Genomic DNA, 45,517 nt, shown 5'->3' on the forward strand with positions numbered 1-45,517 from the left:
GCCGGGCCTGCAGCTGCGCCCGGTCCCGTTCGACCTTCGTCGAACGCGGCGATGCTCGCGGTGGCGCGGCGGCGGGGGGGGGACCGGCGCAGGCGGCGGAACAGGCGGCGGAGCGGTCAGACCGGCCAGCTTGGCGATCAGCCGCGGTGCCGCGTCGTTGCGGACGGCCCTGCGCTCGGGATCGGGATCGGCGTTGGCCTCGAAACATCCCGCCGGCGCGTTCTCCACAACGGCCAACGCGCTGCGGTACCTCTCCCGGGCCGCGTCGGGTCGGTTCTCCCAGGCGTCCATGTCGCCTTGGCGTTCGCGGACGAGTTCCTGGTTGACCAGGATCGGACACGATTGCTCACGCGGCGTATGGCCGAGCGCGTCCGAGAAGTGTGCGTCGGCGTCGTCGAGACGGCCGTCGAGCACCGCGAGCGCGCCGGCCGCGAACGGCGCCCTCGCCGGTTCGACGACGTTGAGCACACCCATCACCGCGACATCGGCGCGCAGCGCATCGGCGTCGCGCTGCGCGAAGTTCGAGACCGCCGATTCGCCGGCCACCACGGCCGAGATCAGCTTCAAGGCGACCGCCATCACCGCGACCGCCAGGGGAGCCGAGAACAGCAGCAGCCGGCGCCGCAATCGCAACCGCGACGGACGGGGACTGTGCGCGCGCATCAGACGTCCTCATCCCGGCTGGCCGCGCGGCTGGTCCGAAACTCGCGCAGCGTGAGGTAGATCTCGAACAGCAACAGCACGGCCGCGACCATGGTGAACACCCAATACAGATCCGTGCGGTCGGGTGCGGTGCCGGTGGACTGCGCGGGCGATACACCGCTCACGTCGGGCGCCGCCTCGGTGACCGGGCGGGTGGCGTCGCGCGCTACGAACGGCACGCCGAGCTGATCGGCGACCCGTCGAAGGCCCGGCTCGTTTCGTGTTGCCCCGTAACCGAACACCGCCCCGCCGTCCACCGACCCGGGCACCGGGTCGAACTCGCCCTGCGGCACCCGCGACGACGGCGCGCCCGACCCGAAGTAGAACACCAGGTTCTGCGCATCCGGGTCGCGTTGGCCGGCCGCAATCAGCTGGTAGCGAAGGACATTCGCGGCGGCCGCCGCATTCACCTCGGCTGCGGTGCCGTCTGGGTAAGGACGCACACCTGCGACGACCGGCTTGAGGCTCCAGTTGTCCTCGGACAGCGGCCATTCCAGCGACGAGCGGGACGCGAACGTGATCAGCGCGAACCGGGCCCGCGGGTAACGGTCGATGAGCGCGGTGATGTCGTCGCGGATGCCGGCGATCCGCGGTTGCCCGGCAAGGTGATCGGTGATGGCCGAGTCGGCGGAGCGGTCGACGATCAGGAACACGTTGGCCGTCGCGTCGTCACCCGATGTGGTTTCGACCGAGGCCTGCTCCCCGCCGCCGATCGCCGGCCGGGCCGCGGCGATCAGCATCAGCACCACCGCCAGCGTCAGGGCCGACCATCGCCACACCGTCGTCCATCGCTGCCGCGCGGTGTGCGCCAACTGCCACATGGTGATGAGCCGGAGCACGATCACGGCCGCGGCGATCGCGATCAGAAGCACCGGAGGTACGACGGGTGAGAACGTCATCGCCGCAACACCGCCAGGGACAGGCACAACAGCGCCGACACCGCGACCGCGACCGCCAACGGGACGGTCGGGGTGTCTCCGCGGAACCCGGTGAGGACTGCGGACCGGTCGGCATCCGGTGGGTGCGCGCGGATCCCGTCCAACTGAGCCGCCAGGTCCGCCCCGATGGGCGCGTACCGCCCGTAGGTGGCTTCCACGACGGACCGCAGGGGACCCGGCGACGACACCAGCGCATTGACCTGGACGCCGCGCTCACGCGCGATCTCCGTGACCTGCTGCTCGCTGAACAAGGAGGGGCGCGGCTCGTCCGCCGTGCGTAACTGGCCGGGGCCCAGGTAGATCAGCGAGCGCCGGCGCTCGTCGGGCGGTTCGTCGGCCGGGAATCCGGCCAGGCACAGCGCCAGGACGTCGGCGGCGCTCGGCGCGTAGTCCACGTACGTGACGGGTGCGGCGAACGACGCGAGCGCGTTGCGCTTCCCCGACAGCTGAGCGGGCGAGAGCGCGCTGTCGGCCGGAAAGTCTGCCAGAGCGGCTGCCTCACGGAGCTTTTCGACCGCGAACGGGTGATCACGGGTCAGCGGAATCACTCGGCGGTTGACGGAGGTCAATCCGATGCGCTGAGTGCCGTACGCCCTGGCCTGCTCGGCGAAGTGGGACAGGAACTCGCCGGTGGTGGGCTCGGTGGCCGGTTGGCCGACGCACAGCATGATGTCCTCGGGTACGTCGGACGTCTGCATTGACCACCACAAGCCGCTGGGGCGGGCGCTGGCCAGTGCCGCGGCCCCGAACAACAGCACCAGCAAGGCGATCGTGACGATCAAGGACACGGTCCGGGCGCGCGCCACCCGCGCATACTCCGGCAGTCGGGTCAACCGCGCCGTGTTCGCCAGCGGTCGCAACTGTCGCTGCGAGGACTTCGTCGGCACCAACACGGCCAGCGCGACAGCGCCTGCAAGGCAAACGAAACCGAGGACCGCGACCGGCCACCAGGTCAGGGCCACGAGCGGATCAGCTCCTCGACCGCGACGCCGGTCTCACCGACGCGCACCGGTGACGCAGCGTTGAACTGCGCGTCGTCGAGCGCTGTGAGTATCGGCGCGGCAGGCGCCAACTCGCCGGACGCGACGTCGTCGAGGTGCATGTACTGCGCCCGGACACCCGTCGCCTGGTTGAGGAAACTGCGCAGGGTGCGGCTCATCGCGGCACCGGCCTCGGCGGCGGTGAGCTCACCGTCGCGGTGCCGGCCGGCGATACGCCGCACCGCCCGCGCGAAACGGCGGCGCAGCAGCTTGCCGTGCAGCGCACGCACCGCCGGTATGCGGCGCAGTCGCCGCGACGGCAGCGTCCACACGAAAACGCCGACATACCAGACGATCACGAGGGCGGTCAGCAGCACGCCGAGCCACAACCATGCCGGCGAGTACGGTATCGGCCCGCCGACGAACCGCAACAGGTCATCCGGCACGGGCGAACACCCCGGTCAACTCGACGAGCCGGGAGCGGATCTGGCTGCTGGCGGCGATCCTGGTGTGCGGAACCGCGTGGGCGGTCATGAACTCGTCGAGTCGGTGCGCCCGCATCTGCTCGCCGCGGCGATAGGCGGCCACCACCCGTGGGCCCAGCGTGGCGGTGTCGAGAACGAAACGCCCTGTCGAGACGTCGAAGCCGGCGCGGTCGTCGGCGGCGGTGCCCACGGCGGGCATGTCGGACACCGTCGCCCACATCACGTCGTGGCGGGCGGTCAGGCGCGTGACGGCGTCGCTGAGCCGTTCGTCGACCTCCGGTTCGTCGGACACCACGACGATCAGCATCGGATGCCGGTAATGCGTTGCGACGTAATCCAGTTGACAGACGATGTCGCTGCGGCCGGCTGCGTTCGCGGTGTGACCGTAGAACCGGTGCAGCAGGCTCTCGATGTGTGTCTCGCCGCGGCGTTGGCGGATGTTGACGCAGCCGCGCGCGTCGCCGAACACCATGCCGATCTGATCTGAGCGTCCGAGCGTGATGAGCCCGAATGCGCCGATGATGTTCACGGCCACATCGCGTTTGAGTTCGCCGCTCGGTGTCAGCGCGGTCATGTTGCGGCCCGCGTCGGCGACGATCAGCACCTTGTGGTGCTTTTCGGACACGAACCGCTTGATCAGCACGTGGCCGGAGCGGGCCGAGGCCTTCCAGTCGATATCGCGGACGTCGTCGCCGGGCACGTAGGGCCGCAGATCGTCGAATTCCAGGCTGCGGGTGTGCACGAGCGCGTAGCGGCCGCCTTCGAGCATGCCGCGGGTGTCGGTGCCGAAGTGCGTCCTCGCCGTGGTGAGGTGTTTGCCCATGACGGCCCTACGGGACTCGAACCGCTTGCAGGACAGCGTCGATGATCAGCTCGGGGGTGACGTTGGCGCTGGCGGCTTCGAAGCCGAGGATGAGCCGGTGCCGCAGCACGCGGTGGGCGAGCTTGGCGATGTCGCCCGGAATGACGTGGGCGCGGCCGGAGAGCAGGGCCAGCGCCCGGGCGGCGTTGCAGAACGCGATGGTGGCGCGCGGGCTGGCACCGTATTCGATGAGCCGGGCGAGTTGTCGCGGCAGGTGCTGGTCGGGTTCGCGGGTGACGCCGACCAACTGGCTCGCATAGTGCATCAGCGCGCGGTCCATGTGGATGTGACGCACGACGTCCTGTAGCCGCCGAATCTCGTCGAGACCGGCGACTGGCCTGCTGCGGTGGTTCTTGTCGTACAGCCCGGCGTCCATCCGGAACATCACCTCCACCTCCTGCTCGGCGGAGGGGTAGTGCACGACGTCTTTGAGCATGAACCGGTCTGTCTGCGCCTCGGACAGCGGATAGGTACCTTCCTGGTCGACGGGGTTCTGCGTCGCGATGACCAGAAACGGCTCGGGAATCGGGTACTCGGTGCCGGCGATCGTGGTCTGGCGTTCCTCCATCGCTTCGAGCATCGCGCTCTGGGTCTTGGCGCTGGACCGGTTGATCTCGTCGAGCAGCACGATGTTGGTGTGCACCGGGCCGAGCTGGGTGACGAACGAATTGGTCGCCGACTCGTACACCTGGGTGCCGATGATGTCGCTCGGCAGCAGATCCGGCGTGCACTGGATACGCCGGAACCCGCCGTCGATGGACTCGGCGATGACGCGCGCGGCGGTCGTCTTCGCCAACCCCGGCACGCTCTCGATGAGGATGTGGCCGCCCGCGAGCAGGCCGATCAGCAACGACTCGCGGAGGTTCTCCTGGCCGACCACCTTGGTCGAGAACGCGTCGGAGACCGCGGCGACGATGCGCTGCGCCTCCGCGAGATCGTGCTGGTCGATGCGTGTCCGTGCTGCGGTCATGAATGCCTTTCGGGTCCGGCTGCCGGATGCGGATACCCGGGCCAGAGTATCGACACACGGTTGTCATACGTAGCTGTCGTCAACTAAGATTGACACATGACCGATGAGGACCTGTTGGAAGCGATGCTCGACGGTGCCACCAGCACGGAACCCGCCGACGGGCTGCGTGCGATCCGGGCGCTGCAGCGACTGCAGGAACGACTGGAGGCGATTCACGTCGCCAACGCCCGCGAGCGGGGGTGGAGTTGGCAGGACATCGCCGCCGCGCTGGGTGTCAGCCGACAGGCCGTGCACAAGAAATACAACCGGAAGGTATGACGATGTTCGAGCGATTCGCCCGTAGTGCCCGCGTCGCCGTGGTGCTGGCGCAGGAGGAGGCCCGTGAGCTGAGCGCAGAAGAGATCCGGCCCGAACACCTGTTGGTGGGCGTCTTGCAGAGCGCGGGTCGTGGACTGTCAGGACTGCTCGGCTCGTACGGGTTGACCGCCGAGTCGGTCCGCGGCCGGTTGGAACCGTCCGATGACGCGGACGACCCGACATTCGAGGACGACGCAGAAGCGTTGCGCGCCATTGGGATCGACCTGCACGCCGTTCGGGACAAGATCGCTCGCACCTTCGGTGAGGACGCCTGGAACAATGCGCTGCGCAAGTCGGGTCGGCGCAGGCGCCGATACGGCCACCTTCCGTTCACCAAGGCGTCGAAGAAGGCGCTCGAACTCGCGTTGCGAGAAGCGTTGGCGCACAAGGATTCGACGATTGGCTGCGAACACGTGGTCCTGGGCATCCTGCGCAGTGGTGACCGCTCGGCCGTCGGGCTGATCACCGAGCACGTCGATGTGGATCGGCTGCGCGCCGAAATCGTCGGACTGCTCGACGAGGCCGCTTAAGCCAGGAATCGATCGACGTAGGGGGCGAACCGCCGTCGCAGGTCTTCGGGGTCCAGCCCGAACATCTCCGCTGACGTCGCGACCCGGCCCAGCCGGCCGCGTTGGTGTCCGGTCAGATAGTCGACCATCGCGGCGCGTGCCTCATCGGTGAGTGGCTCACCGGCCAGCTCGTAAACACTTGCGGCGGTGCCGATTTCGTCGGCCATGAAGTCGTCGAAGCGAACGTCGATCGAGCGCTGTGGCCCGATGGCATCGCGGTCGCGGATCAATGCGTTGAGCATGAGCTCGAGCCGGTCCACCCAGCACGCCGCGATCTGCTCGACCGGCACCGGCGCGCAGTGCATCCGCGCCGAGTACGTGAGCATCGCGAGCATCGACAACACCACCGGCACCGGATCGCGATGGGTGGCGATCACCACCACGCCGGGGAACACGCGGTCGAGCACAGGCAACTGCTCGAGATGCTGTGGGGACTTGAGCAACCAGCGCCTGCCGCCGCGCAGGAACTGCAGCGCCTTCAACTGGGTGGCCAGGTGCTCGTAGTGCGGTGTCTGGTCGTGGCTCAGGTAGTAGTCGCGCCACCGTGGCACGTGTCCGAGCGTCTCGAACAGCATCGACGAGAAGTCGTTGGCCAGCAGCTGGATCTCTTCGTGCACGTGGTCGGTCGTCATCTCGTGCATCAGCGCGAAGTGCGGCATCACCGCGTTCATGAACTCCACCGCGGCGTCCATCCGGGTGCGCCGCGGGTCCGGTTCGATGCCGGCCTCCGACGGCAGCGGAAACGGCTCATTGCTCTCCCAGTAGGGGATGGTCCGAAAGGTCCGCCCGGCGGCGAGCAGGTTGTGCAGATGCGTCGTGCCGGTGCGCGGCAAACCGGCGATGACGACCGGCGGCGCCAGCTCGATCTCGTGGATCTCGGGATGCCGGGTCAGTAGGTCGGTGAGAAGCAGACGGTTCTTCAGCCACTGCAACAGCTGGGTGTGGAAGTTGACGACGCCCGCATCGTGAAGACCCCGGATCTCCTGCAGCGCAGCGAGAAACACGTCGAGGCGCTCGCGGTAGTCGTCCGCTCCGAAGTCGTCGAGCCCGGTCTCGGCGCTGGCCTTGGCGTGCAGCGCGTCGGCGTCGAGCGGGCAGTCGGGCGCCATCGCGGCCATCATCTCGCGCAGCGGCTCCATCTCGGCGGGGAAGCGGGGCTCGGCGAGGTCGTCGAGCACGACGGGCGCGGGTGCTGTGGTGTCGGTCACAGCGAGTTATGTTACTGTCAGTTTCGTAATGATGACGGAAATCGGGCGACCTCGTGACAAACGCATCGACGGCGCCGTCTTGCGCGCGACGGTCGAGCTGCTCAGCGAGACCGGTTACGCGGACCTGACCGTCGAGGCGATCGCTCGTCGGGCGGGAACCAGCAAGCCCGCGATCTACCGGCGTTGGCCGGGCAAGGCGCACGTCGTGCACGAGGCGGTGTTTCCGGTCAGCACCGCCACCGAACTTCCCGACACCGGATCGCTGCCCAGTGACATCCGCGAAATGGTCCGCCGGACGGCCGGCGTGCTGACCACTCCCGCCGCCCGCGCCGCACTCCCCGGGCTGGTCGGTGAGATGGCCGCGAATCCGACACTGCATGTGGCGCTGCTCGAACGCTTCGCCGACGTGCTGTCACGCGGGCTGACCGACCGACTCGACGCGGCCGTCGCGCGGGGGGAAGTCCGGCCCGACGTATCGGCCGCCGAGGTCGTCGAGGCGGTGGCGGGCATGACGTTCATGGCGTTGATCACCCGCGGCGACGGTCTGGACGACGGATGGGTGGACTGCACCGCCGAATTCATCACGAGAGGACTCAGCGCATGACCGACCACGAATCCACGAAGGCGTGGCACGAATTGCTCGACACACTCGGCGGGCTGGACCGCAGCTTCATCGAGGGGGATCGCGCCGTCGCCGACGACCGCCACGTCGCCGACGGCTACCGCATGTTGGCCACCACGCTCGGGGTCGCGTTCGACACCTACCTGTTCGCCGAGCCGAGTCGGCCGCAGTGGGTCGAGCTCAACACCCCGTTCCGTCGCGACCGCCGCTGGGGCGGCGACAATACCGACGCCTGGTACTTCATGTGCCCGGTCGACCCGAAGCGCCGCTACCGCATCAGCGGTAACAAGGGCGACAGCGTGTACTTCTCGGTGACCGCCTACAACGAGCCGTCACCCGGCGCGTGGTCCGACCGCGTGGTGGCCATCGTCCGCGACGACGACCTCGACATCGACCGCGACGGCAACTTCTCGTTCGACTACGGGCCCACCGACGACGGCGTGGTGCTGGTGACCCGCGACTACCAGGCCGACCCGCTGACCGGCAGGCCGGTGGCGTGGCGGATCGAGGCGCTCGACGAGCCCGACCCGATCCGCCACGGCGACGCGGAGACCGCGGCCGCGCTACGGGCCAGTGCGGCGTGGCTGCGCACGATGTTCGCGATCGTGCCGCTGGCGGTCGGCGTCCGGGGCGAGGACCATCACACGGTCGGCCACGAAATCTCTCAAGTGGCAAACCAATTCGCCGAGCCGTACCAGGTGCCCGACGCGAACTTCGGCTGGTCCGCGCGTGATGCGTGCTACGCCTACGGCAGCTTCGTGCTCTCCGAGGACGAGGCGCTGGTCGTCACGCACCGGCCGCCGGCGTGCCGGTTCTGGAACCTGGTGGTGTGGAACCAGTTCATGGCCGGCGTCACCGACGCCAGGACATCGGTCAACGGCTACAGCGCGGTGCCCAACTCCGACGGATCGGTCACGGTCGTCATCTCCCGCGGGATGACCGCACACCCGAATTCGGTTACCACGGTGGACTATCCGCGCGGCAACCTGGCGTTCCGGTGGTTCCTCGCCGATGCGGTGCCAGCCCGGCCCGAGGTCCGGTTGGTCAAGGCCGCCGACGCCCCGACGACCGTTGCGTAGGCCGGTACAGGGACTGCCTCCTCCGGCTAGGGCCGAGATTGCAGTCAGGGTTGTTGGGCCATGAGCCGCCTACTCCACAGCCCTGATTGCAATCTCGCCCATAGGACCGTTCAAAGAACATCCCCAGCCAGCCAGAGCGCCAGCGCCACAGCGACGGCCCACACCAGCATCGTCAGCCCCGTGTCGCGCAGCACCGGGATCAACTCCTTGCCGCCGAGGCGTTTCCGGACCGGCGCGGCCGCGCGCACCGCGAGCGGCAACGCCACCAAGCCGACGGCCGTCCACGGCGTCGCAAGCATCAGCACCAACGTCAACGCGAACGCGACGGCCATCAGCGCCTGATACAACAACCGGGTGCGGGCGTCGCCGAGTCGCACGGCCAGCGTGATCTTCCCGGACTCCTTGTCGGTCGGGATGTCGCGCAGGTTGTTGGCCACCAGCACCGCCGACGACATGGCGCCCATCGCGACAGCGACCGCGGCGCCCACCCAGTCGATCCGCAGCGCCTGCGTGTACTGCGTGCCCAGCACGGCCACCAACCCGAAGAACACGAACACCGCGATCTCACCCAGCCCCAGGTAGCCGTAGGGCCGCTTGCCGCCGGTGTAGAGCCACGCCCCCGCGATGCACACCGCGCCGACCGCGATCAGCCACGGCGCGCTCACTGCCGCCAGCACCAGGCCGGCCACCGCCGCCAGGGCCAGGCTCACCACCGCGGCCGTGAGCACTGCCTTCGGCGTGGCGACCTTCGACCCGACCAACCGCAGCGGGCCGGCCCGAACGTCGTCGGTGCCGCGGATCCCGTCCGAGTAGTCGTTGGCGTAGTTCACCCCAATGATCAGAGCGACGGCCACAGCCAGCGCCAGCAGCGCCTTCCACCAGCAGGCGGCGTGCAGCCAGGCCGCGGCGCCGGTGCCCGCGATCACCGGCGCGATCGCGTTGGGCAGGGTGCGCGGTCGCGCGCCTTCGACCCATTGGGCGAATGTGGCCACGAGCGCCAGTCTCCCACGGGCCCGGACCGTGGCAGACTGAGCGCATGGAGGACCGACTCAGCAAGGCGGAGATTCGCAAGGACGCCGTGCAGGAGATCTTCGACTCCGGCGTCTCGACCGTCGGTGAGGTGGTCTCGATCATCACCACCGCGGTCAAGGACGTCGCCAACGCCGTCGGCGGCTTCGCCACCGACGCGTTCGAGATCCGCGACACCGTGCGCCTCGCGTCGCAACGGCTCGACGAAGTCGACGATCAACCGCCCACCTAGACCGTGCTCGGAGTCATCGGCGGGAGCGGTTTCTACAGCTTCTTCGGACCCGACGCGCGCAGCGTCAACCTCGACACCCCGTACGGCGTGCCGAGCGCCCCGATCACCGTGGGCACCGTCGGCGAACACGAAGTGGCGTTCCTGCCGCGGCACGGCGTCAACCACGAGTTCTCCCCGCACACGGTGCCGTACCGCGCCAACATGTGGGCGCTGCGCACACTCGGCGTGCGACGCATCTTCGGTCCGTGCGCGGTCGGCAGCCTCACACCCGAGCTCGGGCCGGGCGCCATGGTGGTGCCCGACCAACTCGTCGACCGCACCAGCGGCCGCGCCGACACCTACTTCGATTCGGGCGGCATCCACGTCGCATTCGCGGACCCGTACTGCCCGACGTTGCGCGCGACGGCCGCCGACCTGCCCGGCGTCGTCGACGGCGGCACCATGGTGGTGGTGCAGGGGCCGCGGTTCTCCACCCGCGCCGAGAGCCGGTGGTTCGCGAACCAGGGCTTCACCCTGGTCAACATGACCGGCTATCCCGAGGCGGCGCTGGCGCGTGAGCTCGAGATGTGTTATGCCGCAATAGCGTTGGTGACCGATCTGGACGCCGGCATCGAAGCCGGCGCCGGCGTGCGGACGGTTGATGTGTTCGCCGAATTCGAGCGCAACATGGTGCCGTTCAAGAAGCTCGTGCACGAGGCGATAGAAAGCACAGCCCAGGTCAATTCCTGTACGCACTGCCTGGCGCATGAGGGCGTCCGACTGCCGTTCGAACTCCCGTGAGAGTCCTGCTGACCGGCGCGGCCGGTTTCATCGGCGCCCGGGTCGACGCGGCGCTGCGCGAGTCCGGCCATGACGTGATCGCCGTCGACGCCATGCTGCCCGCCGCCCACGGGTCCGGCGCCGAGGCGCCCGCCGACTGCCGGGTGCTCGACATTCGCGACGCGTCCGCGCTGGCGCCGCTGATGAAGGGCGTCGACGTGGTGTGCCATCAGGCGGCGGTGGTCGGAGCGGGCGTGAACGCCGCCGACGCGCCGTCGTACGCCAGTCACAACGACTACGCCACCTCGGTGCTGCTGGCCGAGATGTTCGCGGCGGGCTGTCAGCGGCTGGTGCTGGCGTCGTCGATGGTCGTCTACGGCCAGGGCCGCTATGACTGTCCGGAACACGGGCCGGTCGACCCGCACCCACGTAGCCGCGCCGACCTCGACGCCGGCGTGTTCGAGCACCGGTGCCCGCTGTGCGGGGCGTTGGTCCAGTGGCGGCTGGTGGGTGAGGACGCGCCGCTGCGGCCCCGCAGCCTCTACGCGGCCAGTAAGACGGCCCAGGAGCACTACGCGCTGGCGTGGGCCGAGGCGGTCGGCGGTGCCGTCACCGCCCTGCGGTACCACAACGTCTACGGCCCCTACATGCCGCGCGACACCCCGTATTCGGGGGTGGCGGCGATCTTCCGGTCGGAACTCGAATCAGGTGACGTACCGCGGGTTTTCGAGGACGGCGGGCAGATGCGCGACTTCGTCCACGTCGACGACGTGGCAGCGGCCAACGTGGTGGCCGTGGAATCCCGGCTGGAGGGGTTCGGCGCGTTCAACGTCTGTTCGGGTCGGCCGATCTCGATCCTGGAGGTGGCCACCGAGCTGTGCGAAACACGCGGTGACGCGCCGCCGGTGGTCACCGGGCAGTACCGCAGCGGCGACGTCCGCCATATCGTCGCGGACCCCGCCAAAGCGGCTCGGCTGCTCGGCTTCCACGCGGCGGTGGACCCACGTGACGGGCTGCGCGAGTTCGCGTTCGCGCCGTTGCGGGCCTGATGCGCCGGCCGGTCGGCATACTCGTTATCGTCACGCTCGTGGCGGCGGGTCTGATCGGTCTCCTGTGGTCCCAGCAGCGGCGGTTGATCTACTTCCCGTCGCCGGGTCCGCTGCCGTCCGCCGCCACTATGTTGCCCAACGGGCGGGACGTCGTGATCGAGACCGACGACGAAATCCGATTGGCGGGTTGGTTTTTCCCGGTCAAGGGTGACGCTCCCGCCGTGCTGGTGTTCAACGGCAACGCGGGTGACCGGTCGATGCGCGTGCCGCTGGCCTCGGCGCTGAATCGGATGGGCTGTTCGGTGCTGTTGTTCGACTACCGCGGCTACGGCGGCAATGCGGGCCGCCCGTCGGAGGAGGGCCTGGCCGCCGATGCGCGGGCCGCGCAGACCTGGCTGGCCGCGCAGCCGGGCGTCGAGAAGATCGCCTATTTCGGCGAATCCCTCGGCGCCGCAGTCGCTGTCGGGCTCGCCGTGGAACGGCCGCCGCACTCGCTGGTGCTGCGCTCACCGTTCACCTCGCTGCCCGATGTCGGCGCGGTGCACTATCCGTGGCTGCCGGTGCGTTGGCTGCTGACCGACCGCTACCCATCGATCGACCGCATCGCGTCGGTACGGGTACCGCTGTTGGTGATCGCGGGGGCTCGCGACGACATCGTGCCCGAGTCGATGAGCCGCCGGCTGTACGACGCCGCCAACGAGCCGAAGCGTTACGTGCTGGTGCCGGGCGCCGGACACAACGACCCGGAGCTGCTCGTCGGCGGCCAGATGCTCGACGAGATCCGGAGGTTTCTCTCGGATACAGGTCTGACTTAGTGATACTGGTGGCGTGAAGCCCGCCATCTGTGAACAGTTCGGTATCGACTTTCCGCTCTTCGCCTTCAGCCACTGTCGTGACGTGGTCGCCGCGGTGACCAACGCCGGCGGTTTCGGCGTGCTGGGCGCGACCGCCTACACCCCCGAGCTGCTGGACCAGGAACTGTCGTGGATCGACGACCATGTCGGCGGCAAGCCGTATGGCCTCGACATCATCGTGCCCGCGAAGTTCGAGGGCAAGGGGGAGAAGCTGTCGACTGGCGACCTCGCCGCCCGCATCCCCGACGAGTACCGCGGTTTCATCGCCGAACTGCTTGCGGCCCACGACATCGAGCCGGAGGCGTCGCCGCGCACCGGTCCGCCCATCCTGTCCGGCAACACCGGCAAGGATCTGCTCGACGTGGCGATGAGCCATCCGATCAAGCTGATCGCCAACGCGCTCGGTGTTCCGCCGGACTACATGATCGAAGCGGGCAAGGAGAACGGCATCCCGGTCGCGGCGCTGGTGGGGGCCAAGGAGCACGCGGTGAAACAGGTGCAGGCCGGCGTCGACCTGATCGTGGCGCAGGGCACCGAAGCCGGCGGGCACTGCGGCGAGGTGACGACGTTGGTGTTGATCCCCGAGGTCATCGAGGCTGTGGCGGCTGTGGCGGCTGCCGGGTCCAAGGTTCCGGTGCTCGCCGCGGGCGGGATCGTCACGGGCAGGCAGATGGCGGCGGCGGTGGCGATGGGCGCCGACGGGGCATGGACCGGATCGGTGTGGCTCACCACCGAAGAGGCCGAGACCGCGCCGTACACCAAGCAGAAGTTCCTGGCCGCGACGTCGCGCGATACCGTTCGTTCGGCGGGCAGGACGGGAAAGCCTGCGCGCCAGCTCGTTTCGGACTGGACGCAAGCGTGGCTGCCGAGCGACGGCGGTCAGCGGCCGTTGCCGTTGCCGTTGCAGTCGATGCTGTCCGAGCCGGTCATCCGCCGGATCGACGTGCTCGCCTCGCAGGGCCATCCGGGTGCCCAGGCGTTGGCGACGTATTTCGTCGGCCAGGGCGTGGGGCTGATGAACAAGGTCAAACCCGCTCGCGAAGTCGTGCGGGAGTTCATCGAGGACTACGTCGCCGCGACCGAACGCCTGAGCAACTCGCTGCCCGATTAAATCACTCGTCGGCGAAGGTGATCCGTACCGAGATCGGATCGCTCTCCATCGCGCGCATCGTCAACGCGGTGGCCGACTGGCTGAGCTTGCCCGCTCCGCCGAAGCTGCGGGCCCGTGCGCGGACATCGTCCTCGGGCTCGAACGTTGCGGTGCCGGTGCGCCATTCGTCGTTGATGCGCACGCGCACCCTCGGGTTCGCGGCGATGTTGTGGGCCCAGCCGGCGCGGCGGCCGTGCTGAGAGATCACCCAGACGCCGGCGTCGTCGGCGCGGCCGGCCAACGGCACGCGGCGGGGTTCGCCGGTCCTGCGGCCGATCGTCTCCAGATCGACCACCAGCGACGACCGGATGCCCACGCGGTCGAGCGCCGCGACCACCGGATTCATCAGGACCCGGCCGAGTTGCCGTTCCAGCTTGAACTTCCGAACCGCCCTGTCGGCACTTCTCGTCGCCATCGCAACCTCCTACTCGGTCTTGAGTTACCGACGTTAATTGAGTGATCACTCAAAAACAAGACTGGATCCCGCGAGAGATGGCGTGCTAGTCCGCCGCCAGCGGCAACCGCACCTCGAACCGAGCGCCGGTGCCCAGGTTGCGCGCCGACAGCGTGCCGCGATGTGCCTGCACCAGGCCCGCGGCGATCGCCAGCCCCAATCCCGAGCCGCTGGGCAGTGACGAGTCCGCCCGTGGCACGCGATCGTTCGAGCCGCGGTACGCGACGTCGAACACCCGCGGCAGATCCGCCTCGTCGATACCGACACCGGTGTCGTCGACGCGCGCCCACGCGCCGTTCTCGTCGGACCCCAGCGCCAGCAACACCCGGCCCCCCGCCGGCGTGTGCGCGATCGCGTTGGCCACCAGGTTGGACAACACCCGCACCAGGGCGCGGTCGCTGCCCAGCACCCGCACGGGCGTCGCGGGGAGGTCGACCGTCAACGCCACACCTGCGCGCTCGGCGGCGATGCGGTGGGCGGTCAGCACATCGTCGACGACCTCGTCGAGCGCAACCTTGTCGAACACGGGCTGGACGGCACCCGCGTTGATCTTCGACATCTCGAACAGGTCGTCGACCATCTCCGACAGTCGGACCGACTCGTGCTCAATGGTTTTCGCGTGCACCCGCACTTCGGCGTCGGGTACCACACCGTCGGCGATCGCCTCGGACACCGCCCGTATCCCGGCCAGCGGGGTGCGCAGATCGTGGCTGACGAACGCGACCAGCCTGCGACGCGACTGTTCGGCGGCCCGTTCGGACTCGCGGATCTCCTGCTCCCACACCGTGCGGCGGGCCTGATAGCGCGCCAGCATCACCGCGGCGGGGATCGTCACCACCGAGACGATCACCAAGACGATCGCGGTCTGCTCGAAGGTCTCGGTGATCATGAAACCGCTGGCGCCGAGCACGCCGGTGAACGTCGCCAACACGGGGATGAGCACCAGCGCCACCATGCTCACCGCCAGCGACCAGGACCGCGCCAGGCGGATGACCAGCGCGCCGGCAAGCACCACGGGGACCGAGCACGCCAACGCCAACCCGATGATCTCCCAAAGGTCGGTCGGCACTAGGCGCTCTGCCCTTCCGGTGAGCGCGCTTCACTGCTCCACAGATAGCCGCGGCCCCAGACCGTCTGCACCCGATGGTGTTCACCGAGCTTGGAACGCAACCGCTTGACGTGCACCGTCACCGTCGACAGATCGCCGAAATCCCAGTGCCACACCCGCTTCAACAGCTCTTCGCGGCTGAACACCACGTCGGTGTGGGTGAGGAAGAACAGCAGCAGGTCGAACTCCCGGTTGGTCAGCGACACCGGCGCACCATCGACGGTCACCGTGCGCGCCGCCGTCGACACCGTCAGACCGCCGACGCTGACGTTCAGCGGAAGCCTTGTCGTGGGCGCGGGTGCGCGCCGCAGCACCGAACGCACTCGCAACGCCAGTTCGCGCGGGCTGAACGGTTTGGTGAGGTAGTCATCGGCGCCGGCCTCCAGGCCCGCGATCCTGTCGTCCTCTTCGCCGAGCGCGGTCAACAGAATCACCGGGACCGTGTAGCCGCCGCGCTGGCGCAGGTTGCGGCACAGAGTCAGCCCGTCCGGGCCCGGCATCATCACGTCGAGCACGGCGACGTCGATGCGCTGGGAACCGAGTAGCCGCAGCGCCTCCGTCCCGTCGTGGGCGATCGCCACGTCGAGCCCGTCGCGTTCGAGATAGCGACGCACGACGTCGCGCACGACGGTGTCGTCGTCGGCGATCAATACGCGCGTCACACTTCCCGAGAGTAGCCCGATGCGGCCACGACCTGCGCCGATGTCACGGATTCGTCATCAATCGGCTGGTTGGGGTAGTGGGGTGGTGGTTAGCCTCGACACCATGCCCGACTGTCCGGTGACCGTGGTGCTGCCGTGCCTCGACGAGGCGGAATCACTGCCCGGCGTGCTCGCGGCGATGCCGGCCGGATACCGGCCGCTGGTGGTCGACAACAACAGCACCGATGCAACCGCGCAGGTGGCGCTGCGGCACGGCGCCGAAGTGGTCGCCGAGACGCGCCCCGGTTACGGCGCTGCGGTGCATGCCGGGGTGGTGGCGGCGACGACGCCGATCGTGGCGGTCCTCGACGCCGACGGCTCACTGGACCCGGGTGACCTGCCGGCACTGGTCGACGAGCTCGACCGCGGCGCGGACATGGCGATCGGTCGGCGCCGACCGGTGCCCGGCGTGGAGTGGCCGTGGCACGCCCGGCTCGGCACCGCGGCGGTGTGCTGGCGGCTGCGCCGGCGCCACGGCCTGGCGGTGCACGACATCGCGCCGATGCGCGTCACCCGCCGCGATGCGCTGCTCGAACTAGGGGTCACCGACCGCCGCTCCGGGTATCCGCTCGAGCTGCTCGTTCGGGCCGCGGCCGCGGGTTGGCGCGTCGTCGAGCGCGACGTCGACTACGGCGCGCGCACCGGCGGCAAGTCGAAGGTCAGCGGGTCGTTTCGCGGCAGCGTGGTGGCGGCGCTGGACTTCTGGCGGGTGATCTCGTGACCGCGCTCCCGGTGACCGTGCTGGTCGTGGCCAAGGCGCCGGTACCCGGTTTGGCGAAGACCCGCCTCGCGGCCTCGATCGGTGCCACCGCCGCCGCGGACATCGCCGCCGCCGCGCTGCTCGACACGCTCGACGCCGTGGCCTCTGCGCCCGTCGAGCGCAGGGTCGTCGCAATGACCGGCGACCTGGACCGCGCTAGCCGCGGAGACGAAATACGCTGCCGCCTCGCCGATTTCACCGTACTGGCCCAACGCGGCGCCGACTTCGCCGAGCGATTGGCGAACGCGCACGCCGACGCGTCCACCGGTATCCCGGTCCTGCAGATCGGAATGGACACCCCGCAGGTGAGCGCTGATCTGCTCGCCGACTGCGGCGAGGGCCTGATCGACACCGACGCGGTGCTCGGACTCGCCGAGGACGGCGGATGGTGGGTGCTGGGCGTCTCGCGGCCGTCCATGGCGGACTGCCTGCGAACAGTGCCGATGTCGCGGCCCGACACCGGTGCGATGACCCTCGCGGCGTTGCGCAGCGACGGGGTCGACGTCGCCATGGTCGACGTGCTCGCGGACTTCGACACCCTCGACGACATCGACGTCGTGCGGCGAAAGTGCCTGCCGCAGAGCCGGTTCGCTCATGCGGCCAAGGCGGTGCGGGCGTGATGCTGGGACACCTCTACGACCGCGCCCTCGACGGCGAGCGCTGTTGGATCCGCCACGATGACGGTGAGGTGCGAAACCTGCCCGTGCACAACTGGATCGGCGGTGTGCACGCCGACGGCCGGTTCGACCGGGCCGTCGTCGAGCTGTGCGAAGGCCCGACGATCGACCTCGGCTGTGGCCCCGGCCGGTTGGTGATCGAGCTGATCCGACGCGGTGTCCCCGCACTGGGTGTCGACCAGTCCGCGACCGCCGTCGGCCTGGCCCGCCGCAACGGTGCTCCGGTGTTGCGCCGGGACGTGTTCGGGCAGCTGCCTGCGACCGGTCGGTGGCAGACCGTGTTGCTGGCCGACGGCAACGTGGGTCTCGGTGGCGATCCGCTGCGGGTGCTGCGCAGGGCGGCAGAATTGCTGCGCCGTGGCGGTCGCTGTATCGCCGAGTTCGAGGCGCTGACAAACGGTATCCGCACCGGCTGGGTTCGGCTGGAGTCCTCGCGCACGGTCGGTCCCTGGTTCCAGTGGGCCTCGGTCGGCATCGACTGCGCCGCCGAGATCGCCGAGAACGCCGGGCTGGCGTTGACCAGGGTCCATCCGATCGGCAACCGGGTGGTCGCGAGCCTGACGCTGTCCTAGCGTCTGCCCGCCGGCCGGATGGCGTAGACGGCCGTCACCAATTCGTAAGGATGAAGTGGTTGAGCAGCAGGGCGCCCACCACGTTGACCGCCAGCCACCAACGGTGTGTCCGGGGCGGCAGCAGCGCGCCCGCAGCGGTCAGCCAGATTGTGAACGGCAACCAGATGCGTTCCGTCTCGGCCTTGCTCAGCATCGACAGGTCGGCGAACAGGATCGCCAGCAGCGCTCCCGCGAGGATCATGTGCAGGCCGGATCGACGTCGAATCGCGGCGATGTCGAACGCCTTGCCGATCCCGGCCACGCTGCCCAGGCCGATCGCACACACCACGGAGGCCAGATTCGCCCATCCCCAGTACTGGAACGGGCGGTCGTTGGCGATGCCCTGCCAATACCGTTCCTGCACCAGGTGATAACCGTCGAACCACCAGAAGCCCAGGATCGCGAAAATTCCCACCACCACGAGGACAACGACAATCGCCGGCACCGCCGCGCGCAGCGCTGCCCGCAAGTCCGGCGCGCACAGCAGCACCGCGAGTGCCGGCAACACCATCAGACCCAGCCCGTAATTGAGAAAAATGCCCCAGCCCAGCAGCAGACCAGCGCCCGCGGACGCCAGCACCGGCCACCGGGTCGTGCGCGCGACGGCCAGCGCCAGCAGCGCGATACCCCACGCCGCCACGCCCGCGAAGTAGCCGTCGGCCGACACCGCGATCCAGATCGCCGTCGGCGCCACGGCGACGAACGGCGCCGCCCACCGGGCGGTCTTCTCCTCGGCCAGCGCGCGCACCGCCACCACGATTGCCGCGGCCGCGCTGGAGCCGACCAGTAGGCACAGCAGACCCGCCCATGTGCCGCCGCCCAACCCGATTCGGTCCAGCCAGACGAACGTCAGCAGCGCGCCCGGCGGATGTCCCGATACGTGGGTTATCCACGAATCCGGTTGATAGTCAAGGATTCTGTCGGCGAAGGTGCGCAGCGCATGCGGGATGTCGGTGACGGTGGGCACCTGTCGCAGGTACTCGTGCCGGGCGGTGAGCCGGCCGGCGAAGCCGCGCTGCCAGCCGTCGACCATCGCCAGTGAGAACGCCCACGCGCACGCCGTGAGCCAGGTGATCCACGGAACCACGCGCCACGGCAGCCGCTGCGCGAGCGACGGCCCCCACAGCACCGCCGCCGCGCCGATCAGAATCGCCGGAAGCGTGCCCCACCCGACGTGTGCGTCCCACCACCCGAAGATCGGGGCGGTGTCGGCGTAGTCGTGGAGGCGCTTCGGCGTCGCGTTGATCAGCGGTGTGACGATGCCCAGATGCAGGTGCGGTACGACGAACGCCGCGACGACCAGCGCCACGCCGACGGCGACGGCCACCGCCTCCCTGCGCCCTGTCCGCATTCCGCCACCCTAATGACTGGTGATTTCGGTGTAGTTGGTTGCGCTCACCGCGAGTGTCTACACCCGAATCGCCTGGGCGTCAGTACAGGCGGCCGCGGGTGTTCTCCTCGCTGTAGTACTCGTCGAGTTCGGCCTGACTCCAGTCGTACCGAATCGCCTTGAGCAGCTGCGCAACGCTCGGCAGCGCCGACGGATTCCAGGTCGTCGGATCCCATGCGTCCGAACGCAGAAACGCTTTGGCGCAGTGGAAGAACACCTCGTCGATCGCGATCTCCAGCGCCAGGATCGGTCGTTTTCCTTTCACGGCCAACGCATCGAAGTAGTCCGCGTCGGAGAGGATTCTGCCCGTGCCGTTGATCCGAAGCGTGTCGCCGCGGCCCGGAATCAGGAACAGCGTGCCGACATGCGGGTTCTGCAGGACGTTGAGGTAGCCGTCGACACGTTTGTTGCCCGGCCGCTCGGGAATCGCGATCGTGGTGTCGTCGATGACGTAGACGAATCCGGGCGGATCACCCTTCGGCGACACATCGACGCGGCCGCGGGCATCCGTCGTCGCGACGAAACCCAACGGCGAGTGCGCAAGCCAGTCACGCTGGACCGGTGACAGCCGGTCCTTGACCTTGTTGGCGACATAGCGGTCCGGCTGCCCGACGATCGCTCGCAGCTGCTCGACGGTGCTGACTTCACGGCGCATCGCTTCATCATGCTCGATGATGCTCGCCCATCATCGGATCGGGTTAGCTCCCCGGATCGCCGGGTAGCCGATCCGCGGAGGTGAGAGTGATGGCCCATCATGTCGACGTCGACCCCGCACTCTGGGAAGAGTTCCACCGGGTGGTGAACATGACCTCGCGGGAACTGATGGACTGGTTGCGCACACGGTCGGCCGGCGAGGACTCCGAGGAGATGCCGGACCAGGCCGGCACGCAGACCGGCCGCGCGGTGCTGGAGGTGCTGCAGAAGCGGCGCGGTGACCTGACCGACGAGGACGAACGCGTGATGCGCAAGGTGGTCGACCGCATCCACGCCGAACGCCGTGATGATCTCGAGCCCACGGCGGGACAGGAGAACTGGCGGCACCGGCTGATGACTATCGGCCACGATCCGCTCAAGCCCGCGCCGTGACCGTCTAGTCCGGGACGGAGTACCGGGCCGCAAGCGCCCGGCGGTCGATCTTGCCGATGCCGCGCCGCGGTAACTCGTCGACGATGTGAACTTCGCGGGGCGCCGCCGTGACGTCGAGCGTCAACCCGATGTGCCCGCGGAGTTCGGCAAGCGTGGGCGCGTCGCAGCCGGGCGCGAGCACCACGGCCACGGCGACCCGCTGGCCCAACCGCTCGTCGGGCACCCCGAACACCGCGCATTCGGCGACCGCCGGATGCCCGCCCACCGCGGTCTCGACTACCTGCGGGATGACGGTCAGCCCGCCGCTGCTGATCGCGTCGTCCGCACGGCCGAGCACGGTCAGCCGTCCCGAGGCATCTAGGGCGCCAACGTCATCGGTGCGAAACCAGCCCGCTTCAGCGAACGGGTCGGGAGCCACCGGGTTGCGGTAGCCCTTCGCGACCGTCGCCCCGCCCAGAACGATCCGGCCAGGGTCTGATGTCGCCGACCGCGCGGCTCCGTCGACGATCCGGACCCGTACCCCGTTCAGCGGCACGCCGTCGTACACGCACCCGCCGGCGGTTTCACTCATGCCGTACGTCCGCACCACCGAAATACCTGCTGCTACGGCCTTTTCAGCGAGTGGGGCGGGCATCGGTCCGCCACCGACCAGAACGGCGTCCAGGCTCGCCAAGGCGGCCGCCGCCGCCGTATCCTGCAGCGCTTTGTCGAGTTGCACGGCCACCAGTGAGGCATAGCGCCGCCCGGGTCCGAACGCCGCTATTGCCGAAACCAGTTCATCCGCAGCAAAACTCGACGAGATCGCTACCGGCGTGGTGCCAGCGACCACGCTACGCACCAGCACCTGAATACCGGCGACGTGATGCGCCGACAGCGCGAGCAGCCACTGACCCGGCCCGCCGAGCCGATGGTGTGTGGCCTCTGCGCTGGCGGTCAACGCCGCGGCGGTCAGCATCGCCCCCTTGGGGGTTCCGGTCGTGCCGGATGTCGAGACCACGACGGCGACGTCGTCGTCTATCTCGGCGCCGGCACGCAATGACGTTGACAGCAGCGATGATTCGCGTTCGTCGTCGGCGGGCACCGGCAGGATGCTGGCGCGTCCGGCGAGCATCTCCTGCACCGTGGGCAGGAGCGAAAGGGCCGCGGTACCTGAGCCGACCGCGACGGGGGTCAGGACGGTTATGGGTCGTCCTCCGGATCGCGCGGGTCGTCGAGCGGCCAGCCCCGCACCGCCAGTCGCTGGCGCACCCGCTCGACATCCTCCGGTGTGGGCAGCGCGTCGATGATCGACGTGATCAGCACGCCGATGTCCGCGTCGTCGAACTCGCCCGTCCGCTTCAACTCCATCGCAACGGTCCTCACCTCGTCGTCGGTGAGCCGTCGCCGCAGCAGCGAGAACAGCGGCACCCGGTCCGGCCCGGGCACCCCCTCGGGGTAACCCGCTGTGATCCACGCGACAATTCTGGCCAGAAACTTCGTCACTGTGCCCTCCCGCGTGTCGCATCGGGTTTACCCGCTGCCGATTGGATGATGCTAGTGCGAGTCCGAACAAGAACAAGTCGAGTCCGACGCCGTCGGCAAACACCCGACCGCCGTCGGGTTAACAATCGATGAACAGATTGCCCAGGACCGCGAATTCCCTGCTCGACACGCCCCTCGAAAGTGGCCATGAATTAGGCGAAAGAGCCGCCGTGGCCGCAGAATTAGCGCCGTGAGCACCGAGCTGATCGTCCTCGTGCTGTTGATCGCGACCGCATTGGCATTCGACTTCACCAACGGCTTCCACGACACCGGCAATGCGATGGCGACGTCGATTGCCACCGGTGCTCTCAAGCCCAAGACCGCTGTCCTGTTGGCCGGTGTCCTCAACCTCGTCGGCGCGTTCCTCTCGGTGGAGGTCGCGGTCACGGTGACCACGTCGGTGCTCAACGTGCAGGACGGCACGAGCGGCGCTCTGCTGCCGTCGATCGATGCCTCGACGGGTTTGACGATCATCTTCGCCGGGCTCATCGGCGGGATCCTGTGGAACCTGCTGACATGGTTGTTCGGCATCCCGTCGAGTTCGTCGCACGCGCTGTTCGGCGGGCTGATCGGCGCGGGCCTCGCCGCGCTCGGCACCGCCGGCGTCAACTGGAGCGGCATCACGCAGAAGGTGCTCATCCCCGCGGTCGCCGCGCCGGTCATCGCCTGCCTGGTGGCCGCGTGTGGCACCTGGCTGGTGTACCGGATCACCCGCAAGGTGGCGGTGAGTCGCCGTCGCGAAGGCTTCCGCTGGGGTCAGATCGCGACCGCGTCGCTGGTCGCCCTGTCGCACGGCACCAACGACGCGCAGAAGACGATGGGCGTCATCGCGCTCGCGCTCATCACCACCGGCCACCTCAGCGGCGACGTCAAGGAGAACGGCCTGCCGTTCTGGGTCATCTTCAGCTGTGCGGTCGCGATCGGCCTGGGCACCTACCTCGGCGGTTGGCGCGTCATCCGCACTTTGGGCAAGGGGCTTGTGGAGATCGACTCCCCGCAAGGCTTCGCCGCCGAAGCATCCTCGGCCGCAATCATTCTGAGCTCCAGCGCCGCCGGCATGGCGCTGTCGACCACCCACGTCGCCACCGGATCGATCCTCGGCAGCGGCGTCGGCAAGCCGGGCGCTGACGTCCGGTGGGCGGTGGCCGGTCGGATGGCCACCGCCTGGCTGATCACGCTGCCCGCCGCGGGCTTCGTTGGCGCGCTTTCGTTCTGGCTTTCGCACGGGGTGAAGACGCTGACCGGGTCCGGCCTCGCCGGTGACAGCCTGATCTTCCTTGCGCTCGTGGGGCTCTCGTTCTACATGTGGTGGCGGGCCCAGCAGCAGAAGGTGGACCACAACAACGTCAACGCCGACTGGGACGACGCCACCAACTCCGTCGTGCCCGCCGAACTGCGCGAGACGCAGATCAAGACCGCGGCGACGGTGTAGCGGAGGAACTCGATGACTTATCTGGAAAGCATCCTCAAGGTGCTGGTGGTGGGGCTCGTGCTGGGGGCGGGCCTGCCCGCGCTGTTCGCGACGGGACTGGTGGCCTTCTCCAGCGGATCGGGTGACGAGGCCGCCGACGGCACCGTGACCGCACCCAACCCGGGCCGGAAATACCTTGGCGTGGCGCTGTTCGTGTTCGTCGGGTGGGTGATCATCACCGCGGTGCTGTGGATCACCCGGTCCACCATCATCCACCACACCGGTATCGACCTGTTCCCCTTCATGCCCGAGAAATGAACGGCGACACCATGGCAGAGAACCTCAACGTGTTGGACAACGTGCTTTCGTGGCTGCGTCGCGGCTACCCGGACGGTGTGCCGCCGAAGGATTACTTCCCGCTGCTCGCCCTGCTGAAGCGGTCGCTCACCGAAGACGAGGTCGTCAGCGCCGCGCAGACCGTGCTCAGGGGTGCCACCGCCGACACCGTGACCGAAGGCGAGATCCGCGACGCGATCCACCGGGTCACCGCCCAGGAGCCGAATCCTGAAGAGATGCACCAGGTTGCGTCGCGGTTGGCGTCGGTCGGCTGGCCGTTGGCCATGCCGTCGCGCTGAGACCCTACTGCCGGGAGTCGCGACGCAGCGGGTGGGTCTCGGGCACCTGTACGAAGATCAGCAGGACACCGTCGGGATCGTTGACATGCATCTCGTGCAGTCCCCACGGTTCCTGGCGAGCCTCCCGCGTGATCGGCACGCCCCGACCCGAGAGCTCCTTCTCGGTGGCGTAGACGTCGCGGACCTGCAACCACATCGTGCCGCCCGCGCGCGGTCCGCCGTGGCCGGCGAGTTCGATCAGCGACTGTCCGGCGTAGAACACGGTGCCCGCACCGTAGTCGCGGGCGATCGCCAAGCCCAGCTCGTCGCGGTAGAACGCCAGCGACCGCTGATAGTCCGCCGGCCGAATCAGCATCCGGCTGGCCAGAATCTCCATGGCATCGTGTCTATCACGCCGAGTCAGCCGATCCGCCGCCCGACACCTTCCCAGTACGGTTCGCGCAGCGCCCGCTTGAGCACCTTTCCGCTCGGGGTGCGGGGCAGGTCCTCGGCGAACGACACCGACTTGGGCAGCTTGAACCCGGCGAGTCGGTCGCGCGCATAGGCGATCAGCTCGGACTCGGTGGGGCCGCCGCCCGAGGCGGGGACGACGATCGCCTTGACCGCCTCACCCCACGTCGGGTCGGGAACGCCGATCACGGCGGCGTCAACGACCGCAGGATGGGTCATCAGCACGTTCTCGACCTCGGCGGGATACACGTTCTCGCCACCCGAGACGATCATGTCCTTGACGCGGTCATGCAGGAACACATAACCCTCGCCGTCGAGGTAGCCGGCGTCACCGGTCTTGAGCCAGCCGTCGCCGGTGAGCGTGGCGGCCGTCGCGTCCGGGTTGTTCCAGTAGCCGCGCATGTTCTGTCGCGAGCGGGTCCACAGCTCACCGACGGTGCCGACGGGCACGGCGCGGCCTTCGGGGTCGACAATGCGCACCTGAACCCACGGGAACGGCTTGCCGCACGACCGCAGCAGTTCGGGATCGTGGCGGTCGAGTTGGGTGATGGAGCCGGTGGTTTCGGTCTGCCCGTACACCTGCAGCAGGTCACAGTCGAACCGCTCGAGCGCCTTGACCAGAACGTCGTCGGTGATCGGTGATGCCCCGTAGACGATCGCGCGCAGGCTGGTGAAATCCGTCCGCTCGACACCCGGGGTCTCGAGCAGCCGCTGGATCACGACCGGCACCAGCAGCATGTTCGTAACACCGTGTCGGCCAACGGCTTCGAGGATCGCCGACGGGTCGACATCACGCAGCACGACGGTGCGCGCCCCCTCACACAAACCGACCAGGGCCCAGCCCGAACCCGCCATGTGGAACATCGGCATCACGGCGAGGCTCACACTGTCGGCGTCGAAGCGCCACTTCTCGGCGATACCGGTGGCCTTACAGAAGTAGTTGTCGTTGGTCAGCATCACGCCCTTCGGCGCGCCGGTCGTTCCCGACGTGTACATCAGGAACGCGACGTCGTCGGGTTGCGTTGTGACACAGGGGTCTTCTGCGGGATGCTCGGCGAGCCAGGCGTCGAACCGCGGCCACCGAGGGTGTGCACCAACGGCGACGACGGCGGCCGCCAGCCGGTCCTCGATCGCCTCGACATGGCCGAAGAACTCGGTGCCTACAACCATCACGCGGGCACCGGCGTCGTCGATGATGTGGGCCATCTCGGCTGGCGCCAGCCGCCAGTTGACCGGCACGACGATCGCGCCGAGTTTCGACAGGGCGCAGACGACTTCGAAGAACTCGATACCGTTCTTCTCGATGAACGCGACGCGGTCGCCGAACCCGACACCCGCCGCGCGGAACGCCTGCGCGGCCCGGTTGGACCGTTCGTCGAGGTCGGCGAACGTCAGGGTTCGGTCACCGGCGACCAACGCGACCGCGTCGGGGCGTTCGGCGCCGTAGACACGCGCGATGTCGGCGACGGTCGCGACGTCGGGGTGTGGCATGTCAGGAGTTCGGTTGGACGCGTTGCCGTTTCATCACCATGTCGACGAAACCCGGCGCGAGGCTGTTCACGGCCTGGGCGGCGACGGCCATCCGCGGCGCGATGCGCACGGGTCGGGTGCGCGCGGCGGTGATCATCCAGTCGGCGGCCTCGGAAGCGGTCAATCCGGCGACTCCGTCGTAGGCCCGGGTGGGGGCGATCATCGGCGTGCGCACCAGCGGGTAGAACAACGTCGTCGAATGGACTCCGTCGCCGCTCCACTCCGTCTCGATGACGCGGCTCACCGCCGTCAGCGCCGCCTTGGACGCGTTGTACACCGCGAACAACGGCGACGACTCGGACAGCACACCCCACGTCGACACGTTGATGATGTGGCCGTTGCGCCGCTCACGCATCCCGGGCGCCAGCCCGCGGATCAGCCGCAGCGGGGAGTAGTAGTTCAGCGCCATGGTGCGCTCGACGTCGTGCCAGCGCTCCAGCGAGTCGGCGAGCGGCCGGCGAATCGAGCGCCCCGCGTTGTTGATCAGGATGTCCACCCCGCCGAGTTCCTCGGTGACCCTGGCGACGAGCTCATCGACCGCGTCGAGGTTCGAGAGATCACAGGCATGCGCCCAGGCGTCGCCGCCGTTGTCGTTGATCCGGTCGACCAGCGCGTCGAGCAACTCCTGGCGGCGCGCCGCCACCACCACGGTGGCGCCGCGGCGGGCGAACTTCTCAGCGGCGGCCTCGCCGATGCCCGACGACGCGCCGGTGAGCAGGATGCGCTTGCCTCGCAGGTCGACGACTTCGCGGCCGGGCTGGAACTGCAGTAGTTCGGGGACGATCGGCGGGCGCATGGTGGTCAGCAGCAGCTGGTCGGCCAGCCGGCGCAGCGGGTTCTTACTCACGACCCGCGAGTCTAAAGGGTGGTTTCGGTGTCCGAACGGTCGCGTCGCGACTGTTTGAGCACCGAAATCGCAGCTAGAAGTAGCGCGGGAACGCGCTCCAGTCGGGGTCGCGCTTCTCCAGGAACGCGTCGCGGCCCTCGACCGCCTCGTCGGTCATGTAGGCCAACCGCGTCGCCTCCCCGGCGAACAACTGCTGGCCCACCAGTCCATCGTCGGTGAGGTTGAACGCGTACTTCAGCATCCGGATCGCTTGCGGCGACTTGCCATTGATCGCCGCCGCCCATTCCAGCCCGACGTTCTCCAGCTCGGCATGGTCGACGACCTCGTTGACCGCGCCCATCGCGTGCATCTGCTCAGCGGTATACGGCCTGCCGAGGAAGAAGATCTCGCGGGCGAACTTCTGGCCGACCTGCTTGGCCAGATACGCGCTGCCGTACCCGCCGTCGAAGCTGCCGACGTCGGCGTCGGTCTGCTTGAACCGGGCGTGTTCGCGGCTGGCCAGCGTCAGGTCGCAGGTCACGTGCAGGCTGTGCCCGCCGCCGGCGGCCCAGCCGTTGACCAGGCAGATCACCGGTTTGGGCATGAACCGGATCAACCGCTGCACTTCGAGGATGTGCAGCCGTCCGGCGCGCGCCGGGTCGACCGTCTCGGCGGTGTCGCCCGACGCGTACTGGTAGCCGCTGCGGCCGCGGATGCGTTGGTCGCCGCCGGAGCAGAACGCCCAGCCGCCGTCCTTCGGCGACGGCCCGTTACCGGTCAACAGGATGACGCCGACGGCCGACGACATCCGCGCGTGGTCGAGCACGCGGTACAGCTCGTCGACGGTGTGCGGGCGAAACGCGTTGCGCACCTCCGGCCGGTCGAACGCGACACGCACCGTGGGCTGCTTCACGCCGTCGACGACGTGGCGGTGGTACGTGATGTCGGTCAACCCGAAGCCGTCGACGGGTTGCCACAGGGACGGGTCGAATGGGTTGGGGCTCACTGGGTTACCTTATCCATGCGGAACACGGGACACCGACCGGCGAGCGCCTCGAACTCGTCGGGGTCAGGCCCGGTGACCAGTCCGGCGTTCTTGATGAAGTCGACGCCGGTGGGCACCTTGACCGGGAATTCCCGCAGCAGCGGTCGCGCCTCCTCGACGGGCATCTCCACCATCCGGACCCGTTCGCTGCGGCGGCCGATGTGCAACGTGGCCTCGCCGGTCGCCCTGACGTTGGCGGCCCAGTCGGAGCCGGGCACTCCACCGACCACGTAACGGTGTCCGTCGACGACCATCGGCGTGACCGGGGTCATCCGCCGCTTGCCGGTTTTCCGGCCTGGAACGGACAGTACGACGGGCCCCTTCTCGCCGAGAATGCCCAGCTTCTGCAGGCCGATCATCACCTTGTTGACGTACTTCAGCCACCACGGCAACCGAATGTCGGACATAGCCGTGACGCTACGTGATCGGGTCGATGCGAAACACGGGCAGGCGGCCGGCCATGCACTCGAGCTCGTCCGGGCTGCCCGACTTCAGGATGCCTGCGCGTTTCATCAGGTCGACGCCGACGGGCACCTGGGCCGGGAACTCCCGCAGCACCGGTCGCGCGTCGGCTGGATCCAGCTCGATGAGACGCACCCGCTCGGTGCGCCGGCCCGTGCCCAGCGTGACCTGCTCTGCCGCGCGCACGTTGCGCGTCCAGTCCGCACCCGGATAGGCGTTGACGACGTAGCGTATTCCGTCGATAGCCATCGGGGTGATCGGCGTCGCGCGGGGCTTACCGGTCCTGCGCCCCGGCACCGTGAGCACGACGGGGGATTCGTGTCGCGAGATCGGCAACCCGAGGCGCAGCGCCACCATCAACAGCTTGTTGGCGTACTTCAGCCACCGCGGCGGTGCACCCCGAGCGTCCATGCCGTAACGGTATTGGTCAGATCGCGACGCCGTGCTCGGACAGCGCGACCCGCAGGCCATCGGGCCGGTCCGCGGTCGGCAGCGGGTCGACGAGGCTGAACTGGCAGCCGGCCGCGAGGGCGCCGCCGTCGGCCTCGTCACTGTCACCGACCATGAGCGCGTCCGCCGCGGCCACGCCGAGCCGGGTCAGCGCCGTCTCGAAGATCGCCGCGTCCGGCTTGACGGCCCCGACCTCGTAGGACAGCACGAACTCGTCGACGAACTCGGCTGCACCGATCGATGCGAACGCCGGCCGGACGTCGAAGGCGATGTTCGACACGACCGCGGTCTTGACACCGCGCCGGTGCAGACCCGCGAGCACCTCGGCGGTGTCCGGATACGGCGTCCAGTTCAACGGGTCGATCAGGATGCCGTACAGCGATTCGGCGTGATGGTCGGCCAGGCCGGACTCCCGCAACACATGCAGGTAGGCCTCGCGATGCAGGTGCGGCGCGAGGTCGCGGTTGAGCCAGGCGTGATACGCGTCCGGGCCCATCTCGACGTGCTGGCCGGTCGGCGCGGTGAGCCTGCGCATCAGCTCGGCCTGCACGTGCCCGTCGACCTCGCGGTCATCGACCGCCATGCCGTGAAACCAGCTCTCGTCCTCCTCGAGCCGGAACAGCGTGCCGGAGTAGTCGAACAGCACCGCGCGTATCTGGGTCACCACGCCATGCTAACCGTGTATCCGATCGGCCTTGTCCCGCAGCACTTCTCGTTCACGTTCGTTGTCGGTCATGGCGGCGGCGCGGTCGAACTCGGTGGCGGCCTCGGCCCCGCGGCCCAGGCGAACCAGCAGTTCCCCGCGCACGCTCGGCAACAGGTATGACCCGTCCAGGCCGGTCAAGCCGTCGACGATCCTCAGCGCGGCCTCGGGACCGTCGGCCATCGCCACCGCCACCGCCCGGTTGAGTCGCACCACCGGCGACGGCGACACCTGGACCAGCCCGTCGTACAGCACGACGATGCGGCGCCAATCGGTGTCGGCGGCGGTCGGAGCGGTGGCGTGACACTCGGCGATCGCGGCCTGCAGCGCGTACGGGCCCCAGCCGGAGCCTTTGCGCTGCACCGCATTCGCGGCGCGTTCGAGCGCTGCGACGCCGCGTTGGATCTGCGCGCGGTCCCACTTCGCGCGGTTCTGGTCCTCGAGCAGGATCGGCCTGCCGTCGCTGTCGGTGCGGGCGGCGAACCGCGACGACTGGAACTCCATCAGCGAAACCAGGCCGTGCACCTCGGGTTCGTCGGGCACCAGCGCCGCGAGCACCCGCCCGAGACGCAGTGCCTCGCTGCAGAGTTCGTCGCGAATCCAGCGCTGCCCGAACGACGCCGAGTAGCCCTCGTTGTAGATCAGGTAGATGACGCTGAGCACCGCCGACAGCCGCTGCGGATACTCCGAGCGATCCGGCACCTCGAACGGCACATCGGCGGCCGCCAGCGTCTTCTTCGCGCGGGTGATGCGCGCGGCGATGGTCGGAGTCGACGCGAGGAACGCGCGGGCGATCTCCTCGGTGGTGAGACCGCCGACCACCCGTAGCGTCAACGCGATCTGGCCTTCGCGCGACAGCACGGGGTGCGTCGAGATGAAGATCAGCCGCAGCACGTCGTCGTCGATGCGGTCGGGATCCCAGGATTCAGGGAAATCCCGGACATGGGTTTCCAGCTCGCGCGCCATCGCCGCGTACTTGCCGTCGAGATTCTCCTGGCGGCGCCAGTGGTCGATCGCCTTGCGTTTGGCGACGGTCGTCAGCCAGGCGCCGGTGTTGCGGGGCACACCGGTCCTAGGCCACTGTTCGAGGGCGTCGACGAGCGCGTCGGCGGCGAGGTCCTCGGCGAGCCCGACGTCACCGACCGTGCGGGTCAACGTCGCGACGATCTTGGCCGCCTCCATCCGCCACACCGCATCGACGGTCGCGCGCAGGTCGCTCGTCACGCGCCCATTGTGCCGGGTCTCCTCATTCTGCCGAGCAGACGCAAAAGGACCACGACACGCCGTCGAAATGGAGCACTTTACGTCTGCTCGGGCAGGAGAGTGAGAGCTATGACCCACAGGTTGGTCACCGCGTACCGGGAAGGCCGCAAGGCGTTTCCGCACACGCTCGCCAACCCGTATGCGGGCCTGGGTGACCGGGCCGTCGCGCGGATGTGGCGGCTGGGCTGGCAACGCGCCGCCGAGGAGCAGCAGGGCATCCCCAGCGAACAAGAACGGCTTGCTCGGTTCGCCGCCGAGATCGATGCGCTCCTGGACTGACCGCCTCCAGGCGCTCCTGCAGCACCGCCGCCGCGTCACCCTCTAGGCGCGACCGACCGTGTTTGTACACCGACACGCCGTGTCCGCCTGTACAAAAGCGGTCGCTCGCCGAACGGACAGTCGGCCGACTGATGCTGGAATGTCGGCTCAGCCGACTGATGCTCGATTGTCGGCTCAGCCGACGGCGCGCTCGCTACCCTCCCAGAATTGCGCGCGTACCGCCTTCTTGTCGGGCTTGCCGAGAGCGGTCACCGGCACCGAGTCGACGACGATGACCTGCTTGGGCGACTGCACCGAGCCTTTTCGCTCCTTGACGGCGGTCTGAATCTCGGTCGTCATGCGGGCCACCGCATCTTCGGAACGATCGGCGTCCGGGCGCAGCACAACCACGGCCGTCACCGCCTCGCCCCACTTCTCGTCGGGCGTGCCGATCACGCAGACCTGCGCGACTGAAGGGTGTTCGGCCACAACGTCTTCCACCTCACGGGGGAACACGTTGAAGCCGCCGGTGACGATCATGTCCTTGGTGCGGTCGACGATGTAGTAGAACCCGTCGGAGTCCTCACGGGCCAGGTCGCCGGTGTGCATCCATCCGTCGCGAAACGTCTCGGCCGTCGCTTCCGGCTTGTTCCAGTAGCCGCCAGACACCAGCGGGCCGGACACGCAGATCTCGCCGACCTCGCCCTGCGGCACCGGGTTTCCGTCGGAGTCGAGCAGCGCCACCCGCGCGAACACCGTCGGCCGGCCGCACGACGTCAACCGCTGCTCGTCGTGATCGCCCTTGGCCAGATAGGTGATCACCATCGGCGCCTCGGACTGGCCGTAGTACTGGGCGAAGATCGGGCCGAACCGCCGGATCGCCTCGCGAAGCCGGACCGGGTTCATCGCCGATGCGCCGTAGTAGACCGTCTCGAGCGAGGACAGGTCGCGGGTGTGCGAGTCGGGGTGGTCCATCAGCGCGTAGATCATCGACGGCACCAGCATGGTCGCGGTGATCTTCTGCTCCTCGATCACCCGCAGCACCTCGGCCGGGTCGAACTTCGTCAGTACGACCAACTCGCCGCCCTTGATGATCGTCGGGACGAAGAACGCCGCGCCGGCGTGCGAAAGCGGCGTGCACATCAAGAATTTCGGACGCTCGGGCCACTCCCACTCGGCGAGCTGGATCGTCGTCATCGTGGTGATCGACTGGACGGTGCCGATCACCCCTTTCGGCTTGCCGGTGGTGCCGCCGGTGTAGGCCATCCCGCCGATGTGATCGGGCGGCAGGTCCGCGGCCACCAACGGCTGCGGCGAGTACTTGGCGGCCTCGGCGGTCAGGTCGACGGCCACGCCCGCGAGCGCCTCGGGGACCGGCCCGATCGTCAGGATCTGCTTGAGGTTGGGCACCTTCTCCAACAGGCCCAGCGCCCGGTCGACGAACTGCGGGGTCGGGTCGATGATCAGCGCCGAGACGCCCGCGTCGGTCAACACGTACGCGTGATCGTCCAGAGAACCGAGAGGGTGTAGTGCCGTACGGCGGTATCCCTGGGTCTGCCCGGCGCCGATGATCATCAGCACCTCGGGCCGGTTCAGCGACAGCAGACCGGTCGCGCTGCCGGTACCGGCACCCAGCGCCTCGAACGCCTGAATGTACTGGCTGATGCGCTCGGCGAGCTGCCCCCCGGTCAGCGTGGTGTCGCCGAGAAACAGCACGGGCTTGTCCTTGTTGCGCTTGAGCGCGCCGACGGTCAGGTGGCCGGAGTGGATGGGATGGCGCAGCAGGTCATCACTCATGGCCCTCAGACTAGAACGTGTTCCAATCTCAGTCATCGGGTCCCCGGGAAAATGCCCGGCCGCGGCGCTCCACGCTGAAATCGACGGGCAACACCGCTGCACGAAACGCGAATCGAAGGAGCCTGCACTCGTGACAGCGTCAGCGGTCCGGCTCGGAGGGTGTATTCAGGAAAGCCCCGCCTCGGCTTAAGTTAATGTGCATACTCGTCGCATCCGAGTTACAACTGCCGCGCTTTGGGGCTAGGTTGCTGAGGCGGCAGCCGATGTCCTCCGGCGGAGATATTCCGAATACGCTGCGACGACCTGGTGCCATAGTGAATGCTGCCGACGAGGGGTGTAGGGCATTAAGTGAATGGCTGTTCATCATGACGACACGGGGTGACGGGGTCGAGGTCATCGGCGCATGGGCCGGTGGCTACGTCAAGCGTCACCCCCTGGCATCGCTCGCGACGGTCGGCGACCAGTTCGTGATCGGCGCGCGCACGCTGCAGTACCTGTTCATCGACCTGTTCACCGGACGTTTCCAGTGGTGGGAGTTCGTCCGCCAGGCGGCGTTCATGGCGGGAACGGCGGTGCTGCCGACGGTCCTGGTGGCCTTGCCCGTCGGGGTGACCCTCTCGATCCAGTTCGCACTGCTGGCCGGCCAGGTCGGCGCCACGTCACTGGCCGGCGCGGCCAGCGGTCTGGCGGTGATCCGCCAGGCCGCATCTCTGACCGCGGCGATCCTGATGGCAGCCGCCGTCGGCTCGGCGATCACCGCAGACCTCGGTTCCCGCAAGATGCGCGAGGAGACCGACGCGATGGAAGTCATGGGGGTGTCGGTGATTCGCCGCCTGGTCGTTCCGCGGTTCGCCGCGGCGATTATGATCGGCGTGGCGCTCACCGGTGTGGTGTGCTTCGTCGGCTTCCTCGCCAGCTACCTGTTCAACGTGTATTTCCAGAACGGCGCTCCGGGCAGCTTCGTCGCGACGTTCGCGTCGTTCACGACGACCGGCGACATGATCGTGGCTTTGGTTAAGGCAGTCGTCTTCGGCGCCATCGTCGCGGTGGTGTCGTGCCAGAAGGGGCTGTCTACTCAGGGCGGTCCGACCGGGGTAGCCAACTCGGTCAATGCCGCCGTGGTCGAGTCCATTCTGATCCTCATGGTCGTCAACGTCGCGATCAGCCAGCTCTACATCATGCTGTTTCCCCGGGTTGGTCTGTGACATGGCGTCGACGTTCGTACCGCCGCTGCTCGCGCCCTTCGTCCGCCTCTACGGGAAGGTCGTGCCGCCGATCGGGCAGCTCGGCCACATGCTGGTGTTCTTCGTCCGCGCGGTCGTCGCGGTCCCCGTCGCGCTACGGCACTACCGCAAAGAGTTCATCCGACTGCTGTCCGACATCGCCTGGGGCAACGGCTCTTTGGTGGTTGGCGGCGGGACCGCGGGGGTGGCGATCGTCCTCGGCGTCACCGTCGGTGCGCTCGTCGGCATCGAAGGGTACAACTTCCTCGACCTGCTGGGCTTGGGCCCGGCGACGGGAATCATCTCGTCACTGGTGAACACCCGCGAACTCGCCCCGATTGCGTTGTCGTTGGCGTTCGCCACGCAGGCCGGCTGCCGATTCACCGCGCAGCTGGGCTCCATGCGAATCTCCGAAGAAATCGATGCCTTGGATTCACTGGCAATCCGTCCCATCCCCTATCTGGTGACCACCCGGTTGATGGCCTCGGTGATCGCGGTCATTCCGCTCTACGTCGTCTGCCTGGCGGTCAGCTATCTGACGACACAGGTTGTCGTGCAAGTCATCAGCGGTGGTGCGACCGGCTCGTATCTGCACTACTTCACGCTGATGCTGTCGGGTCAAGACATCCTGTACTCGCTGCTCAAGGCGATCGTCTTCGTCTGGATCGCCACGACGATCCAGTGCTACTACGGCTTCTATGCCAGCGGCGGTCCCGAGGGCGTCGGGGTTGCGGCCGGACACGCCATGCGGGCCAGCATCACCGTGGTGATCATCGTCAACATGCTGCTCACCATGGCGCTGTGGAACGTAGACGCCGGCGCAAGGTTTGGGGGGTAGGTGGCGAATTCCTTTGACCTGGGCGGGCGCGGCCCAACCGATCGCCAGTTGATCGGTGCGGGGATCGTCGTTGTTCTTGTGACAGCGCTGATTACGACGACCCTTTTGGTGAAGGCGACAGGACGCCTGGATCCCTTCGTGCGCGTGGTCGCGAATCTCGTCAACGTCGGCGACGGACTGCCGCAACGCTCCGACGTGAAGTACCACGGCGTCTTGGTCGGTACCGTCCACAGTGTCACCCCGGCCGCGCACGGAAATCCGAACTTCGTCCACATCAACCTCAAACCCGAATACGCACCGTCGATTCCGAACAACGTGACGGCCCGGGTGGTGCCCAGCAACGTGTTTGCGGTGTCCTCGGTGCAACTCGTCGACCACGGCGGGAGGCCTGGATCGCCGATTCAGGCGGGTGCGCACATTCCGGAGGACACCGAGCTACCGACGGTGTTGTTCCAGACCACGATCAGCAAGCTGCGCGACATCCTGGCCGCGACCGGGCGGGGTCGCGAGGACAAGACCATCGGCATCCTCGCCGCGGTCAACGAGGCCACCGAGGATCGCCGTACCCAACTGCTCGCCGCCGGCGCGCAATTGGACCGGCTCATCAATGAAGTCGATGCGATCGTGGCCAACGAGCCGGACTCGACGACGGTGTCGGCGCTCACCGATGCGGCCGTGGGACTGCAGCAGACCACACCTGAGTTGTTCGACGCGCTGCAGAAGGCGGTGCGACCGATGCAGGTCCTGGTCGAGCAGCGGGCCCAGCTCGACGCGCTGGTCAGCGGTGGCGTCCACACCATGAACACCACGCATACCGCGCTGAACAACCACACCGACCGGATGGTCAAGATCACCTCGGAGCTGACTCCGGTGGTCGGCAACCTGGCCGATACCTCGCGCCACTGGGTGCCGGCCTTCGTCAAGCTGAATCAGCTGTCCGACAAGTTCTTCGACGAGGTGTGGATGCACGATCGCGACATCGGCAACATGCGGGTGAACCTGTCGTTCACGCCGACCTACACCTACACCCGCGCCGACTGCCCGCAGTACGGCGAACTCAAGGGCCCGAGCTGTTACACCGCGCCGTTGGTTCCGGTCCGGCCGCCGTTGCCGGACACGTTGTTGCCACAGAACTTCCAGCCGCCGAAGGATCTGGCGCCCCCGCCCGGCACGGTCCTGGGGGAGAACGGCAACCTGGTCGCCGTCGGACCGCCGCTGGTGAACCCGTATCCCAACCTGGCCGATCCGAATCCGCCGCTGCCACCGGGAGTTTCGCCGTCGCCGCCGGTACCCGGATCGGCCAACCCGGCGCTAGAACCCACGCCACCGCCGGTAGTGAACCAGTCCCCACCGGCACCGGTCGCGCCCAAACCGTGGGATCCGCCGCCGCCCGCCGGTCCCCAGCCCGCCGAGGCTGCACCGGCTCCTGCTGGATTGCCGGCTCAGCCGGCTCCTGCTGAATCGCCGGCTCAGCCGGCGGCCTTCGGCGGGAACGTGGGACCCGTTGGTAGCCAACAGGAACGCAACCAACTCTCCGTCATCACCGGCCAACCGGCCACCACGGCGACGCAGCTGCTGCTCGGACCGGTGGCCCGCGGCACGACCGTCTCGCTTGACCAGGAGGCCCGATGAGGTACCGCGGCGCACTGATCGGCCTGTCGCTGTTCATGGTGGTCGCCGTGACGCTGACCTGGCTGGTGTACGTCACGCTGCGTCGAGACGTCGTCGGCCGGACCGTGCCCTACGCGGCGATGATCACCGACGTCTTCGGCCTGCGCGAGGGTGATGACGTCCGGATGGCCGGGGTCCGGGTCGGCCGGGTCGAAAAGATCGAGCTGGCCGGCGATCTCGCCAAAGTGTCGTTCGTGGTGCAGGACGACCAGCAGGTACTCGGCACCACCGTCGCCTCGGTCACTTACCAGAACATCGTCGGCCAGCGATATCTCGGTCTGTCGCTGGGCAATCTCGGCGACCCGGGACCGCTGAAGCCCGGCAGTGTCATCCCCGTCGAGCGCACCGATCCGTCGTTCGATGTCGGCCGGCTGCTCAACGGCTACGAGCCGCTGTTCAGCGTGCTCGATCCCAAGCACGCCGACAACCTGACCAAGGGAGTCATCCAATCGCTGCAGGGCGACAAGGGGTCTATCACCGCCCTGGTGGACCAGACCGGCCGGCTCACTGAGTCGTTCGCCGGTCAGGACGAGCAACTCGGTGAGGTGATCACTGACCTGAACGTCGTGGTGGCCAACCTCGCCCGGCATAACGACGACCTCGACCACATCATCGGCGAAGCCCGCACGGTGGTGTCGACCTTCGACGCGCGACGCCCCGAATTGGTGGAGTCGATGAGTTCGATCGCGAAGGTGGTGCGGCAATTGTCGACGATCTCCGACGAGGTGTACCCGTCACTGAAGGAAATGGTCTCCCGCGAACCGGGATTCGCGGCGCACATGGTCGGCCTGGAGAACCAGCTGGCGTTCACCGGCGCCAACCTCCCGTTGCTGCTGAAGGGCTTCGCGCGCATCACCAGCGAAGGCTCCTTCGCCAACGCCTACGCATGCGACCTGAACATCCAAGGATTTTTCCCCGGCCTCAACGACGTGGTGCCGATCATCGTGGACGCCGCCACCCCGGGCAACAAGGCGCGTTATACCCCGAAGTGCAGGAACATGGCCAATGGCTGATCAAACGAAGGCGGATCAAACGACGGCGGACCCAACGAAAAAGCGCCGCCGCCCACTGGAGAACCGCAACAAGACCTGGATGGGTGTCGTTGCCGTTCTGGTGGTTTCGTTGCTCGTCGGAACACTGCTGTTGTTCAAGGTGGCCAACTTCGGCTACCGGCAGTACACCGCACACTTCCTGCAGGCCGCCGCCTTGCAAGTCGGTAACCCGGTCACCGTTGCCGGAATCCCGGTGGGCGAGGTATTGAGCATGAACCTCGCCGGCGACTACGTCGAGGCCAAGCTCAAGGTGCGCAATGACGTGGTGCTGGGTGAGGATTCGCGGGCGTCGATCAAGATCACCACGATCCTGGGCTCGCGGTATTTGGCCCTGATTCCCGATGGTGCGGGCTCGTTGCCGAACGACACCTTCGACCTGACCCACACCGAGGTTCCCTACGATCTGCAGGAGGCTCTGGCCGACGTCACCAGAACCTACGAGCAGGTCGACTCCGATAAGTTCGCCGAGACGCTGTCCGTCCTGGGCGAGCAGATGAAGACGTTGCCGCCGGTGGTGCCGCAGGCCTTGGAGAACACCCACACGCTGTCGACGATCATCGCCGAACGTCGCGACCAACTGGGCGAACTGCTGAAAACCACTGAGGTGGTCAGCAATACGCTGCGTCGTCAGCAGTCGACCATCGGTAGCCTGGTGAATCAGGGCAACTCGTTGCTCGGCGAGTTCGTCGCCTCGCGTGCCACATTCCACGCGATGATGGATGCGCTCACCAACCTCGTCGAGACTTTGAGCGGCGTCGTCATCGAGGACCGGCCGGAACTCGAGGAACTGCTGCGCAATCTGCGTGAGCTGTCCACTTTGCTCGCCCGCGACGGCGATGGCTTCCTGCGCAGCATCCTGCAGTCCGGGCCAATCGCGCTGCGTGGCTTGGCCAATGCCACCGGCAGCGGCAATGCCGCTGGGTTCAACGCCACCAACGGCCTGCTGGTCGACTCGTGGATGTGCGCCATCAGTGGCCGCGCCCAGCAATTTTCCATGATCGAGTACTTCCAGGACTGCAAATGAGGATCACCAAGACCAAGCTGCTGGTCGCCGGTGCGATCGCACTGGTCGTGGGTCTGGCGTTGGCCACCGTCGCGGTGGTCTACACCAAGGACCAGCTCGACGCCATGACCGTGACCGCCCAATTCGACAGCGCCGCCGGTCTATACGAGGGAAACACCGTCGCGGTGCTCGGGATGCCGGTCGGCGAGGTCACCAAGATCACCCCCAAGGGCGGCTACGTCGAGGTCCGTTTCACCGTGGACAAGGATGTCAAGGTTCCCGCGGACGCCCAGGCGGTGACGATCTCCAACTCGATTCTGACCGACCGGCAGATCGAACTGACGCCGCCCTACTCGGGCAGCGGTCCCATCCTGCAGAATCACGCAACCATCGGGCTGAATCGCACCCAGACTCCGGTCGAATTCGCCCGAGTGCTCGACGTTCTCGACAAGCTATCGGTTTCGCTGAAGGGCGACGGGAAGGGTAACGGCCCGATCGCCGATGTGGTCAACGCCAGCGCCGCGATCGCCGACGGCAACGGCCAGCAGATGAAGGACGCGCTCGGCGAGCTGTCGAATGCCCTGCGGCTCAGCGCCGATCGGGGCACGGTGACCAGGGATCAGCTGACCACCATCGTCCGGAACTTGAGTTCGTTGTCGGAGGCGGCGGCCAGGAATGACGAGACGCTGCGGGAATTCGGCTCGTCGGTGCGGGCGCTCAGTCAGATCCTGGCCGACGAGAACCTCGGCAGCGGTACCACCGGCAAGAAGATCAACGAGGTTCTGACCAACACCCGTGAGGTGCTCGAAATTCATCGCGACGCCATCAAGGACCTCGTCGCCAACGGCGACATCGTGCTGAACACCGCTGTCGATCACGAACGCGATCTCAAGGAATTCCTCGACGTGGCGCCGATGACACTGGACAACCTGTACAACATCGTCGACCAGAAGAACGGCGCCTTGCGGGTCAAGGTGCTCACCGACCGGGTGTTGTTCGACAACCAGTTCATCAAAGAGGTGTGCAACGTGATGGGGCTGCGGCAACTGGGCTGTAGCACCGGGACGTTGCAGGATTTCGGGCCGGACTTCGGGCTGACGCACATGCTGGACGGACTCGCGGCGATGGGACAGAAATGACGACCGCGATCCGCAGGCCGTGGCCGATAGCGCTCGCGACGGCGGCGTGCCTGGCCCTTTCCGGCTGTGGCACCGGCGGTTTGGCCAGCCTTCCGCTACCGGCGCCCGGCGTCGGGTCCGGCGGCTATCGGCTGACGGCGGTGTTCTCCAACGCGCTGAACCTGCCCGCCAACGCCAAGGTGAAGCTGGCCGGTGCCGATGTCGGCCAGATGGAGTCGATGGAGGCGCGTAACTACACGGCGGTGACCACCTTGCGCATCATGGACGGAGTGCAGTTGCCTCGGGGCAGCACCGCCGAATTACGGTCCGCGACACCGCTTGGCGATATTTTCGTCGCGATCAAGCCGCCGTCTCCCGCCGATCCGAACGCGCCGCTGCTGTCCGATGGCGACACGATCCCGTTGGACCACACGACAGCGGCCGCGACGGTGGAATCGGTGCTCAGTTCGGCGGCGGTGTTGGTGAACGGCGGTGCGGTGCGCAACTTCACCAACATCATCAACGGACTGGGCAAGGCGACCGGCGATCAGGGCGAGGCGTTCGGCAATCTCATCCGCAAGACCAACGACACCTTGGGCACGCTCAACGCCCGGTCCGGGCAGATCTCGAACGCGATCACCGAAACCTCCCGGCTCGTCGAGGCGATTGAAGCCAAGAACCAGACCATCAGCGAAGTGATGGCCGAAGCCCGACCGGCCACCGACACGCTGGCGGCGCACACCACCCAGATCGCCGACCTCGTCGAGCAGATCGGTGACGTGTCCGACCAGGCGCGCAAGTTCCCGTCGATCGCCGGCACCGACGCCAGCGGCCGAAGCGTCATCGCCGATGCCAACACCGTCGCCGGCGCGTGGAACGACGTTGTGCTCACCCCCGACGCGACGCTCTATGCGCTCAACCGGCTGATGCCCCCATTCGTCAAGGGGACGACCGGCAACGCGCTCGCGGTGAACGCGAGCATCGACCGGTTGATCCTGGGACACATACCCGATATCGGCTTCGCCGGGGACCCGGGGTTCCACGGACCCAAGTGGCACAACTGGTTTCACCTTGTGGGCTCGTTCAAGTACACGCTGTACCGGCTGCAGGAGAAGATCGTCGGTAAGGGCCCCGGCGTGCCGCAGGTCCCGGTGATCCCCAGCCCGACCGAGCCGGGGCAATTGGAGGTTGCGGGGCCACCGCCCGGCCCACCGACTCCGCCGGCACCGCTGCCCGTCGCGCCACCGGCGACCGATATTCCACTGCCGGCACTCGGGCCGGTGGCGGGGCCGCCGCTGCCACCGCCCGTGGCGGGGCCACCGCAGCCACCCGCGCCCGCCCCGCCGCCCGCACCCGCGCCGCTGCCGGCGGAGGCACCACAATGATCTCGAGCACTGCCGACCGGCTGGTCGAACTCGTCCGGTTCGGCCACCGCCGCCGCGCCTGGCTTTCGGCGGCCGGGTTGGTCATGGTTCTGGTGGTGGCGACCGGCTACCTGCTGCTCGGTGCATTGCGGGTGAACCCGTTCGCCTCGCAGTATCAACTCACCGTCCAACTGCCCGAGTCGGCCGGCCTGCTGCCCAATCAGGACGTCACGATGCGTGGCGTGCCGATCGGCCGGGTGGACCGGCTCGACATCACCCCGGCCGGGGTGAACGCGGTGGTCAACGTCAAATCGACGATGAAGATCCCGGAGTCCAGCGATGTCCGGGTGTCGGGCCTCTCGCCGGCCGGTGAGCAGTACATCGACTTCGTGCCGGAGTCGGACCAAGGGCCGTTCCTGGCCGACGGCGCCGTCATCGGCCAGGGCAGGGCCACGGTGCCCGTCAGCCTCGCCGAGCTGCTGGCCGACGCAGACGGGGCGTTGGCGCAGACCGATACCGAGAAACTCGAGCTGATCCGGCGAGAGCTGAGCCTGTCGGAGGCCGGCCCGCAGAAGCTGGAGGACATCGTCGAAGGCGGCACGTTCCTGCTGTCCACGATGGACTCGGTGTTGCCGGAGACCAGCAGCCTGCTGCGGACCAGCCGGGTGGTGCTCACGTTGGCCGCCGACAAGAACGCCGGAATCGCCGTCGCCTCAGACAATCTGGAGCACAGCTTTGTCGGCATCAACAAGATGCGCGAAGGCTATCGCCGGCTCACCAACCAGGGTCCGGATGCGCTGACCGCAGTCGACAACCTGTTCATCGACAACTCCGACACCATGGTGCAACTACTGGGCAACCTGACGACTGTCTCCCGGCTGCTGTACCTGCGGGTGCCGGCACTCAATGCACTGTTTCCGGACTACCGCACCTCGCTGCTCGACGCGCTGGGCACCGCGATGCACGACAACGGGCTGTGGGCCACCGGCGACATCTACCCGCGGTATCACTGCGACTACGGAACGCCGCGCCTGCCACCGTCGAATGCGGACTACCCGGAACCGTTCATGTACACCTACTGCCGCGACGATCACCCCGGGATGCTGGTCCGCGGAGCCAAGAACGCGCCACGGCCGGCCGGCGACGACACCGCGGGCCCCCCGCCCGGTGCCGATCTCGGCCGGCAGACGGATCCGACCCCGAAGGGCCGGTTCACCATTCCCACCCCCTACGGCGGGCCCACCCTGCCGATCGAGCCACCGCGCTAGGAGATGAAGATGTCAATTACCAGCGACTCCCTTACCAACGACGACACCGACAAGAAGCCCGACGGTGACAGCGACACAACTGAGGCAACGCCTGATACAACGCCGGACCCGGCGCCCGACGAGGCGGACGGATCCGACGGGCCTGAAAGCGCATCGGGCGGTGACGACCAGACACCCGACGACCCGGCCTCCGGCACGGAGAGCGAGGCGAACTGGCCCCGCCGCATCCGACTCGCCGCACTGGCCATCCTGGTTGTCGGGGTGCTGGCCGGCTCCGGCTTTCTGGGCTGGCAGCTGTGGCAGCAGCGGCAGGTGGAACGAGCCGGCAATGCCGCGCAGCAGGCGGCTGTCGAGTACGCGCAAGTGCTTACCAGCATCGACTCGAACAAGGTCGACGAGAACTTCGCGGCCGTGCTCGACGGCGCGACCGGCGAGTTCAAGGACATGTACTCGCAGTCCAGCACCGAGCTGCGCCAGTTGTTGATCGACAACAAGGCCTCCGCGCACGGAGTGGTGCTGGAGTCGGCAGTGCAATCCGCCACCAAGGACAAGGCGGTGGTGTTGCTGTTCGTCGACCAGGCGGTGCAAAACGCCAGCGTCCCGGATCCGCGCATCGATCGCAGCCGGATCAAGATGACCATGGAGTACGTCGACGGCCGTTGGCGCGCAAGCAAAGTCGAGCTGCCGTAATCATGCGCCCGCGGAATCTGGGCAGCGCGATGGCGGTGGTGTCTGCGCTGGTAATCGCCACCGCGCCACCCGTGTCGGCGTCGGCCCCGTCGTTCTGCGATGAGCTCGGCGGTCAGTGGGACGGACAGTTCTGCAGCACGTCGGTGATCTCGGAGCGCGAAGCGGTCCGCAACATCAAGATGGCGTTGCCCGGCGACCTGGTGGAAAACCCCGTCATCCGGGAGTACCTGACCAACCTGATGAACAACTGGCGCACCGCCGCCAAAATGATGGTCCAGGACAGCTTCGGCGAGCAGCACTTCGAGATCTTCCAGCATGGCGGCGCGATGACTGCCGTGTTCCACGAGATGTATTCGGGCACGGTCGGTACCGACGCCCTCGCACATCCGAACGCGCCCATCATCAGCGACGCCTACCGCACCTTCACCTTCGCCGGCGGACGGCAGCTGCAACTGGCCGACCTGTTCAAACCGGACGTCGACCACCGGGCCGAAATCCCACGCCTGGGTGCGCCGTTCATCGTCGCCGCACTCGACGCCGCACCGCCGCCGCACCAGCCCGGCACCTATCCGTTCACCCCGGACCGCTGGACCCCGGACAAGGTGTACTCCGGCGGGTACCGGGCCTGGGCGCTCACACCGGATGAGCTGATCCTCTACATGCCCGACTATCCGGTCGGCCGCGACACCCCGTTGGACTACACGATCGGCCGCATGCAGTGGGCGATGGACGGCGGCACTGTGCAAGCCCATATCCCACTCGCGGCGTTGGCGCCCGTCCTGCGCCCCGAATTCGGCGGTGCATAGCGATGTTTCGAACATTCGCCGTGCTACTGACAGGGCTGCTGGTGTTCGCACCGGTGAGCCGGGCCGAATCCGCCGCCCCGACGTTGCCGGTGTTCGTTCCGTACCCGTCGAATTGGTCGCCCGACTACACCGTATTCCCGTACAACCTTTGGCAGGTGCGGGTCACGCCGGAGCAGATTACGGCACAACGTGACTCGTGACAGTGGTTCAACGCCCAGTACGACGAACTCATGACCCAGGTGTACGGCTTTCAGGACTTCCTCGGCGACAAGGGCGACGACTGGTCGACACCGGGCGTGACGGAAGCCGGTGATGTGGTCGCCGCCAACCTCGACCAGTCCGCGGCCTTCCTCGATCCCCGCGCGCACACGCTGTTCATCGTCAACTACCCGGATCAGAGCGAGTATTCGCCGCTCTTCCACGGGGATTCGATCTACCGGCTCTGGTACCAGTTCACCCAGATCAGCGACAAGATCAAGCGCCGGCTGCCGTCAGGACAGATCAACGCGAACATCGCAACGGCCAACGTCTATGGCCGGGCGATCCGCGACTCCGGAGTGTGCGCTGGGGCGTGAAACCGGGTGTCTCGCCGTACCCCTCGATAAGATCGCACCAGCAGTCTTGTGCCAACAAGGAAGTCGGGAGTCGCCATGTCCGGCGATATCGAGCGCCTCCGCAGCGTCATTTTGCGCCTCGCCCGGGAACGCGGCCCGGACAAGACGATCTGCCCGTCCGACGCCGCCCGCTCAGTCGGTGGTAAGGACTGGCGCGACCTCATGAACGACGCCCGCGACGTCGCCAGGGACCTGGCGCGCCGGGGCGAGGTCGAGATCACCCAGAAGGGCGAGGTGGTCGATCCGGACGCGACGTGGCGGGGTCCCATCCGGATCCGCGCGACGTGAGTGCGCCGCCGGTCGCGTAGCAGTCAGGCCGGCCACTGAGCCCGGTGTCGGCAAAGTTCTCCCGAATCGCTGCCGGGGCAAGCTCGATGGGTTAGCGTTCGAGCAGTTCGACTCGTCGGGGAGTAGGTATGGGCGAATATGCTTCAGCGTCAATAATTTTGGATGACGCGCCATCGGGTGCCGCGCTGAGGAGCGAAAGATGAGTTGGCCCAAAGTCTCCGAAGTCCGCGACATCGTGGCGAAAGGTGCGGTGGCCGGGGCGCTCATCGTCATTGCCGCGATGGGCGCCGCCGTGCCGGCGAGTGGAATGCCAGCCCTCGCAGGACTATCCCTTGCGCCGGCGCCGCTGCAGCCTCCCGGCCCGCCGCCTGGACCTCCGACGAGCCCCGATGATCCCCGATGTGCGGCGATGCCGACGTACCCCGTGTGCCAGGGCGGCCCGTATGCGCCTCCGCCTCCGCCGGGGCCACCTCCGCCTCCGTCACCCATGACGGGGCCGCCTACCGGCCCGGCAGATCCCGCATGCATCAGCCAGCCTGCCAACCCGATATGTGCCGGCGGCCCGTACGGGCTGCCGACGCCACCGCCGCCTCCACGGT

At 67.8% G+C, this 45,517-nt stretch carries 52 protein-coding genes and 2 pseudogenes; 30 read left to right on the forward strand and 24 right to left on the reverse strand.

Annotated features, from left to right (window positions below; translation table 11 throughout):
* From AU187_RS12735 to AU187_RS12760, 6 genes are all read right to left on the reverse strand, one after another.
* Nucleotides 1–663, reverse strand: a 663-nt coding sequence (locus AU187_RS12735) for a hypothetical protein (protein WP_059166804.1), incomplete at its 3' end; no start/stop codon positions are given.
* The gene (locus AU187_RS12740) at nt 663–1,601 is read right to left on the reverse strand and encodes a vWA domain-containing protein (RefSeq protein WP_059166805.1); all 939 of its coding nucleotides are present in this window, start codon (nt 1,599–1,601) and stop codon (nt 663–665) included. The genes AU187_RS12740 and AU187_RS12735, both read right to left, overlap by 1 nt.
* Nucleotides 1,598–2,602 carry a hypothetical protein gene (locus AU187_RS12745; RefSeq protein WP_059166806.1) on the reverse strand — a complete coding sequence of 335 codons (1,005 nt, stop codon included), beginning with the start codon at nt 2,600–2,602 and terminating at the stop codon, nt 1,598–1,600. The genes AU187_RS12740 and AU187_RS12745 overlap by 4 nt, the downstream gene beginning before the upstream one ends.
* Nucleotides 2,593–3,066 (reverse strand): hypothetical protein, encoded by a 474-nt coding sequence (locus AU187_RS12750; RefSeq protein ID WP_059166807.1) that lies wholly within the window; start codon nt 3,064–3,066, stop codon nt 2,593–2,595. Before AU187_RS12750 ends, AU187_RS12745 begins: the two co-directional genes overlap by 10 nt.
* Complete coding sequence (locus AU187_RS12755) at nt 3,056–3,928, reverse strand: DUF58 domain-containing protein (RefSeq protein ID WP_059166808.1); 873 nt, start codon at nt 3,926–3,928, stop codon at nt 3,056–3,058. Before AU187_RS12755 ends, AU187_RS12750 begins: the two co-directional genes overlap by 11 nt.
* A 7-nt stretch (nt 3,929–3,935) precedes the next feature.
* Nucleotides 3,936–4,937: an AAA family ATPase gene (locus AU187_RS12760; protein ID WP_059099503.1), complete on the reverse strand. Its 1,002-nt coding sequence runs from the start codon at nt 4,935–4,937 to the stop codon at nt 3,936–3,938.
* 96 nt (nt 4,938–5,033) lie between these two features.
* Here AU187_RS12760 and AU187_RS12765 point away from each other — a divergent pair, with 96 nt between their 5' ends.
* Together AU187_RS12765 and AU187_RS12770 are read left to right on the forward strand one after the other, a co-directional pair.
* Nucleotides 5,034–5,255 carry a helix-turn-helix domain-containing protein gene (locus AU187_RS12765; protein WP_059099502.1) on the forward strand — a complete coding sequence of 74 codons (222 nt, stop codon included), beginning with the start codon at nt 5,034–5,036 and terminating at the stop codon, nt 5,253–5,255.
* Between the two features lie 2 nt (nt 5,256–5,257).
* A complete protein-coding gene (locus AU187_RS12770; RefSeq protein WP_059166840.1) occupies nt 5,258–5,824 on the forward strand; it encodes a Clp protease N-terminal domain-containing protein in 567 nt (188 codons plus the stop codon).
* Here AU187_RS12770 and AU187_RS12775 read toward each other — a convergent pair.
* Nucleotides 5,821–7,002, reverse strand: coding sequence for a sulfotransferase family protein (locus AU187_RS12775; protein WP_082691819.1), 1,182 nt, complete (start codon nt 7,000–7,002; stop codon nt 5,821–5,823). The genes AU187_RS12770 and AU187_RS12775 overlap by 4 nt on opposite strands.
* Nucleotides 7,003–7,099: 97 nt before the next feature.
* Between AU187_RS12775 and AU187_RS12780 the strand changes: the two genes are divergently transcribed.
* Nucleotides 7,100–7,675: a TetR/AcrR family transcriptional regulator gene (locus tag AU187_RS12780; protein ID WP_059166810.1), complete on the forward strand. Its 576-nt coding sequence runs from the start codon at nt 7,100–7,102 to the stop codon at nt 7,673–7,675.
* Nucleotides 7,672–8,772: a DUF1214 domain-containing protein gene (locus tag AU187_RS12785; RefSeq protein WP_059166811.1), complete on the forward strand. Its 1,101-nt coding sequence runs from the start codon at nt 7,672–7,674 to the stop codon at nt 8,770–8,772. The genes AU187_RS12780 and AU187_RS12785 overlap by 4 nt, the downstream gene beginning before the upstream one ends.
* Before the next feature lie 110 nt (nt 8,773–8,882).
* On the opposite strand, the gene AU187_RS12790 is transcribed toward AU187_RS12785, so the two are convergent.
* Complete coding sequence (locus tag AU187_RS12790) at nt 8,883–9,764, reverse strand: 1,4-dihydroxy-2-naphthoate polyprenyltransferase (RefSeq protein WP_059166812.1); 882 nt, start codon at nt 9,762–9,764, stop codon at nt 8,883–8,885.
* A 44-nt stretch (nt 9,765–9,808) separates the two neighbouring features.
* Here AU187_RS12790 and AU187_RS12795 point away from each other — a divergent pair, with 44 nt between their 5' ends.
* Genes AU187_RS12795 through AU187_RS12815 form a run of 5 tightly spaced genes read left to right on the forward strand, consistent with a single transcriptional unit; the run spans nt 9,809 to nt 13,806 of the window.
* A complete protein-coding gene (locus tag AU187_RS12795; RefSeq protein ID WP_059099497.1) occupies nt 9,809–10,033 on the forward strand; it encodes a hypothetical protein in 225 nt (74 codons plus the stop codon).
* A gap of 3 nt (nt 10,034–10,036) precedes the next feature.
* On the forward strand, nt 10,037–10,813 hold the full coding sequence (locus AU187_RS12800; RefSeq protein ID WP_059099496.1) for an S-methyl-5'-thioadenosine phosphorylase: 777 nt from the start codon (nt 10,037–10,039) through the stop codon (nt 10,811–10,813).
* Entirely contained in the window at nt 10,810–11,841 is a 1,032-nt protein-coding gene (locus AU187_RS12805) for an NAD-dependent epimerase/dehydratase family protein (protein ID WP_059166813.1), read from the forward strand. Before AU187_RS12800 ends, AU187_RS12805 begins: the two co-directional genes overlap by 4 nt.
* The gene (locus AU187_RS12810) at nt 11,841–12,656 is read left to right on the forward strand and encodes an alpha/beta hydrolase (protein ID WP_059166814.1); all 816 of its coding nucleotides are present in this window, start codon (nt 11,841–11,843) and stop codon (nt 12,654–12,656) included. The genes AU187_RS12805 and AU187_RS12810 overlap by 1 nt, the downstream gene beginning before the upstream one ends.
* A gap of 13 nt (nt 12,657–12,669) precedes the next feature.
* Nucleotides 12,670–13,806 (forward strand): NAD(P)H-dependent flavin oxidoreductase, encoded by a 1,137-nt coding sequence (locus AU187_RS12815; RefSeq protein ID WP_059166815.1) that lies wholly within the window; start codon nt 12,670–12,672, stop codon nt 13,804–13,806.
* 1 nt (nt 13,807) lies between these two features.
* Here AU187_RS12815 and AU187_RS12820 read toward each other — a convergent pair whose 3' ends face one another.
* The 3 genes from AU187_RS12820 to AU187_RS12830 form a co-directional block, all read right to left on the reverse strand.
* Nucleotides 13,808–14,260, reverse strand: coding sequence for a nitroreductase/quinone reductase family protein (locus tag AU187_RS12820; protein WP_059166816.1), 453 nt, complete (start codon nt 14,258–14,260; stop codon nt 13,808–13,810).
* An 85-nt stretch (nt 14,261–14,345) separates the two neighbouring features.
* The gene (locus AU187_RS12825; protein WP_059166817.1) at nt 14,346–15,368 is read right to left on the reverse strand and encodes a sensor histidine kinase; all 1,023 of its coding nucleotides are present in this window, start codon (nt 15,366–15,368) and stop codon (nt 14,346–14,348) included.
* Nucleotides 15,368–16,069 carry a response regulator transcription factor gene (locus AU187_RS12830; protein ID WP_059166818.1) on the reverse strand — a complete coding sequence of 234 codons (702 nt, stop codon included), beginning with the start codon at nt 16,067–16,069 and terminating at the stop codon, nt 15,368–15,370. The genes AU187_RS12825 and AU187_RS12830 overlap by 1 nt, the downstream gene beginning before the upstream one ends.
* 103 nt (nt 16,070–16,172) lie before the next feature.
* Here AU187_RS12830 and AU187_RS12835 point away from each other — a divergent pair, with 103 nt between their 5' ends.
* Genes AU187_RS12835 through AU187_RS12845 form a run of 3 tightly spaced genes read left to right on the forward strand, consistent with a single transcriptional unit; the run spans nt 16,173 to nt 18,117 of the window.
* Nucleotides 16,173–16,829, forward strand: a complete 657-nt coding sequence (locus AU187_RS12835) for a glycosyltransferase family 2 protein (RefSeq protein ID WP_059166841.1) — start codon at nt 16,173–16,175, stop codon at nt 16,827–16,829.
* Complete coding sequence (locus tag AU187_RS12840; RefSeq protein ID WP_059166819.1) at nt 16,826–17,488, forward strand: TIGR04282 family arsenosugar biosynthesis glycosyltransferase; 663 nt, start codon at nt 16,826–16,828, stop codon at nt 17,486–17,488. Before AU187_RS12835 ends, AU187_RS12840 begins: the two co-directional genes overlap by 4 nt.
* Nucleotides 17,488–18,117, forward strand: coding sequence for a methyltransferase domain-containing protein (locus tag AU187_RS12845; protein ID WP_059166820.1), 630 nt, complete (start codon nt 17,488–17,490; stop codon nt 18,115–18,117). Before AU187_RS12840 ends, AU187_RS12845 begins: the two co-directional genes overlap by 1 nt.
* A 34-nt stretch (nt 18,118–18,151) precedes the next feature.
* Here the strand turns inward: AU187_RS12845 and AU187_RS12850 are convergent, their stop codons facing one another.
* A complete protein-coding gene (locus AU187_RS12850; protein WP_059166821.1) occupies nt 18,152–19,507 on the reverse strand; it encodes a hypothetical protein in 1,356 nt (451 codons plus the stop codon).
* Nucleotides 19,508–19,586: 79 nt separating this feature from the next.
* Nucleotides 19,587–20,201, reverse strand: a complete 615-nt coding sequence (locus AU187_RS12855) for a pyridoxamine 5'-phosphate oxidase family protein (protein WP_059166822.1) — start codon at nt 20,199–20,201, stop codon at nt 19,587–19,589.
* 89 nt (nt 20,202–20,290) lie between these two features.
* Between AU187_RS12855 and AU187_RS12860 the strand changes: the two genes are divergently transcribed.
* Complete coding sequence (locus tag AU187_RS12860; protein ID WP_059099484.1) at nt 20,291–20,632, forward strand: DUF3140 domain-containing protein; 342 nt, start codon at nt 20,291–20,293, stop codon at nt 20,630–20,632.
* Nucleotides 20,633–20,636: 4 nt separating this feature from the next.
* Here AU187_RS12860 and menE read toward each other — a convergent pair whose 3' ends face one another.
* On the reverse strand, nt 20,637–21,761 hold the full coding sequence (gene menE / locus AU187_RS12865; RefSeq protein WP_286131909.1) for an o-succinylbenzoate--CoA ligase: 1,125 nt from the start codon (nt 21,759–21,761) through the stop codon (nt 20,637–20,639).
* Nucleotides 21,762–21,811: 50 nt separating this feature from the next.
* On the reverse strand, nt 21,812–22,114 hold the full coding sequence (locus AU187_RS25955) for a DUF3349 domain-containing protein (protein ID WP_059099483.1): 303 nt from the start codon (nt 22,112–22,114) through the stop codon (nt 21,812–21,814).
* A 229-nt stretch (nt 22,115–22,343) separates the two neighbouring features.
* Between AU187_RS25955 and AU187_RS12875 the strand changes: the two genes are divergently transcribed.
* From AU187_RS12875 to AU187_RS12885, 3 genes are read left to right on the forward strand one after another with little or no spacing between them, the layout of a single operon-like run.
* Entirely contained in the window at nt 22,344–23,585 is a 1,242-nt protein-coding gene (locus tag AU187_RS12875; RefSeq protein WP_059099482.1) for an inorganic phosphate transporter, read from the forward strand.
* A 12-nt stretch (nt 23,586–23,597) separates the two neighbouring features.
* Nucleotides 23,598–23,882 carry a hypothetical protein gene (locus AU187_RS12880; RefSeq protein WP_059166823.1) on the forward strand — a complete coding sequence of 95 codons (285 nt, stop codon included), beginning with the start codon at nt 23,598–23,600 and terminating at the stop codon, nt 23,880–23,882.
* 11 nt (nt 23,883–23,893) lie between these two features.
* On the forward strand, nt 23,894–24,199 hold the full coding sequence (locus AU187_RS12885) for a DUF3349 domain-containing protein (RefSeq protein WP_059166843.1): 306 nt from the start codon (nt 23,894–23,896) through the stop codon (nt 24,197–24,199).
* Between the two features lie 4 nt (nt 24,200–24,203).
* Here the strand turns inward: AU187_RS12885 and AU187_RS12890 are convergent, their stop codons facing one another.
* The 8 genes from AU187_RS12890 to AU187_RS12925 form a co-directional block, all read right to left on the reverse strand.
* Nucleotides 24,204–24,575: a VOC family protein gene (locus AU187_RS12890; protein WP_059164996.1), complete on the reverse strand. Its 372-nt coding sequence runs from the start codon at nt 24,573–24,575 to the stop codon at nt 24,204–24,206.
* A gap of 23 nt (nt 24,576–24,598) precedes the next feature.
* The gene (locus AU187_RS12895; RefSeq protein WP_059166824.1) at nt 24,599–26,140 is read right to left on the reverse strand and encodes a long-chain-fatty-acid--CoA ligase; all 1,542 of its coding nucleotides are present in this window, start codon (nt 26,138–26,140) and stop codon (nt 24,599–24,601) included.
* A 1-nt stretch (nt 26,141) separates the two neighbouring features.
* Nucleotides 26,142–27,026, reverse strand: a complete 885-nt coding sequence (locus AU187_RS12900; protein ID WP_059166825.1) for an SDR family oxidoreductase — start codon at nt 27,024–27,026, stop codon at nt 26,142–26,144.
* A 73-nt stretch (nt 27,027–27,099) separates the two neighbouring features.
* The gene (locus AU187_RS12905) at nt 27,100–28,011 is read right to left on the reverse strand and encodes a 1,4-dihydroxy-2-naphthoyl-CoA synthase (RefSeq protein WP_059166826.1); all 912 of its coding nucleotides are present in this window, start codon (nt 28,009–28,011) and stop codon (nt 27,100–27,102) included.
* Complete coding sequence (locus tag AU187_RS12910; protein WP_059166827.1) at nt 28,008–28,457, reverse strand: nitroreductase/quinone reductase family protein; 450 nt, start codon at nt 28,455–28,457, stop codon at nt 28,008–28,010. The genes AU187_RS12905 and AU187_RS12910 overlap by 4 nt, the downstream gene beginning before the upstream one ends.
* Before the next feature lie 10 nt (nt 28,458–28,467).
* Nucleotides 28,468–28,923: a nitroreductase/quinone reductase family protein gene (locus AU187_RS12915; RefSeq protein ID WP_059166828.1), complete on the reverse strand. Its 456-nt coding sequence runs from the start codon at nt 28,921–28,923 to the stop codon at nt 28,468–28,470.
* A gap of 16 nt (nt 28,924–28,939) precedes the next feature.
* The gene (locus tag AU187_RS12920; RefSeq protein ID WP_059166829.1) at nt 28,940–29,629 is read right to left on the reverse strand and encodes an HAD family hydrolase; all 690 of its coding nucleotides are present in this window, start codon (nt 29,627–29,629) and stop codon (nt 28,940–28,942) included.
* 6 nt (nt 29,630–29,635) lie between these two features.
* A complete protein-coding gene (locus AU187_RS12925; protein WP_172800248.1) occupies nt 29,636–30,847 on the reverse strand; it encodes an RNA polymerase sigma factor in 1,212 nt (403 codons plus the stop codon).
* Between the two features lie 150 nt (nt 30,848–30,997).
* Here AU187_RS12925 and AU187_RS12930 point away from each other — a divergent pair, with 150 nt between their 5' ends.
* Nucleotides 30,998–31,207, forward strand: a complete 210-nt coding sequence (locus AU187_RS12930; RefSeq protein WP_059099472.1) for a ribosome modulation factor — start codon at nt 30,998–31,000, stop codon at nt 31,205–31,207.
* Nucleotides 31,208–31,381: 174 nt separating this feature from the next.
* On the opposite strand, the gene fadD8 is transcribed toward AU187_RS12930, so the two are convergent.
* Nucleotides 31,382–32,983, reverse strand: coding sequence for a fatty-acid--CoA ligase FadD8 (gene fadD8, locus AU187_RS12935; RefSeq protein ID WP_059099471.1), 1,602 nt, complete (start codon nt 32,981–32,983; stop codon nt 31,382–31,384).
* A 365-nt stretch (nt 32,984–33,348) separates the two neighbouring features.
* Here fadD8 and AU187_RS12940 point away from each other — a divergent pair, with 365 nt between their 5' ends.
* The 13 genes and pseudogenes from AU187_RS12940 to AU187_RS25795 form a co-directional block, all read left to right on the forward strand.
* Nucleotides 33,349–34,188: an MlaE family ABC transporter permease gene (locus AU187_RS12940; RefSeq protein ID WP_059166831.1), complete on the forward strand. Its 840-nt coding sequence runs from the start codon at nt 33,349–33,351 to the stop codon at nt 34,186–34,188.
* 1 nt (nt 34,189) lies between these two features.
* Nucleotides 34,190–35,044 (forward strand): ABC transporter permease, encoded by an 855-nt coding sequence (locus AU187_RS12945; protein WP_059166832.1) that lies wholly within the window; start codon nt 34,190–34,192, stop codon nt 35,042–35,044.
* Nucleotides 35,045–36,676 (forward strand): MlaD family protein, encoded by a 1,632-nt coding sequence (locus tag AU187_RS12950; RefSeq protein WP_059166833.1) that lies wholly within the window; start codon nt 35,045–35,047, stop codon nt 36,674–36,676. It abuts the gene before it with no gap.
* The gene (locus AU187_RS12955; protein WP_059166834.1) at nt 36,673–37,728 is read left to right on the forward strand and encodes an MCE family protein; all 1,056 of its coding nucleotides are present in this window, start codon (nt 36,673–36,675) and stop codon (nt 37,726–37,728) included. Before AU187_RS12950 ends, AU187_RS12955 begins: the two co-directional genes overlap by 4 nt.
* A complete protein-coding gene (locus AU187_RS12960; RefSeq protein WP_059166835.1) occupies nt 37,721–38,791 on the forward strand; it encodes an MCE family protein in 1,071 nt (356 codons plus the stop codon). Before AU187_RS12955 ends, AU187_RS12960 begins: the two co-directional genes overlap by 8 nt.
* Nucleotides 38,788–39,909 carry an MCE family protein gene (locus tag AU187_RS12965; RefSeq protein ID WP_059166836.1) on the forward strand — a complete coding sequence of 374 codons (1,122 nt, stop codon included), beginning with the start codon at nt 38,788–38,790 and terminating at the stop codon, nt 39,907–39,909. Before AU187_RS12960 ends, AU187_RS12965 begins: the two co-directional genes overlap by 4 nt.
* Nucleotides 39,906–41,273, forward strand: coding sequence for an MCE family protein (locus AU187_RS12970; RefSeq protein ID WP_059166837.1), 1,368 nt, complete (start codon nt 39,906–39,908; stop codon nt 41,271–41,273). The genes AU187_RS12965 and AU187_RS12970 overlap by 4 nt, the downstream gene beginning before the upstream one ends.
* Nucleotides 41,270–42,520, forward strand: a complete 1,251-nt coding sequence (locus tag AU187_RS12975; protein ID WP_059166838.1) for an MlaD family protein — start codon at nt 41,270–41,272, stop codon at nt 42,518–42,520. The genes AU187_RS12970 and AU187_RS12975 overlap by 4 nt, the downstream gene beginning before the upstream one ends.
* 9 nt (nt 42,521–42,529) lie before the next feature.
* Nucleotides 42,530–43,210 (forward strand): Rv1363c family protein, encoded by a 681-nt coding sequence (locus AU187_RS12980; protein WP_059099509.1) that lies wholly within the window; start codon nt 42,530–42,532, stop codon nt 43,208–43,210.
* Between the two features lie 2 nt (nt 43,211–43,212).
* Entirely contained in the window at nt 43,213–44,016 is an 804-nt protein-coding gene (locus AU187_RS12985; RefSeq protein WP_059166839.1) for a mannan-binding family protein, read from the forward strand.
* A gap of 2 nt (nt 44,017–44,018) precedes the next feature.
* Nucleotides 44,019–44,591: pseudogene (locus tag AU187_RS12990) on the forward strand (hypothetical protein).
* Nucleotides 44,592–44,666: 75 nt separating this feature from the next.
* Entirely contained in the window at nt 44,667–44,918 is a 252-nt protein-coding gene (locus tag AU187_RS12995; RefSeq protein WP_059099461.1) for a DUF3253 domain-containing protein, read from the forward strand.
* Nucleotides 44,919–45,117: 199 nt separating this feature from the next.
* Nucleotides 45,118–45,517 (forward strand): annotated as a pseudogene (locus AU187_RS25795) (hypothetical protein); the annotation flags it as partial.

This window comes from Mycobacterium sp. IS-1556 (genome assembly GCF_001499985.1).
Classification (GTDB): domain Bacteria; phylum Actinomycetota; class Actinomycetes; order Mycobacteriales; family Mycobacteriaceae; genus Mycobacterium.

What these genes read in the sequence shown, in the direction of transcription:
- AU187_RS12820 (WP_059166816.1), bottom strand. Translation starts at nt 14,260, where the DNA reads ATGGCGACGAGAAGTGCCGACAGGGCGGTTCGGAAGTTCAAGCTGGAA.
- AU187_RS12945 (WP_059166832.1), top strand. Translation starts at nt 34,190, where the DNA reads ATGGCGTCGACGTTCGTACCGCCGCTGCTCGCGCCCTTCGTCCGCCTC.
- AU187_RS12895 (WP_059166824.1), bottom strand. Translation starts at nt 26,140, where the DNA reads ATGCCACACCCCGACGTCGCGACCGTCGCCGACATCGCGCGTGTCTAC.
- AU187_RS12785 (WP_059166811.1), top strand. Translation starts at nt 7,672, where the DNA reads ATGACCGACCACGAATCCACGAAGGCGTGGCACGAATTGCTCGACACA.
- fadD8 (WP_059099471.1), bottom strand. Translation starts at nt 32,983, where the DNA reads ATGAGTGATGACCTGCTGCGCCATCCCATCCACTCCGGCCACCTGACC.
- AU187_RS12850 (WP_059166821.1), bottom strand. Translation starts at nt 19,507, where the DNA reads ATGCGGACAGGGCGCAGGGAGGCGGTGGCCGTCGCCGTCGGCGTGGCG.
- AU187_RS12975 (WP_059166838.1), top strand. Translation starts at nt 41,270, where the DNA reads ATGATCTCGAGCACTGCCGACCGGCTGGTCGAACTCGTCCGGTTCGGC.
- AU187_RS12940 (WP_059166831.1), top strand. Translation starts at nt 33,349, where the DNA reads ATGACGACACGGGGTGACGGGGTCGAGGTCATCGGCGCATGGGCCGGT.
- AU187_RS12780 (WP_059166810.1), top strand. Translation starts at nt 7,100, where the DNA reads ATGATGACGGAAATCGGGCGACCTCGTGACAAACGCATCGACGGCGCC.
- AU187_RS12885 (WP_059166843.1), top strand. Translation starts at nt 23,894, where the DNA reads ATGGCAGAGAACCTCAACGTGTTGGACAACGTGCTTTCGTGGCTGCGT.
- AU187_RS12985 (WP_059166839.1), top strand. Translation starts at nt 43,213, where the DNA reads ATGCGCCCGCGGAATCTGGGCAGCGCGATGGCGGTGGTGTCTGCGCTG.
- AU187_RS12855 (WP_059166822.1), bottom strand. Translation starts at nt 20,201, where the DNA reads ATGCGCCGTGAAGTCAGCACCGTCGAGCAGCTGCGAGCGATCGTCGGG.
- AU187_RS12775 (WP_082691819.1), bottom strand. Translation starts at nt 7,002, where the DNA reads ATGGAGCCGCTGCGCGAGATGATGGCCGCGATGGCGCCCGACTGCCCG.
- AU187_RS12760 (WP_059099503.1), bottom strand. Translation starts at nt 4,937, where the DNA reads ATGACCGCAGCACGGACACGCATCGACCAGCACGATCTCGCGGAGGCG.
- AU187_RS12740 (WP_059166805.1), bottom strand. Translation starts at nt 1,601, where the DNA reads ATGACGTTCTCACCCGTCGTACCTCCGGTGCTTCTGATCGCGATCGCC.
- AU187_RS12755 (WP_059166808.1), bottom strand. Translation starts at nt 3,928, where the DNA reads ATGGGCAAACACCTCACCACGGCGAGGACGCACTTCGGCACCGACACC.
- AU187_RS12795 (WP_059099497.1), top strand. Translation starts at nt 9,809, where the DNA reads ATGGAGGACCGACTCAGCAAGGCGGAGATTCGCAAGGACGCCGTGCAG.
- AU187_RS12970 (WP_059166837.1), top strand. Translation starts at nt 39,906, where the DNA reads ATGACGACCGCGATCCGCAGGCCGTGGCCGATAGCGCTCGCGACGGCG.
- AU187_RS12880 (WP_059166823.1), top strand. Translation starts at nt 23,598, where the DNA reads ATGACTTATCTGGAAAGCATCCTCAAGGTGCTGGTGGTGGGGCTCGTG.
- AU187_RS12910 (WP_059166827.1), bottom strand. Translation starts at nt 28,457, where the DNA reads ATGTCCGACATTCGGTTGCCGTGGTGGCTGAAGTACGTCAACAAGGTG.
- AU187_RS12915 (WP_059166828.1), bottom strand. Translation starts at nt 28,923, where the DNA reads ATGGACGCTCGGGGTGCACCGCCGCGGTGGCTGAAGTACGCCAACAAG.
- AU187_RS12765 (WP_059099502.1), top strand. Translation starts at nt 5,034, where the DNA reads ATGACCGATGAGGACCTGTTGGAAGCGATGCTCGACGGTGCCACCAGC.
- AU187_RS12770 (WP_059166840.1), top strand. Translation starts at nt 5,258, where the DNA reads ATGTTCGAGCGATTCGCCCGTAGTGCCCGCGTCGCCGTGGTGCTGGCG.
- AU187_RS12835 (WP_059166841.1), top strand. Translation starts at nt 16,173, where the DNA reads ATGCCCGACTGTCCGGTGACCGTGGTGCTGCCGTGCCTCGACGAGGCG.
- AU187_RS12810 (WP_059166814.1), top strand. Translation starts at nt 11,841, where the DNA reads ATGCGCCGGCCGGTCGGCATACTCGTTATCGTCACGCTCGTGGCGGCG.
- AU187_RS12930 (WP_059099472.1), top strand. Translation starts at nt 30,998, where the DNA reads ATGACCCACAGGTTGGTCACCGCGTACCGGGAAGGCCGCAAGGCGTTT.
- AU187_RS12995 (WP_059099461.1), top strand. Translation starts at nt 44,667, where the DNA reads ATGTCCGGCGATATCGAGCGCCTCCGCAGCGTCATTTTGCGCCTCGCC.
- AU187_RS12925 (WP_172800248.1), bottom strand. Translation starts at nt 30,847, where the DNA reads ATGGAGGCGGCCAAGATCGTCGCGACGTTGACCCGCACGGTCGGTGAC.
- AU187_RS12890 (WP_059164996.1), bottom strand. Translation starts at nt 24,575, where the DNA reads ATGGAGATTCTGGCCAGCCGGATGCTGATTCGGCCGGCGGACTATCAG.
- AU187_RS12965 (WP_059166836.1), top strand. Translation starts at nt 38,788, where the DNA reads ATGAGGATCACCAAGACCAAGCTGCTGGTCGCCGGTGCGATCGCACTG.
- AU187_RS12980 (WP_059099509.1), top strand. Translation starts at nt 42,530, where the DNA reads ATGTCAATTACCAGCGACTCCCTTACCAACGACGACACCGACAAGAAG.
- AU187_RS12960 (WP_059166835.1), top strand. Translation starts at nt 37,721, where the DNA reads ATGGCTGATCAAACGAAGGCGGATCAAACGACGGCGGACCCAACGAAA.
- AU187_RS12860 (WP_059099484.1), top strand. Translation starts at nt 20,291, where the DNA reads ATGGCCCATCATGTCGACGTCGACCCCGCACTCTGGGAAGAGTTCCAC.
- AU187_RS12955 (WP_059166834.1), top strand. Translation starts at nt 36,673, where the DNA reads ATGAGGTACCGCGGCGCACTGATCGGCCTGTCGCTGTTCATGGTGGTC.
- AU187_RS12845 (WP_059166820.1), top strand. Translation starts at nt 17,488, where the DNA reads ATGCTGGGACACCTCTACGACCGCGCCCTCGACGGCGAGCGCTGTTGG.